This window comes from Gimesia sp. (genome assembly GCF_048260065.1).
Lineage (GTDB): Bacteria > Planctomycetota > Planctomycetia > Planctomycetales > Planctomycetaceae > Gimesia.
The window spans coordinates 288,357-346,027 of record NZ_JBLXHC010000001.1; the positions used below are offsets into that span (position 1 = coordinate 288,357).

38 protein-coding genes (1 of these 38 only partly in view) are annotated in these 57,671 nt (G+C 50.2%); 26 read left to right on the plus strand and 12 right to left on the minus strand.

Annotated features, from left to right (window positions below; genetic code table 11):
- From ACN0YN_RS01080 to ACN0YN_RS01110, 7 genes are all read left to right on the plus strand, one after another.
- Nucleotides 1-1,758, plus strand: partial view of an efflux RND transporter permease subunit gene (locus ACN0YN_RS01080; RefSeq protein ID WP_417383123.1) — the 3' portion only. 1,344 nt of this gene lie to the left of the window's left edge; 1,758 of the gene's 3,102 nt are visible here — the last part of the coding sequence; its start codon lies beyond the left edge, outside the window; it ends in the stop codon at nt 1,756-1,758.
- Between the two features lie 183 nt (nt 1,759-1,941).
- Nucleotides 1,942-2,706 carry an IclR family transcriptional regulator gene (locus ACN0YN_RS01085; protein ID WP_417383124.1) on the plus strand — a complete coding sequence of 255 codons (765 nt, stop codon included), beginning with the start codon at nt 1,942-1,944 and terminating at the stop codon, nt 2,704-2,706.
- Nucleotides 2,703-5,666, plus strand: a complete 2,964-nt coding sequence (locus ACN0YN_RS01090) for a PSD1 and planctomycete cytochrome C domain-containing protein (RefSeq protein WP_417383125.1) — start codon at nt 2,703-2,705, stop codon at nt 5,664-5,666. Before ACN0YN_RS01085 ends, ACN0YN_RS01090 begins: the two co-directional genes overlap by 4 nt.
- Nucleotides 5,667-5,681: 15 nt before the next feature.
- Complete coding sequence (locus ACN0YN_RS01095; protein ID WP_417383126.1) at nt 5,682-7,097, plus strand: DUF1501 domain-containing protein; 1,416 nt, start codon at nt 5,682-5,684, stop codon at nt 7,095-7,097.
- A 44-nt stretch (nt 7,098-7,141) separates the two neighbouring features.
- Nucleotides 7,142-7,858: a pentapeptide repeat-containing protein gene (locus ACN0YN_RS01100; protein ID WP_417383127.1), complete on the plus strand. Its 717-nt coding sequence runs from the start codon at nt 7,142-7,144 to the stop codon at nt 7,856-7,858.
- Nucleotides 7,859-8,061: 203 nt separating this feature from the next.
- Nucleotides 8,062-10,335, plus strand: coding sequence for an ethanolamine ammonia-lyase subunit EutB (eutB, locus tag ACN0YN_RS01105; protein ID WP_417383529.1), 2,274 nt, complete (start codon nt 8,062-8,064; stop codon nt 10,333-10,335).
- A 465-nt stretch (nt 10,336-10,800) separates the two neighbouring features.
- Nucleotides 10,801-11,463 (plus strand): hypothetical protein, encoded by a 663-nt coding sequence (locus ACN0YN_RS01110; protein ID WP_417383128.1) that lies wholly within the window; start codon nt 10,801-10,803, stop codon nt 11,461-11,463.
- Nucleotides 11,464-11,467: 4 nt separating this feature from the next.
- Here the strand turns inward: ACN0YN_RS01110 and ACN0YN_RS01115 are convergent, their stop codons facing one another.
- On the minus strand, nt 11,468-12,463 hold the full coding sequence (locus ACN0YN_RS01115; RefSeq protein WP_417383129.1) for a S1/P1 nuclease: 996 nt from the start codon (nt 12,461-12,463) through the stop codon (nt 11,468-11,470).
- Between the two features lie 1,102 nt (nt 12,464-13,565).
- Between ACN0YN_RS01115 and ACN0YN_RS01120 the strand changes: the two genes are divergently transcribed.
- Entirely contained in the window at nt 13,566-14,705 is a 1,140-nt protein-coding gene (locus ACN0YN_RS01120) for a DUF4419 domain-containing protein (RefSeq protein WP_417383130.1), read from the plus strand.
- A gap of 212 nt (nt 14,706-14,917) precedes the next feature.
- The gene (locus ACN0YN_RS01125; RefSeq protein WP_417383131.1) at nt 14,918-15,460 is read left to right on the plus strand and encodes a hypothetical protein; all 543 of its coding nucleotides are present in this window, start codon (nt 14,918-14,920) and stop codon (nt 15,458-15,460) included.
- 88 nt (nt 15,461-15,548) lie between these two features.
- On the opposite strand, the gene ACN0YN_RS01130 is transcribed toward ACN0YN_RS01125, so the two are convergent.
- The 4 genes from ACN0YN_RS01130 to ACN0YN_RS01145 all read right to left on the minus strand — a co-directional run bounded on the left by ACN0YN_RS01130 (nt 15,549) and on the right by ACN0YN_RS01145 (nt 21,539).
- Complete coding sequence (locus ACN0YN_RS01130; RefSeq protein ID WP_417383132.1) at nt 15,549-16,223, minus strand: hypothetical protein; 675 nt, start codon at nt 16,221-16,223, stop codon at nt 15,549-15,551.
- Between the two features lie 738 nt (nt 16,224-16,961).
- The gene (locus ACN0YN_RS01135) at nt 16,962-17,552 is read right to left on the minus strand and encodes a hypothetical protein (RefSeq protein ID WP_417383133.1); all 591 of its coding nucleotides are present in this window, start codon (nt 17,550-17,552) and stop codon (nt 16,962-16,964) included.
- Between the two features lie 566 nt (nt 17,553-18,118).
- Entirely contained in the window at nt 18,119-19,495 is a 1,377-nt protein-coding gene (locus tag ACN0YN_RS01140; RefSeq protein ID WP_417383134.1) for a sialidase family protein, read from the minus strand.
- A 571-nt stretch (nt 19,496-20,066) separates the two neighbouring features.
- Entirely contained in the window at nt 20,067-21,539 is a 1,473-nt protein-coding gene (locus tag ACN0YN_RS01145; RefSeq protein ID WP_417383135.1) for an aldehyde dehydrogenase family protein, read from the minus strand.
- A gap of 548 nt (nt 21,540-22,087) precedes the next feature.
- Here ACN0YN_RS01145 and ACN0YN_RS01150 point away from each other — a divergent pair.
- The 5 genes from ACN0YN_RS01150 (at nt 22,088) to ACN0YN_RS01170 (ending at nt 32,164) form a co-directional block, all read left to right on the plus strand.
- Nucleotides 22,088-24,508 carry a fatty acid cis/trans isomerase gene (locus ACN0YN_RS01150; protein WP_417383136.1) on the plus strand — a complete coding sequence of 807 codons (2,421 nt, stop codon included), beginning with the start codon at nt 22,088-22,090 and terminating at the stop codon, nt 24,506-24,508.
- A gap of 188 nt (nt 24,509-24,696) precedes the next feature.
- A complete protein-coding gene (locus ACN0YN_RS01155; protein WP_417383137.1) occupies nt 24,697-28,938 on the plus strand; it encodes a protein kinase domain-containing protein in 4,242 nt (1,413 codons plus the stop codon).
- A gap of 434 nt (nt 28,939-29,372) precedes the next feature.
- Entirely contained in the window at nt 29,373-30,416 is a 1,044-nt protein-coding gene (locus tag ACN0YN_RS01160; RefSeq protein WP_417383138.1) for a DUF1559 domain-containing protein, read from the plus strand.
- Nucleotides 30,417-30,955: 539 nt separating this feature from the next.
- On the plus strand, nt 30,956-31,507 hold the full coding sequence (locus ACN0YN_RS01165) for a hypothetical protein (protein WP_417383139.1): 552 nt from the start codon (nt 30,956-30,958) through the stop codon (nt 31,505-31,507).
- A 138-nt stretch (nt 31,508-31,645) separates the two neighbouring features.
- Nucleotides 31,646-32,164 carry a hypothetical protein gene (locus ACN0YN_RS01170; RefSeq protein WP_417383140.1) on the plus strand — a complete coding sequence of 173 codons (519 nt, stop codon included), beginning with the start codon at nt 31,646-31,648 and terminating at the stop codon, nt 32,162-32,164.
- Nucleotides 32,165-32,244: 80 nt separating this feature from the next.
- Here the strand turns inward: ACN0YN_RS01170 and ACN0YN_RS01175 are convergent, their stop codons facing one another.
- Nucleotides 32,245-33,267 carry a hypothetical protein gene (locus ACN0YN_RS01175; RefSeq protein ID WP_417383141.1) on the minus strand — a complete coding sequence of 341 codons (1,023 nt, stop codon included), beginning with the start codon at nt 33,265-33,267 and terminating at the stop codon, nt 32,245-32,247.
- A 442-nt stretch (nt 33,268-33,709) separates the two neighbouring features.
- Nucleotides 33,710-35,146 carry a hypothetical protein gene (locus tag ACN0YN_RS01180; RefSeq protein WP_417383142.1) on the minus strand — a complete coding sequence of 479 codons (1,437 nt, stop codon included), beginning with the start codon at nt 35,144-35,146 and terminating at the stop codon, nt 33,710-33,712.
- Nucleotides 35,147-35,477: 331 nt separating this feature from the next.
- Here ACN0YN_RS01180 and ACN0YN_RS01185 point away from each other — a divergent pair, with 331 nt between their 5' ends.
- Both ACN0YN_RS01185 and ACN0YN_RS01190 read left to right on the plus strand, forming a co-directional pair.
- A complete protein-coding gene (locus ACN0YN_RS01185) occupies nt 35,478-36,809 on the plus strand; it encodes a Gfo/Idh/MocA family protein (RefSeq protein ID WP_417383143.1) in 1,332 nt (443 codons plus the stop codon).
- A 34-nt stretch (nt 36,810-36,843) separates the two neighbouring features.
- Entirely contained in the window at nt 36,844-37,482 is a 639-nt protein-coding gene (locus ACN0YN_RS01190) for a hypothetical protein (RefSeq protein ID WP_417383144.1), read from the plus strand.
- A gap of 413 nt (nt 37,483-37,895) precedes the next feature.
- On the opposite strand, the gene ACN0YN_RS01195 is transcribed toward ACN0YN_RS01190, so the two are convergent.
- Nucleotides 37,896-39,332 (minus strand): sulfatase-like hydrolase/transferase, encoded by a 1,437-nt coding sequence (locus ACN0YN_RS01195; RefSeq protein ID WP_417383530.1) that lies wholly within the window; start codon nt 39,330-39,332, stop codon nt 37,896-37,898.
- Nucleotides 39,333-39,592: 260 nt separating this feature from the next.
- Nucleotides 39,593-39,889 (minus strand): hypothetical protein, encoded by a 297-nt coding sequence (locus tag ACN0YN_RS01200; RefSeq protein ID WP_417383145.1) that lies wholly within the window; start codon nt 39,887-39,889, stop codon nt 39,593-39,595.
- Between the two features lie 258 nt (nt 39,890-40,147).
- On the opposite strand from ACN0YN_RS01200, the gene ACN0YN_RS01205 reads away from it, so the two are divergent.
- A complete protein-coding gene (locus tag ACN0YN_RS01205) occupies nt 40,148-42,271 on the plus strand; it encodes a hypothetical protein (protein WP_417383146.1) in 2,124 nt (707 codons plus the stop codon).
- Between the two features lie 18 nt (nt 42,272-42,289).
- Here ACN0YN_RS01205 and ACN0YN_RS01210 read toward each other — a convergent pair whose 3' ends face one another.
- A complete protein-coding gene (locus ACN0YN_RS01210; protein ID WP_417383147.1) occupies nt 42,290-43,918 on the minus strand; it encodes a sialidase family protein in 1,629 nt (542 codons plus the stop codon).
- Between the two features lie 608 nt (nt 43,919-44,526).
- On the opposite strand from ACN0YN_RS01210, the gene ACN0YN_RS01215 reads away from it, so the two are divergent.
- The 3 genes from ACN0YN_RS01215 to ACN0YN_RS01225 are packed head-to-tail and all read left to right on the plus strand — an operon-like array spanning nt 44,527 to nt 47,106.
- Complete coding sequence (locus tag ACN0YN_RS01215) at nt 44,527-45,285, plus strand: ABC-three component system protein (RefSeq protein ID WP_417383148.1); 759 nt, start codon at nt 44,527-44,529, stop codon at nt 45,283-45,285.
- Nucleotides 45,282-45,506 (plus strand): ABC-three component system middle component 7, encoded by a 225-nt coding sequence (locus ACN0YN_RS01220; protein ID WP_417383149.1) that lies wholly within the window; start codon nt 45,282-45,284, stop codon nt 45,504-45,506. The genes ACN0YN_RS01215 and ACN0YN_RS01220 overlap by 4 nt, the downstream gene beginning before the upstream one ends.
- Nucleotides 45,496-47,106: a DUF2326 domain-containing protein gene (locus ACN0YN_RS01225; protein ID WP_417383151.1), complete on the plus strand. Its 1,611-nt coding sequence runs from the start codon at nt 45,496-45,498 to the stop codon at nt 47,104-47,106. Before ACN0YN_RS01220 ends, ACN0YN_RS01225 begins: the two co-directional genes overlap by 11 nt.
- 395 nt (nt 47,107-47,501) lie before the next feature.
- On the opposite strand, the gene ACN0YN_RS01230 is transcribed toward ACN0YN_RS01225, so the two are convergent.
- A complete protein-coding gene (locus ACN0YN_RS01230) occupies nt 47,502-47,918 on the minus strand; it encodes a protein kinase domain-containing protein (RefSeq protein WP_417383153.1) in 417 nt (138 codons plus the stop codon).
- 142 nt (nt 47,919-48,060) lie between these two features.
- Between ACN0YN_RS01230 and ACN0YN_RS01235 the strand changes: the two genes are divergently transcribed.
- Nucleotides 48,061-48,651, plus strand: a complete 591-nt coding sequence (locus ACN0YN_RS01235) for an RNA polymerase sigma factor (protein WP_417383154.1) — start codon at nt 48,061-48,063, stop codon at nt 48,649-48,651.
- 60 nt (nt 48,652-48,711) lie between these two features.
- Here ACN0YN_RS01235 and ACN0YN_RS01240 read toward each other — a convergent pair whose 3' ends face one another.
- Nucleotides 48,712-51,798, minus strand: a complete 3,087-nt coding sequence (locus ACN0YN_RS01240) for a protein kinase domain-containing protein (protein ID WP_417383155.1) — start codon at nt 51,796-51,798, stop codon at nt 48,712-48,714.
- Nucleotides 51,799-52,252: 454 nt separating this feature from the next.
- Between ACN0YN_RS01240 and ACN0YN_RS01245 the strand changes: the two genes are divergently transcribed.
- From ACN0YN_RS01245 to ACN0YN_RS01265, 5 genes are all read left to right on the plus strand, one after another.
- On the plus strand, nt 52,253-52,531 hold the full coding sequence (locus ACN0YN_RS01245) for a hypothetical protein (RefSeq protein ID WP_417383156.1): 279 nt from the start codon (nt 52,253-52,255) through the stop codon (nt 52,529-52,531).
- A gap of 230 nt (nt 52,532-52,761) precedes the next feature.
- Nucleotides 52,762-53,019 (plus strand): hypothetical protein, encoded by a 258-nt coding sequence (locus ACN0YN_RS01250; RefSeq protein WP_417383157.1) that lies wholly within the window; start codon nt 52,762-52,764, stop codon nt 53,017-53,019.
- A gap of 88 nt (nt 53,020-53,107) precedes the next feature.
- On the plus strand, nt 53,108-54,673 hold the full coding sequence (locus ACN0YN_RS01255) for an HlyD family efflux transporter periplasmic adaptor subunit (protein WP_417383158.1): 1,566 nt from the start codon (nt 53,108-53,110) through the stop codon (nt 54,671-54,673).
- A 3-nt stretch (nt 54,674-54,676) separates the two neighbouring features.
- Complete coding sequence (locus ACN0YN_RS01260; RefSeq protein WP_417383159.1) at nt 54,677-56,944, plus strand: peptidase domain-containing ABC transporter; 2,268 nt, start codon at nt 54,677-54,679, stop codon at nt 56,942-56,944.
- Between the two features lie 150 nt (nt 56,945-57,094).
- The gene (locus ACN0YN_RS01265; RefSeq protein WP_417383160.1) at nt 57,095-57,625 is read left to right on the plus strand and encodes a hypothetical protein; all 531 of its coding nucleotides are present in this window, start codon (nt 57,095-57,097) and stop codon (nt 57,623-57,625) included.
- Nucleotides 57,626-57,671 lie beyond the last annotated feature (46 nt).

Consider the following 57,671-nt stretch of genomic DNA (forward strand, 5'->3'; position numbering starts at 1 on the left):
GTCTATCTACCCATTCTGGCGTTGCAGGGAACGGAAGGAAAACTGTTCCGGCCGATGGCTTTGACGGTTCTGTTTGCCCTTGCAGGATCGCTGGTGCTCTCATTAACCCTGATGCCGGCACTCGCTTCACTGGCACTCCCTAAAAAGATGTCTGAGAAAGAAATCTTTTTAATTCGCTGGGTAAAATGGCTTTATCGTCCCCTGGTGAGCTGGACCATTCGGCGTCCCTGGCTGACAGTCGCAGTGGCTCTGCTGGTCTTTATTATCAGCCTGCCCGTTGGCTGGAATCTGGGGGCAGAATTCATGCCGCGCCTGGAAGAAGGAGATTTACTGGTAGAAGCCGTCCGCCTGCCCAGTGCAACCATTGAAGGTTCGGTGGAGATGTCGACTCAGATTGAAAAAGTACTGATCGGCTATCCGGAGGTCAAAACTGTCTTCTGTAAGACCGGTCGTCCGGAAATTGCGAACGATGTGATGGGAGTGCACCAGTCTGATGTCTGGGTGATTCTGAAACCACAGGCAGAATGGCCGCATCCCAAGTCACGAGATGAGCTCATCGAAGAGATGTCAGATGAACTGAATCAGAAAGTTCCGGGAGTCGCTTTTGGATTTACACAACCGATTGAAATGCGTGTGGATGAACTGGTCGCGGGCGTAAAAGCCGATGTTGCTGTGTTACTGTATGGCGACGACCTGGATGTATTAAGTTCCAAAGGAAAAGAGATTGAGCGGGTACTGAAAAAAGTTCCCGGCGCTGTTGATGTCAAAGCGGATATTCAATCCAGTCTGCCGACAATCCGAATCGAACCGAAGTGGGATGTGCTGGCGCGGAATGGAATGGATGCCAAAAATGTGATGGATGTCGTGTCCTCTCTCGGAGGGCATCAGGTGGGGCTGATTTTTGAAGGACGCGCACGCTACCCGATTATTGTCAGAATTCCACAAACCTGGCGTGAAAAAATCAGTCTGCTGGAGCAATTGCCGGTTTCCAATTCTAAGGGAGCGCCGGTCCCCTTAAAGGAGTTGGCGGAAATTACCTTTGAGGAAACGCCTCCCGCGGTACAGCATGAATCGAATCGACGGCGGACATTCATCCAGGCCAATGTCAGAGGGCGCGACGTGGCCAGTTTTGTTGCCGATGCCAGACAGGCGGTGCAGGATCATATTCAATTACCTGACGGTTACGAAATTCGCTGGGGGGGAGATTTTGAGAATCTGCAGTCTGCCAGCAAGCGACTGGTGATCATTACCCCGATCGTGCTGTTGCTGATCTTTCTGTTGTTGCACACCACGTTTCGATCGGTGCGTCTGGCGTTGTTGATTTTCCTGGCTGTTCCCATGGCGGCATCAGGGGGTGTGTTTGCACTGGCGTTGCGCGACATGCCTTTCAGTATCTCTGCTGGTGTCGGCTTCATCGCGTTATTTGGCGTCGCAGTTCTGAATGGTCTGGTCTGGGTCAGTGCCGCCGAGAACCTGCGCACTAAAGATCGGGTTCCGGTGCAGGATGCAACCTTCCAGGCAGCCATGGCGCGATTACGGCCTGTATTGATGACAGCGATGGTAGCCAGTTTGGGATTCCTGCCAATGGCGCTCTCGCACAGCGATGGGGCCGAAATGCAGCGCCCGCTGGCCAGTGTGGTGATCGGAGGCTTGATTACGTCCACTCTGCTGACCTCACTGGTAGTACCGGCGATATATCCCTGGTTTGCTCCTCGCTTGAAAGAAAATGAGCTGGATGACTTCAATTCAGAGGGATAGGTAGACTTCAAAATCAAGGTGGACTTCAATGGGTTTATCACCGGTAGTTCCAGATGAAAAAGGATTTGAAAAAATGAATTGCTGAAATCCGGGTCGGAAAAATATTTGACTGCGAATTGTGCTGTTGTTATTCTGGTGTGACGCGTTACGTATGTGTGACGTAATTCAGGTGCCGGAGGAATAATGAAAACAGCGACGACGAGTGTGCCTGCGCTGGAGCGGGGGCTGGACGTGTTGGAAGTGCTGAACCAGGTTCCCGAAGGTCTGGGGATCAGCGAACTGGCCGCCCGGCTTTCTCTCAATAAGAATGCCGTCTTTCGCATTACGCATACGCTGATGGATCGCCAGTATCTGGAACGCGATCCACTGAGTAAACGCTTTCGATTGTCGACGAAGTTCCTGACCCTTGGTCTGCCGCAGGTCGGGGATGTCAGTCTGGTTGAAGAAGCCTTGCCTGTCATGCGTGATTTGCGCGACGAAACCCGGGAAACGGTACAACTCGGGCTGCGTGTCAGAGATGAAGGAGTCATTATCGAGCAGGTCAGTGGCCTGCATCCATTACGTATTGCCGTCGACATTGGGTTGCGCTTTCCTCTGCATAATAATGCTCCTGGTAAAATATTATTGGCCTGGCTGAATGCATCTGAGTTGAAAGAGACTCTGGAACGAATTTCCTTAACGCAGGATACTCCGCGAACGATCACCGATCCAAAAGCGTTGCAGCAGGAATGTGATCAGGTCCGCCAGCGAGGTTATGCCACTGATTATGCAGAAGCGGACGAGGGGATCCACTGCATTTCTGCACCCATTCTGGGGCAAGAGCAACAGCTGATTGCCGTGCTCTGGGTATCGGCTCCTTCGAAACGACTGCCTAAAGGAATGTTCGCGAGTGTCGGGAAGCAGGTCAGGCAGAGTGCGGAGGAAATCTCCAGGAGGCTCATCCAGTGAAAGACCTCCTCGTCTCATGCATGTTGCTGATTCTGCTGACGCCGGTTTCCAGAAGCTTCGCGGACGAGAGCCCATTCTTTCGTGAATCGGTGGAACCCATTCTCCGCAAGCACTGTTATGACTGTCACTCTCATTCCGCGGGACTCATGGAGGGAGGACTCACTCTGGACTGGCAGAGTGGCTGGAAAACGGGGGGCAGCCGTGGCCCGGCGGTCATCCCCGGTCAGCCTGAGCAGAGCCTGTTGATCAAAGCCGTTCAACATACCAACCCCGAATTGCAGATGCCGGAAACGAAATTATCTGAGCAGGAGATTGCAATCCTGGTGCGTTGGGTGAAAGAGGGAGCCGTTGATCCGCGGAATACAAAGCCAGCCAGTGAAACTGCCAATGCGACTGACTGGTGGTCTTTGAAACCGTTGCAGCGTCCGGAAGTTCCTGGTCTTCAAACGGGAAATCCGATCGATGCATTTATTCAGGCACGACTGAAATCAGAAGGGATTTCTGTCTCGCCAGCAGCAGACCGCCGTACGTTAATCAGGCGTCTGACCTTTGATTTACATGGTCTGCAACCCACCATGGCCGAGGTGGAAGCGTTTGAGAATGACACGGCTCCTGATGCCTATGCCCGCCTGGTAGACCGTCTGCTGGAGTCTCCGCACTACGGTGAACGCTGGGCCCGTCACTGGCTCGATACGGTTCACTTTGCAGACTCGCATGGGTTCGAACACGATGTCTTCCGTCCGCATGCCTGGAGATATCGTGACTATGTCATTCATCAAATGAATGCAGATATTCCCTGGGCACAGTTTATCCGAGAGCAGCTTGCCGTTGATCATTTCTTTCCTGAAAAAACCGATTTGATGCCGGCTCTCGGGTTCCTGGGGGCAGGACCTTATGATCAGAGTGCCGCTGCGACTGCTCCAAAATCGTTCGAGTATCTGGAGCGGGACGATCTGGTGACGCAGACGATGGGTGCATTTGCCAGCACCACAGCCAATTGTGCCCGTTGTCACACTCATAAATTTGATCCGATTACACAGGCAGATTATTTCGCGCTGCAGGCCGTGTTTGCGGGGGTCGGGAAGGGGGATGTGTCGTTTGACGCCGACCGGGAAGTCGCAGTACAGCGCACGCGCTGGGAGACTTTGAAGACGGCAGCACAAACTCAAAAGAAGGAAGTGCTGTTAAAACCGGAAAATCAAAAGCTCGTCGCGGAGTGGGAGCAGACGCGGCGTCCTCAGCCACGCTGGGAAATATTGCAGCCGGATGTGTTCGTCTCAACATTTGGTGCGAAGTTAAAACGTCTGTCTGATGGATCCATTCTGTCGGAAGCGAAACCACCCGAGCAGGAAACCGTTGTGGTGACCGGCAGTACAGAAAAACTCTCAGTAATCACCGCCGTCCGCCTGGATCTGATGACCGATGATTCGCTTCCCCACAAAGGACCAGGCAGAGCTCACAACGGTAATCTGCATCTGAGTGAATTCGAACTGCAACTGTTTCCGGAAAATGCAACATCCGGTACTGTTATTCCCATCCAGCGGGCGACGGCAGATTTTAACCAGGAAGGCTGGACGATCGAGCATGCCCTCGATGGCAATCTGAAAACCGCCTGGGGCATCTATCCCAAAGTCAGCGTGGGGCATTTCGCCGTCTTCGAGCCGGAAACGCCTTTGAAACTAGAACCAGATACCCGGATTGTTGTGACGTTAAAACAGCTGCATGGCGGCGCACATACAATTGGTCGATTTAAACTTTCTGTGACCGACTCTCCCAACCTGGATGTGATTGCACTCCCCGCCGAAATAGAAAGTGTACTCACCATTCCTCAACAGCAGCGAACACCGGCTCAACAGTTGGCTCTGTCATCCATCATATTGAAACATCGCGCCGAACAGGAATTGAAGAAGTTACCGGCTCAGGACAAAGTCTATGCAGCCGCAGCGGAGGCCGTGAACGAACGGGGTATGGTGAAATATTCAAAGCCTCGTGAAATCCATCTGCTCGCCCGAGGCGATCTCGAAAAACCGCGAGAAGTCATTCCTCCCGGGGCCTTGTCCGCGTTGTCTCCGTTACCGGGGCGGTTTGAGTTACCCGTTTCTCACCATGAGTCGGCACGGCGGGCTGCTCTGGCAGACTGGCTGGCTGATTCAAAGAATCCGCTGACCTGGCGGAGCATCGCCAATCGTGTCTGGCATTATCATTTTGGAAAAGGACTTTGTGATACGCCGAATGATTTTGGTCGCATGGGAGGTGCGCCTTCACATCCGGCACTCCTGGACTGGCTGGCTTGTGAATTGCGTGACCGGAATGGTTCGTTGAAGCATCTGCATCGTCTCATCTGTAACAGTCAGACCTATCAGCAGTCATCCGCTTCCCGACCGGAACTGGTTAAATTGGATCCGGAGAACCGACTGTTAGCCCGCATGTCACGACGCCGACTCGATGCAGACAGCTATCGAGATTCCGTACTGCTTGTCAGCGGGGAACTGGATCTGAAACGGGGAGGCCCGGGAGATTCTCATTTCACCACGACACCCGGTCCTCAGGTGACTCCCGTTCTGCATTATGATCAGTTCGATTTGAATCGACCCGATGCACACAGACGAAGTATTTACCGGGTCGTCTGGCGGGGCATTCCTGATCCATTGATGGATGCGCTGGATTTTCCGGATCTCGGTCTGCTGGCTCCGACACGCGGCTTTTCTGCGTCCCCGTTACAGTCTCTGGTCTTGCTGAACAATCGATTCGTTTTACATTTTTCACAGAGGATGGCCGAACGGGCTGCGAAGACGGAATCAAAATTAGCGGATCAGATCAGACAAATCATTCTCTGGGCCTGGTTGCGTGAACCGGACGCTGGAGAATTGAAGCAGTTGTCCGAACTGGCACAACGGCATGGACTGGAGTCGGTCTGTCGTCTTGTTCTCAACAGTAATGAATTTCTGTTTGTCGAGTAGGAAAGGTCACCGTTGATGTACAATCGACTCACCAGACGCGAATTGTTCTCCCGTTCAGGGAACAGTTTCGGCGCTGCTGTTCTGGCCTGCTGGCTCGGAAGTGAATCAGCAACTGCAGCTGCACCGGATTTGAACGGGGGATTGCATCATCGGGCAAAAGTGCGGCGGGTCATCCAACTGTTTATGAACGGTGGTGCCAGTCCGATGGATACGTTCGACTATAAACCAGAGTTGAAGCGCCTGCACGGACAGAATCTGGGGCCGAAAGAAAAGCCGGAAGGCTTTACCGGTGCCGTTGGTTCCGTGATGAAAAGCCCCTTTGAATTTAAACAGCAGGGAGAGACCGGTCGCTGGGTCAGCTCCGTATTTCCGCATCAGGCTCAGATTGTCGATGAGCTGGCATTTCTGATGGCGATGACAACTAAAACGAACGTGCATGGGCCGGCCAGTTATATGATGAATACCGGCTTCATGCTTCCCGGTTTCCCCTGTCTGGGGGCCTGGGTCTCGTATGCTCTGGGAAATCTTGCCGACAACCTGCCTACATTTGTGGTGCTCCCCGACAGCCGCGGACTCCCTTACAATCAGAAAGCCAATTTCAGCTGTGGATTTCTTCCCGCGAAACATCAGGGAACTCTGGTGAATGCCGCCAGCCAGACACCGATTCCGGATCTGTTTGCCGACGCGCATTTTCAATTCGCCCGCGGTACGGCAGACCAGGCTACGGTCGCATTGCTGCAGCAGTTGAATCGACAGCACGCCGCTTCCCATCCGGATGACTCTCGGCTGGAAGCACGGATCGCAGCCGGAGAACTCGCAGCGAAAATGCAGTTGAGTGCGCCGGAAGCCTTCGATCTGTCTCGCGAAACCAAAGAGACTCACGTCGCCTACGGACTCGATCAAAAAGAGACCGAAGACTTTGGCAGACGCTGTCTGCTGGGAAGGCGTCTGCTCGAGCGGGGGACCCGTTTTGTGCAGGTCTGGAGCGGTCCGCAAGGGGCGGTTAACAACTGGGACAACCACGGCAACATTCAAACGGAACTCCCCCCTATTGCGAAAAGTGTCGATCAGCCGATCGCTGCCCTGTTTCGGGATTTGAAATCACGGGGAATGCTGGAAGATACGCTGGTCATCTGGACGACCGAATTCGGTCGCACCCCCTTTGCACAGGGAAGTCTGGGTCGCGATCATAATCGCGGAACCTTCGTGACCTGGCTGGCGGGAGCAGGTGTGAAAGCGGGAGCCAGTCATGGAAAAAGTGATGATCTGGGTTACCAGACTGCGGAAGGGAAAACGTACTGTTATGACCTGCATGCTACAATCCTGCATCTGCTGGGCATCGACCACACGCGGTTAACATTCCGAACTGCCGGCATCGACCGCCGCCTGACCGATGTGCACGGTCACGTGGTGCAGGAGATTCTGTCCTGAATAGAATATTAGAGTATTACTGTAAAAAACAGGAACCCATCAGGATGGCCAACCCGAAGCACGTCGAACTAATAAAGCAATGTTCTAATGAAAGACTCCGAAAGCAAATTGCTTGTGACGAAGATCCTTCCAAAGAATTCGATGTCGTAGATCCTGAATTAAAAAACATGGATCTTAGCCATGCAGATCTAAGTAATATGAATCTAAACGGTATCGATCTGCGTAACAGCAATTTTAAAAATACAGATTTCAGGAAAACTGATTTGCGATTTGCCCTGATGTGCAATTCTGATTTAACAGGGGCGAATCTCAGTGAGGTACAAATGCCTGGTGTATGCTTCACCGAGTCAAATATGGAAAATACGAAATTAATAAATACTTGGTTGCAATCGTCTAATCTGGATCGAGTTAGGTTTCATAATGCTAATCTGAGTGGTGCTGACTTGAAAAATTCGAAATTGAATGGGTCTGTTTTGCACGGCACAATCTTAATCGGTACCAATTTGAGAAATGCAGAATTAAATCAGTCAGATCTATCGGGCGCAGATTTGAGAAACGCCGACCTTAGGGATGCGGATTTTAGTGGTGCTGATTTCTCGAACGTAAATTTGGATGGGGCTCGTGTTCTATCGCGTCAATGGTTTGATGGTCTTGAAGAGTATAATTCTCCTGTTAAGGGAATTCGGCCAGAAGAATGGTCAGTTCGCGTGGAATATGATGAGTATAAACGTGAGGTATGTTCAATCATAAGAAAGCTGTAAACCTTAAGGCATGGCAGTAAAGGGCTTGTTCAAGAAAGTATTCATCGTCAGGATGAATACAGAGGGTATTGAATTTCTTGTTTACTGCCTTGTATGATTAACTGTGGTGTCTCAGAACGAGCTGTCTCTGATTAGTATGTTTTCAAGTTCACTTGAAAGGAAACTGACCCGTGCCGTTGAACAGACGTGATTTCGTACAGTCCATGCTGGGGAGTTCAATCGCTCTGACACTTTCCTTCACCCGGTCCCGGAAAGCGACTGCAGAGAATCGAAACACCGGCGCTGTTTCGATTCCGGAAATTCGCGATGGCGAAGATTTGTTTTCCTACCTCAACCGTACGAACGGTGCTTTCGATCCTGATCTGTATCGCAAGCTTCTCGGCGCTGCGAATGAATTCAAAGAAGGGGACCAGCTGATCGGAGTGGCTGCCGCTGATCAAACTTCTCGGCTCAATGCCAGATCGCTGCTGGCAAACACCCGCATCGAAGACATCAATGCCCATCCGGTCTATCAGGATCAACTGACTGACTACATCACCCCGGAGCTAACAGAAACAACTTCCAGTACCGTTGAAACCGTGGGGGATCTGAAACAGTTGCTGTTGACCGAACAGGAAGCAACCATCAAACAGATTTCGCAGCAGCTAACCAGCGATGTCATCGGCTGCGTTGTCAAACTGATGAGTCAGCAGGAACTGATAACAGTCGGTTCCAAAATCTTCAACCCGCTTCCAGACAGCCAGATTGGCGCGAAGGGGTATCTGGGGGCCCGCATTCAGCCGAATTCTCCGACTGACAATCCCGATGATATCTTCTGGCAGGTGCTGGATGGCTGGTCGTATGCCGTGGGAGATGTGGTCCTGGGAACGAATCCGGTTTCCAGTGAACCCGAGCAGGTCGCCGCGATCGAACTGGTACTCCGCGATCTGCTGCTCACCTTTGAGATTGAAAAAGTCTTACCGCACTGTGTGCTCTCACACATCGATGTGCAGGCCGAAGTCGAACGCCGCAGTCCCGGCAGTACGGCTCTCTGGTTTCAGAGTATCGCCGGCAGCGATGCTGCGAATCAGACTTTCGATATCGATCTGAAGAAAATGCGCGACTATGCCCGCTCGCGAACCGGGCAATACGGTTTGTACTTTGAAACCGGGCAGGGGGCCGACTTCACCAATGGTCACAGCCATGGCTTCGATATGGTGCTGCACGAATCCCGAAAATATGGCTTCGCCCGGGCATTAACTCGGGAAGTTGCGAACGCGCAGCAGGCGAGCGGCGGGCAAGCTGCTCCCTGGGTACACCTGAATGATGTGGCCGGCTTCATCGGACCCGAAGTCTTCCGCACGCGCGAACAACTGGTGCGCTGTTGCCTGGAAGATATTGTCATGGGCAAACTGCATGGCTTGACCATTGGCCTGGATGTCTGTTCGACCCTGCATATGGATGTCTCTCTCGATGACCTCGACTGGTGTCTGGATCAGATCATGCCCGCCAACCCGGCTTACCTGATGGCGCTGCCCACAAAGATTGACCCCATGCTCGGTTACCTCACCACGGGATTTCAGGATCATGTCAGAATTCGAGAGAAGTATGGCTACCGTGTCAACGATGCCATGTGGTCGTTCTTTCAGAAACTGCAGGTCATCGACGAACAGGGCAAACCAACGGAGAACTTTGGCAATCCGCTGCATGTCTATCTGCAGTATCGACGGAAAAAAGGGGACACCCGTAACTCCGAAGTAATACTAAGTGAAGGCCGCCGACAGATGGATGAAGTTCGCAGTCGTGGTCTGTTTCTCGCGGAAGGTTTCGGGGAAACTCAAGGCGAACTGGCACCGGCGCTGCAGGTACAGATTGATCAGATATATGATGATGCGAAAAAAAGCATCTGGGCTGAATTGACTCCGGCGTTTGTCGCCAGCGTGCCCGAAGTCCTTCCCGTCGAAACGAATTCCGGCGATCGGCTGGAGTACATCCTCCACCCCACAACCGGTGAACAGCTTTCCAAGACATCCATTAAATCAATTCAGCAGCTGCGCGAATCGTATCTCGATCAATACAACGTGCAGATTGTCATTTCTGATGGCCTCAATGCGCTGTCGATTATGCAGGAAGGACATCTGGGCCCTTTCCTGAATCAACTCAGAACGGAGTTAAAGTCTGCAGGCTTCTCACCCGCCGAGCGAAATATCATCGTGAGGTCAGGTCGGGTTCGTGCCGGGTATCAGGTGGGAGAACTTCTGTTCGGCGGCGCATCCGGAAACCGGTCCATTCTGCATATCATCGGCGAACGACCGGGCACCGGACACCGGACCTTTTCCGTCTATATGACATCGCCAGATGGATCGCTCTGGGGCAAGCCGGGCCAGGTAGATCATAATATTACCCGCGTGGTTTCCGGAATCGCCTCCACGGCACTCAAACCGGAAACTGCTGCCCGCGACAGTGTCAGGATCTTGTATCAGATGTATTCCGGCTGAGAAAAAAGCTTGTGAGTCACATTGTCAAAGTCCTCTCTACGGATTAGTTCCAGGCTGTTTTCCGGAAGCAGAATCAGGTACTGACTCTCCGGCGTGTCCGTTTTTTCGTCTGGTCCGGCAACAGGGTCACGATGAGCAGGCCCAACAGGAAGAACAACCTGACCAGATCATTTCAGTTGCCTACCGTAAGTAACCAATGGGTTGATTTCTCTAAACAATGAAGGTCAAATGGTTCAATCTTCTTTGCCGACTTAAAACGGTAACTGAAAGTGGTGATTTAGATTTAGCTAATTCATGCTGAGAAGCGTCCTGTTGACTTGAGTGTTTTTGATAATATTATACTCGGACCAGATACCCCCGCAGTAGATAATCTGAAACTGGATACGGTCTAAACTAGAAGAGGTATTCGGAGAAGTACTGGTCACTCAAGATATTAATATCACAACGATGTGGAGAAGAAGTACCGTGAAAAAACTGATACAAATGCAACTGTCTTTTTTCGTACTGATGTTATTCATGATTACGTTTGAGGGATGCAGTAAATCCAATCAGGCGGTAAAAGAAAATTCCACAACAGGTGAAACTCCAGCAGAAGTCAGTAGTCCTGAAGTTTCAAATCCGGTGAATGAGGAAGCTTTGAAGGGACCTGCTGAAATGGCATCCAATTCAAAACCAGAAATTCAATCTCCTGTAGTAAATGAGCAGCTGAATATCTCAGGGACGGTTTATAAGACGAATAAATCGCTTGTTATCATCACCGATGCAAAATCAAAAACAATTCCAGATATTGAAGGGATTCCGCTTAATATTACTGTGAGAGTTTCCAATCAAGATCAAGCGAATTTGAACTATACTTCATGGACACCAGTTGGCCCCGGTTTGAATCCTGATTCGAAGAAGGCCCATGTTGAAGATGACAAAGGTAATATCTATCCCATTATTCCGGTTAGTAATAAACAGACTTTAGAAGGGCAGGTCCTGCAGGCTGATTTAAAACCAGGTGGGGCGGTCAAAGACTTACTTCTTTTTTCTGAATTGAAGCCGGAGACCAAAAGAATAAAGCTGTATCTTCCCGGGAGTGCATTTACTGACAATAAGGACCTGATCTTTCATTTTCAACTCCCTTGATCCCTTACTGCTGGAAGCTCTCAATCACCGCTGCCAGTCGCCAGCCTGACTGAGCTGCCCGTTTGACAGCGATTGCGCCTGCTGTTCGATAATACGCGGCGGGTAGATCATTCAGTTTGAGAAACTCATTCCGGGGAGAATCGTTCTGCTTTGCAGCGTCCAGGATCAGTTGCGTATAGCCTTCCTGCTTCGCCAGAACGTGGCTTTCGTCGATCCAGGCGGCGTAATTCAGATTTTTCTGTGCCTGTTCGCCCAGTTGTTTCAAAGCCGGATCGCGGGCCAGTCCGACCGCCTGTCCTACAATTTCAGAGTACTTGAAACTGTTCCCCAGCAGGCCATCCCATTGCGCGTGCAGATTCGATTTCCCGATGCGAATACTGTTGCCTCCCCGGTCTCCTTCGGGAAAAGAACCTTTGCTGAACAGGGCAGACGAATGCAGGGGCTGATGGCTGTCTCCCGTCAGATGCATGATCCAGCAGACCGCGATTGCTTTGTCTGCCTGGCTGACTGCGGGGTCTTTCATTCTGGCAACATTGTACTCCAGCGCCTGCAGGATATTGAACTGCAGCGGATCGTCGCCCGGTCTGATTGACTTCGCGGTGTTCACAGGCAGATTCGAACTCAAAGCCTGTTCCGATGCGGCGTCCAGGTAGATCGGCTGATTGATGTAATGCCAGGTGCCATGATGGTATTTCTCGCGATCCGCTTCTTTGAAACTGCGGACAAGGTCCGGCCAGGTCGCCGCCCGCATGAACAACCAGCGATCCTGAACTGCCTGGTTCCCCTGTTTGATCACGTCCGGCATCCGCGACTGAAAATCCTGCTCGTACCGGGGATGCTGTTTCAGCAGCTTGATCATCGCCGTCTGCGTTTCCGGCGTCAGCTGATCCCAGGCAATCGAAGCAATAATCCGATGACCGGCGTAATTCCAGGCCTGTGTCGGCGCGGGAGACAGCAGTATCAGCGCGAACAAAGCAATCAGAGTAGCGAGTCGTTTCACAGTCAGACCTCAATTCAGCAGGATTGATGCAACAGACAAAGATCAAAACCAATTGTGTTCAAGTGCGCGGCTGACACAAGTAGACAGAGACACTGTTTATCGAAAATTCATATTCAGGCCATGAACGTTGTGAACCAATACTGTAGAAAAACGACTTGACGCCGCCGTGCCACTGGCGATAAACGCTGTTCTGAGTCGCGCGCGTGCCCAGTTTACAGTGCACCGAAACACGCGACACTTGTTCGTTGTGTGCATCGCATTTAAGCCTCTTTTTTCCAGATATGCAGTTTGCTTAACCACACCAGTTCCAAAAGTATGCCTGCGGGTCGCCGCACATCGCAACATGTCGCCCCGAAACCGCCCCGGCATCGCATTACATCGGTCCTTTATCAACCAGTATCGCCACCTTGAATTGTTCATCTCACCTTGACGCCCCCATGCTCCTGTATAAGATTTCCTGCGATCAAAGCAGGGAGACCAGGTGTGAAAAAACAGTGAATCACCATCTTCAATAGAACAGTCAGTCAAAGAATTCATAAATCCCCCAATTTTATTTTAGTGTGGTTTCGTGTTTTTCGTGGTAGAAAAAATAAGCATCAGGTGGCATTGCAGCCCCTCCAGCCGTGATTGGTTGGGTGGCACTGTTGGCTCGCCAACAGTGATCGAGAATCCAGCCTCGAACCAGGTCATCAAGGGTAGGCCCGGATGCACATCCGGGCCGAGCGTAGCGAGCATGAAACCGTCAGAGGAAACGTATAATAATGTTTCCCCTGACCGACCTGGTATCCCGCAACTCACCTCTGTAGACAGATCTTACCAGATCTCCCCTTAAACCATGCAGATGAACTGCATGCAGGTAATTTGAATGTTTGATTAGGTTCTTCGTTTATAGAGAAAAATGTGTTTCATGGAGATCTAAACAGTTAAAATATACTCACCAGATTTACTTTAAATAACTATTCCGGGACCTACTTTAAGAAGACAAAGAATACATACAGATCCTTACCATCGTTAATATAGGGTAAGGATTCAAAACTACGGCAAATTGCCGTGTGGTGCATAATCCAGGTTTGCGAAGAACCATAATCAGGAACAGTTTATTGTGACATATACGAAATTCCCTGTCTCACCGGAAGTAATCCATAAAGCACCTCGAGAAAAAGTGGACTACGTCGGCAAGTTGCGCGTTGCCTTTCGGCGTCCAATCGAAGCGACGTGGTTTCCTCGTAAGCCTCTTGTTGCCTGTGATGATGACCATGCCTTGTTAACGGCGATGAAGATGTCATTTTACGATCATTTTCCACTTCGACTCTCACCAGATGTGATCTGGATTACGCTGGTCCGTGGCTTTGCACTTCATGTAAATGAGAACGCGGAATCTCTGCGGAATCGTTTTGTGTCACATTCAGGCAAGCAGGAACTGGTTGTTAGCCGGACGGATTTTTTACCAGGTGAAGAAAATCCATGGCCAGAAGTGTTTTCTGAATTCAATCAGCAGATTGCGGCTCACACTGGAGGATTGTCAGAACTGGTCCAGGCTGATTTCAGCACAACTGGACCGGTAGAACGTGCCGTATCCAGTCTGATGGCAATGGAGACATTCAAGTCATACTTCGAGTACATTTTATATGCAGGCTGCGGGATACCTTCGGTGACGCTTACCGGAACAATCGAAGACTGGGAGAAACTGCAGCACCGTGTTCAGCGATTTGCGGATTACGGACTGGATGAGTGGATCAATGCGCTCAACCCGATCCTTGGGGAGTTTGTTGAAGCGAAGAAAGGGCATGTAAATACAGATTTCTGGAAGTCCATGTTTCGTTATAACAGCGGATCAGGGCCTGCGGTGATGACAGGGTGGGCCAATGTACTGTTTCCTTATTTCAAGGAATACAATACTGAAAAACTCTACCCGAATCCTTATCTGAGTGATTGGAAAGAACGATTGAGCATTGATGACCAGCAACGTTGGGATGAACGGTGGGAGAATCCACAAGGCGTCGGATTGTCAGCAATTCCATCCTGCTTCACATCAGTTCCACTTACAGTATTTTGGGGCGAACAGGAAACGAAGATGCGATTGGTTGGTGGACTGCTTGGTGTATCTCAGGACGATGAGACACTGGATGTAGAACCCGAGTGTGGATGGGCTGTTGTTTATGAAGAACCCGTTGATCCACTTTCTGCTGACTACGAAAGAATAGAAAACCTGCAACGCAACCGGGAATCAGACAAAAGCTAATCAGTCACTCTGTGAGAGAGGGATTTCAGGCATTTTGCAGCGTTCATTGTGAAGTCTGATATGGGATATGTTCATCGTCAATGCGCGGACGATACATTTTATGCCAATAGAGAAGTGGATGCCCTATGTGTCATCGTGCAGTAGTTTCAAAATAGTTGAGACCACGTACATTTTTTCGGGAACTCTCGGGAACCCCGAAAACTCTAACGGGTATGAAACACTTCATCCTCCCCAGCCTGATGCTGCTTGTCGCTTGTACCGAGACTCATGATACCGATCAGTCAGATCATGCGGTCCCACCCCATCTGCAAACCGCTTCTGAAAAAAACGCACCCGCTTATGAAGGATTGACTTTTGGAGGGATAAACGAAGGTGCAGAGGTCGAGTATCAGGTGCTGGGGGATTCCAGAGAGGATGAAGTTGGTATCCCAGAACTTCCTGCGATAGAAGATTTGGTTTCCAGCTATTCAACGAGTCATATGCGAAATGTCCATCCACTCAACTGGCCTGAAGACTATGAAGTCGTAAAATTATGGCGTAGCTCCCATGATTTTCCCCGGGACGACGGATCAGATGAGTTTCAGGTCTTTCAGTCTCTCAAGACACAACTGGGTACGGATCAACTCTGGATCAAAAGTCTGGAACCTGCAGGAGCCAGACTCAGATACGAAGCAGTATGCCAGGGCAAAAAATATGAAGTCGAATACGATCTCAAAACCGTACAGATCATCAAAGTAATTGCAAACACTGATTAGACTGGGTCCAGTTTTACTGTAGCGTTTTCAGGGCTGTCTGGCCCGAGAATATTAGATTGAGAGGCGCTATACTTAAATGTGATGCGCTCTAGAAAGCCTCTGCCTCAGTTTTTAATTTTCTCAGTCTATTGTGAGTTGACTCATTATTTCCAAACAGCAGTTGTGAGTGTTTGGTGACAAATTCTCTCAGGACTTCACGGGAACAATTAATGTGAATCCGTCCGCTTTTCTCTGAGAAAGAAACCTTTTCCTGAATCAACAGAGTTTTCATTTGGTTCCAGGCAAGAGTGAGGGGCGTGATCTCGATTCCTCCTTTTGTGACACTGATCCTGGCGATAGAGCGTACTGGAATTGTACCTTCTACGATTCCATCTTCTTTCATTAAGACCAGATTGCCTTCGTATTCGGCGTATAAGATGCCATCTTTCAGTCGAGTAAATTCTGCGGTGACAGAGAGAATGTTTTTTGAACTGGAATCAGAAGGAATGCAAACAGCATGTACTGCAGTCTGACCAGAAGTTGTTTTCGTGAATGTCCAGATGATCTCATGTTGTATTTCATTATTGAGTTCGTTTTGTTGCGTACTTTTCCAGGTTCCATAAATGGAAGGAAGTTCTATCGCCTCCCCCTCTCCAATCAGAGACGTCTCAATAATGGGGGCGCAGGAACTGCAACTGAGCACGAGTATTGTTACAAGTGTAAGAGAAAGGAGAGATGGCAGGCAGTGCGACTCTGCATCATGTCGAATATGAAACAGTCTCATGACATAATTCCTTTTGTCTGATCCCTATGCGAAACAGCCCCGCGAGATCCTTCCGACGGGGCTGCTTCAGATACCATGCTGGTTCTTTCAAGGAGACCGAATCATAAACGACTCAAACGGACTGTCAATCTGATTATGCCATCTTAAACATAAACCGTTTCCTGAGAACCTGTTGGCTCGCTCATGATAATTGAGAATCCACGGCAAACGAGAAAAAATGGGTAGGCCCGGATGCACATCCGAGCCGAGCGCAGCGAGCAGGAAACTGTCAGTTAGAGGTTAAATGGTTTTACCAGCCTCCAATCAAAAATGTAGGGGATGACCCATGTGTCATCCCGCTGTGTGATGATCCAACCAGAAGAACCGTTGACTTTCCAGCAGAAAAAAACAGCCCCACAGTTCAGATCTGTTTTATTCACTACCACGAAAAACACGAAATTACACAAAATGAACTGTGATCGATCAGGTCAGAACCGCTCGCTATCAGACCTTGGTTGAACCAAAAAAACAATGGTTTCAGTCCATGAAACCAGCTCAAACAACATCGGCATATAAAGCAGATCATCAGCAGCTCAACAGAATCCGTTTCGAAAGTTCATGACGGACCCCCATCCAGAATTTCGTGCCCTTTCGTGTCTTTCGTGGTAGCAAAAAAAAATCAGTGCAGAAAACCGAAAGCCAGGCAGCAATTCCAGTTTTTCAGGCCGATTCCTCTTTACCTGCGGGCGTTGCACAAATTCAGTCCAAATGCTGGTCAGCTTTAGCGACTGGCGATGTCATTAATACCGGGTGTAACTGATGTTTCTTTGTCAGTTCGAAAACATCACCCCGGAGGATGTGGTTCCAGTTGATTTTCTTTAAGTCGTTCCTGTCGAGTGTCACAGTCGCTATGGTGAAATCCGTATTGTTCTTGATCGGATCGGCAAACGGGTATGTGGCGCTGAGCATAATCGAATTCAGGTCATGATACCCGGATTCATGAAGGGCTGAGAGTGCTTTGGCAAAGGTGCGAACGACATTTCGATAAGTAATTTCATTCGGATGCATGTCGCTCATGTCGACGTGGACCGTCAGGTTGTTTCCCTTCGTGGTGCATTGAAACGTGTGGGGGAAAACGGCTGCCAGTTCATAGTTTAGTCGTTCTGGTGTTGCTAGTGGTAATTCCTGTGCAATCAGTGCGTACCGTTCTGCGTCTGTCAACAGTCTGATCCGGTGAGTCGAGAACGCGAATATGATTACTACAGTAAAAACAATGCAGAGGCCCGCTAGAACCATTGTTGTCGTGCGCCAGGCATTGGGGGCAGGCTTTATCTCTTGAGTGTGATCCATGATCAATCCCTTTCAGTGTGGGCTGCTTTTTAACTCAATATCACAAATGATACCCACCAGAACAGTGTAGATCAAACTGTTTTACGATGAGGGTAGATGACAGTAATCGCAAAATCAGATTGATGCGATTGTGGTTCTGTTGGCTCGCCCACATTGACCGAGAATCCAGGCTCCAACCAGAAATGTAGGGGATGACCCATGTGTCATCCCGCTGTGTAACCACGCGATCAAAATAACCGTTGACTTTCCAGCAGACAAATACCCCCACAGTTCAGATCTGTTTTATTCACGACCACGAAAAACAAGAAATTACACGAAAATTAACTGTGATCGATCAGGTCAGAACCGGTCACTTCCAGACCTGGATCGAACCATAAAAATAATGATTTCAGTCCAAGGAACCAGCACAATCAGCATCGGCAAATAATTCAAGATCATCAGCAGTTCAACAGAATCCGTTCCGAACGTTCATCACGAACCTCCATCCAGGCTTTCGTGCCCTTTCGTACTTTTCGTGGTAGCAAAAAAAGGATACCGAGAGCGGGCCTGATCAGGTTCCCCCCCCGTCATTCCACCATGATCTTCCGGCACAAAATCGTTTTGCGTTTCACGCCGTCCTCATCCGGGTAATAAAAATCGCTGTAAAAGAGCAGGGCACTGTTCTCGTCGAGAGGCACGATTTCCGGGTTGTTACAGGAACCGTCCCAGTCGTGGAAGGTCGGATCTGCTACAGGCTTGTTCGCCAGTCCGCTGCGGTCGCCTGGTGTCATCACCACCAGCGGTTCGGTCCACTTCGTTCCACTGTCGTTGAGCGCAGCTCGAACGAACGTCCCCGGACGGGCATAACAGAGCAGCGTCACCCCATTCTCGAGTCGGCACAAACGCGGCAGGATACCGACGTCGTCGAACTTCACCGGCTTCGACCAGGTTCGCCCCATGTCTGTCGAACGCGTCATATACATCGGGTCCCACTCTTTGCCGGTCGAAGAATACCAGGTCGATCGCAGGAACCAGACAATCGAACCGTCCGGCATGAATTCAATGTCACTGTCGCTGAAGCCGCCACTCTTGTAGGGGAACTCGTGACCGTTGGCTTCGTATTCCAGATGCGACCGCCGCTGAAACGTTTTACCATTGTCCTCGGAACGGAAGATTTCCGCCGAGTAGTACGGACTGTACTGCCCGTTCTCCGGATTGAGATGCCCCTCACCCGAAAAGACACTCACCCAGATCGCACCGTCGGGTCCCAGTTTCGGATTGCCTCGCGGAAAGATCGACTTCAGCACTTTCTTTCCATTGCGACTGACGTGCACTACGCGTGTCAGGTAAGGCCAGTCTACCCCTGCCTGTTCCAGTACTGGTTTTGTCTTTCCCTTTGGAATGCGAAACAGCGTCCATTCCTTTTTTGACAGGCTGGGTGGCAGGCGATCCGCATTGTAGGCATTGATCGTCGTGCCCCCCATCCAGAACGTCATGCCGTCGGGAATCGGCAGGATGCCTTCCTCAGCCTGCTTTGAGAAATTATAAGCGGGCGTGTATCTGTTCCAGGGAATCTGCTTGTACTCGCTCACATCGACGCCCGATTCCGGCGGCAGATAAACCCGGTCACCGTTGGCCAGCAGCAGACCGCACTCCTGCGCGACCGAAGCATCGACCTCTTGCCAGGTTTTCCCTTTGTCGCGACTTTCAAACCAGAGGGCCGTTGAGCCGTAGTTGCTGATATCGTCATTTTTCACATGCACGGAAACCACAAACCGATCCTTCAGCCGATAAGGCCGCGGAAACTGGTAGGGACCCCAGAGCTGCTCCTCCGGCCGAATCCCCCGCACAATCACCTGCGGTTCCCCCATCGTTAACTTGATCGGAGACTCTGATTTCTCCTGGGCGGCTGTGTAGCTCGTGCAGACAATCACGAATAAGAAAGAACGGAAGATGAAGCGCATAGTGGTTCTCATTAATATTTAATTTGAAATGGAAATCGTTCAGTATTTGTGTACGGTCCCATCGTACACGCATCCTGTGGTGCATACAACGAATGCAGAAACAGGAATGTCTGGTTTATCATCCAGCCAGCAGGAGGACAAAATAAAGCTGAGATCGATTTTATTTCTACCACGAAAAACACCAAATCACACGAAAATGAACTGTGATCGATCAGGTCAGAACTGGTCGTTACCAGACCTTGATCGAAACACAAAAATAATGGTTTTAGTCCATGGAACCAGCTCAACCAACATCGGCAAAAAATCTAGAGCGCATCACATTTAACCATAGCGTCTATCAATCTACTATACTCGGTCCAAATGGACCTGGAGACGCAATAGTAAAACTGGACACAGTCTAGATCATCAGCCGTTCAACAGAATCAGTTCCGAACGTTCAGGGCGAATCCCCATCCAGAATTTCGTGCCCTTTCGTATTTTTCGTGGTAGAAAAAATGAATACGGATACAAAAAAAGGGCAGGACACAATCAATCTGCATCCTGCCCCTGTTGTTTCTTTTATAGATCGGAATTACTCAGGCCACGGAGACTTCTCGGTCGCCAGGGAGTAAATCACGGACTTGGAATTGCAGTATTCGTGGGCTGCTTCGATGTAACCCAGCTCGGCACCAAATCCACTTTTCTTGTAACCATAAATCGGTACATTCGGTCGCAGGTAGCCGCCCCCATTGATGGAGATCCGACCTGCCTTCAGCTCGCGCGCAACGCGCAGTGCCCGTGTGCCGTCGGTCGACCAGATATTGGCCATCAGACCGAAGTCAGAATCGTTGGCGATGCGAATTGCTTCCTCTTCCGTCTTGAAAGTCATCACACTCAAGACCGGGCCGAAAACTTCTTCCTTCGCCACTGCCATGTCCGGAGAGACCTGGTCAAAAATCGTAGGTGGATAGAAGCAGTCCAGCGGATCGTCTGAAATATCGCCCGACAGGACCAGGCGTGCCCCTTCCTGTTTCGCCTGTTCAACGCGGTTGCGTACGAAGTCGCAGTGTGTTGGCGTCGCCAGGCAACCCAGGTGCATTGAAGGATCGGTCGGATCCCCCTGTCTCAGGCCTTTGGCCTTGGCAATAATCTGCTCCAGCAGTTCATCGTGCTGGCTCTCATGCACCAGTAGTCGAGAGCCGGCCACGCAGATCTGACCCAGGTGACAGAAAATTCCGGTGATCACGCCGTTCACGACATGATCCATCGGCGCATCCGGGAAGACGACGCTGGGCGTTTTGCCCCCCAGTTCCAGCAGCACCCCTTTCATGCCGTCTTTGGCGGCTTCCATCAGCTGGGCACCGGTTTCATAGCGTCCTGTGAAAGCGATTTTATTGATGCCGGGATGTTTCACGAGAGCCGTTCCCGCTTCCGCACCGGTCCCATGAATCACATTGATCACGCCGGGAGGAAAGCCGACTTCTTCGGCCATTTTCGCCAGCATCAATGCAGAGAGCGGAGAAACTTCAGAAGGTTTCAACACGACCGTGTTGCCGCAGGCGAGGATCGGGGCCAGCTTGATCGCTGCATTGGTCATCGGATAATTCCAGGGAACAATCGCCGCGATCACACCCATTGGTTCGCGAAACTGCATCGTCACGTTGTCAGGCAGACCGCCATACGAGTGACCGGCAATTTTGTCCGGCAGACCGGCGTAGCTTTCAATCACGTCGGCGCCACAGGGAATGTCGAAGCCCAGAGTGTCGCGAATCGGCTTACCGATGTTGAGTGTATCCGTCATCGCCAGATCTTCCGCGGATTCGCGAATCCGTTCGGCGAGTTTGAAGAGCAGTCGTCCCCGCTCCAGGCCATCCATTCGCGGCCAGATTCCTTCATCAAACGCGCGGCGGGCCGCGGTCACAGCGAGGTTGACATCATTCGCATCGGCCAGCGCGATCTCTGCCAGCGGCTCCCGTGTCGCCGGGTTCGTGATCGTCCAGCTGGTGCTCGAGTGACCGTCGACCCATTTTCCATCAATATACATCTTATCTGGCCAGGAGGGCATCTTTTCAGTTCCTTACGTTTGTGATTAATACTGGTGCAGGTCTGAACTGAATCAGACGGGGAGTGAACCAATATCTTAACAAAGCTAATCAATCCAGGGCAACCGTTGAGAAAGCACTCCAGTCAGGCTGGAGCAGAATCCGTGTAGAGCGAAATAAGCAGTAAAACGCTTCAGACTTACGATCTCAGTATTTTGCTACCACAAAAATCACGAAAGCACACGAAATTTATAGTATGGGTAGGCCCGGATGCACATCCGGGCCGAGCGCAGCGAGCAGGAAACTGACAGGGAAAGCAAACCAGTCAAAAGGAACACCCTCATCTCAGCTTATATGAGTGTTACCCATGTGTCCGAACGTGTGTTATCTTTGTGTCCGGTCTAAATACTTGTCTGACAGTCCGCAGCATCGTCAAGCATTCCCTCAACAGAATTCCCCTGCCCGCAGTCGTGGGTTGACACTCTGTTTCCCCACGCCTATCTTGAAATTTGATTCAGTGGAGCGTGAAAACGAACGGAAATATTTCTCAGGATGATGTTGGGATAAGGCATTGAAAAATAAGGTTCGCCACACAGCGGTTGTGCTGATGCTGCTCCTGCTTGCCGGCGTGATTGCGGGCAGCGTGTTCTGGAACCGGGTGGACGAGCAGTCCGACTGGCAACCGTTTGTTTTAACGCCGACTGTTTATCCCGCATCCACAGACTCAGACCTCGACGGCAACTTCTATCTCGACAAGATACAGCCGATCTTCAATCGGCGGTGCATTGTCTGTCATGGCTGTCTCGACTCCCCCTGTCTGCTCAAGCTCACCTGCTATGAAGGTCTGACCCGGGGGGCCCGCAGAGTCAATCCCGATGCGACGCACGTGTTTGCCGAAAAACCGGTCCGTCTGGGGGACGAACCTTCTCTGGCTGCCTGGCGCGAGCAGGGCTTCTGCAGCGTCGTCGAACAGCAGGGGCCGCCTGAGGAACGTCCCGCGAAGAGCATTCTGTTCCGCATGCTGGTTGCGGGCACCGAACATAACCAGCCCCCCTTTGAACTTAAGCCGCTCGAACCGATTTATCATTCCGTCAATGAACACCTTTGCCCGTGCGAACAGGAGATCGACGCTTATCTGAAACAGCGACCGACCGCAGGCATGCCATTCGGAATGCCTGCCCTCCCGGCGGATGAGAATCAGCTCTTTTCCGAATGGATCACCGCCGGCTCACCCGGTCCCACGTCTGACGCGATGGCCCCACTTCAGAAACTGGCGCAGCCGGAAGTTATCGCCGGCTGGGAAGCCTTTTTGAACCAGGAGGCCGCACTCTCGCCTCTGGTCAGCCGTTTTATTTTCGAACACGCCTTTCTGGCGACACTGCATTTCGAGGAATCGCCGGGTGAATATTTTCGACTGGTCCGTTCCACGACACCGCCGATCCAGGTCCAAACCAATGCGGACGGCGAACGTGTTGTCGTTCCGAGTCCGGTTCACGAAATCAAAACCGCGCGCCCCTACGATACACCCTACATCCCCGGCGTCGAGAAATTCTATTACCGGCTGAAAAAGGTCACTGAAGCGCGGGTCCAGAAGTCCCTCTTCATCTGGCAGTTGAGCGATGACAAACTCAAACGCCTCGATGCACTCTTTTTCCAGGTCGAACCGGTAGCCGACAAGAGCCTGTCACCCGACTATCCCAGCCACAACCCCTTCGAGGTTTTCCAGGCGATTCCTGCCCGGTCGCGTGCGCAGTTCCTTGTGGAAAACTCGCATCTAATCGTCAGCGGCATGATTCGCGGGCCGGTCTGCGTCGGGAACCTGGCGACCTACGCCATTAAAGACAATTTCTGGGTCTTCTTCGTCGATCCCGCGCACGATCCCTCGGTCCTCAAGCCCGAACTTGGTCTCAAGTCATGGGATGATTTCATGGACTACGGTCTTGAGGGAAACGCCGTCTATAACGAAGCGTATTTCAAGGTGCTCGATCAATACAAGCCGACCGGTTATCAGCTTGACGATGTCTGGGACGGGAAACAGAAAAACCAGAATGCCTGGCTCACCATCCTCCGCAATGAAACCAACGCGACCGTTCTTCGCGGTCGACAGGGGGGCATCCCGCCCACTTTCTGGCTGATCGACTACAGCGGCTTTGAACGTCTCTATTACTCACTGGTTGTCAATTACCAATATTATGGCAGCGTCGAACAGAAGCTGGCGACCTGGGAATTCATGAGCCGCCTGCGGCAGGAATTCGAAGACAACTTCCTCCGTCTGCTGCCGGTCGACGCGCGTCAGAAATACCGCGACCTCTGGACGCGCGGCATCGGACAGGAACTCATCTTCCGCATGCCTTTTCCCGGTGAAGACGTTGGCGAGGGACTCGACGCGGAAGGAACCGATCCCATTTCCGGCGTACTAAGTAATATTCAGCGCCGCTTCACCGAAGCGGTCAGCGGCCCGCGCGATCTGCTCAACACCGGGGACAAGCCAGACGTCAAACTGACCGATCCCGTGAACGACTTCGCGAACTGGGAAGCCGCCCTCTCGACGCTCACGATGCGCACCAACCTGAAGTTCACACAGTTTCTGCCCAGCAACACCTTCCTCCGAGTGACCAAAGGGGAAGAGAGCCGCGTCTACTCGCTGGTCGCCAATCGCTCGTATGCCTTCAACAATGTCGTCTTCGACGAAAACGGTGCCCGGCAACCCGAGTTGGATACCATGAGCGTCTACAACGGCCTTGTCGGCGACTTCCCCAATCTCATCATCGATCTGAAACTGGAAGAAGCCTCGGCGTTTCTCACCGGACTCAATGCCATCTCTACATCTGAGGAATGGACCGCCTGGAAAAACAAATACGGTACCCTCCGCAACACGGCTGCTTTCTGGCCTATGCTCGACTGGCTGACCGACTGGAATTTCCAGAATCGCCAGCCCGACGCAGGGTATTTCGACCTGAAATACTACATGCTGCTCGATTCCACTTATTAAAAGCACGGGCACCACACTCATCAGGGTTTTATGCGGGGATCTGTCTCCGTGAGTTAAATAATTAGTCTGTAACCAGTTTCTTCAGACAATATGAGCTTGTTATCTCTCAAAAATTGATTAAATTTAGACTGTTCACCCAGCAGGATGTTTCCAACTGTTCAGCTCGAAAATAGATCAATCCACCCGCCATGACGATGACCCTGGAACAGTTTGTAACTCAACTCGATGAGAGCGGTGTGCTTTCGCCTGAAGAGTTCGCTTTATTTCAAGAGTTACATGGTGCGGACATCACGACTGCTGAAGACCTGGGAAAGCAACTGGTCAAACATAAGAAAATCACAAAACTGCAGGCCCAGATGGTCTACCAGGGGCAGGGCAATAAACTGCGGTTTGGGAATTATGTGATCCAGGAAAAGATTGGCTCAGGCGGGATGGGCGATGTTTATCTGGCGAAACATCGTCGCATGTTTCGCACGGTCGCCCTCAAACTGCTGCCGACGGAGATGGCGAAAGATCAGAATACCATCCGCCGTTTCCAGCGCGAAGTTCAGGCAGCCGCAAAGTTATCTCATGCTAACATCGTTACAGCGCACGATGCGGATGAAGTCGAAGGCATGCATTACCTGGTGATGGAGTATGTCGAGGGAACCGACCTGTCTGAACTGGTGAAACAGCAGGGGGTACTCTCGGTCGGGCAGGCGCTGGATTACATTCTCCAGGCAGCAAAAGGGCTCGAATACGCGCATCAGGAAGGGATCATTCATCGCGACATCAAACCCTCCAACATGCTGCTGGATAAAAACGGGACCATCAAAATCCTGGATATGGGACTTGCGCGGATTGATGAAATCGATGAGGAGAACCCGGCCACCGCGCTGACACAGTCAGGCAGTGTCATGGGGACGGTCGATTACATGTCGCCGGAACAGGCACAGAGCACTCATACCGCTGATAACCGTTCTGATATCTACAGTCTGGGATGTACTCTCTATTTTTTACTGACGGGGAATTCCGTCTATGGCGGCAAGACGGTGGTCAATCGAATTCTGGCACATCGCGACCAGCCCATTCCCTCGCTCGTTTCCACGAATGTGCATGTTCCTGCCAACGTGGATGGCATCTATCAGAAAATGATTGCCAAGCAGCCTGAAGATCGCTTTCAGTCGATGCAGGAGGTAATCGATGCGATTGAAAAGTGTGACGTGTTAAATCCGTCTTCCACAATGTCCGCAGACCCGCCAGACCCGGAACTGCAGAAGTTCCTGCAGTCGCAGAAGATCGCATCCAGTCCGACCATCGTCATGCCGGCAGGGGAAATATCGACGGACACACAGGAAAGCAATCTTACTTCCGATTTTATGAATCAGAGTCTGAACGGTACTACCTTTGAACCGTTACAGAGAAGAAAGAAGTCGACAGGAAAACGGGGCTGGCTGATCTCAGGTCTCGTGCTGGGATCACTGGTATTGATGGCGGGGTTTGTTTTCAAGGGAGCACCGTCCGCCGGGTCTGTCATTCTGGATGTGGATCAGACTGATATCACCGGTGCCGTCGTCTCGGTCGATGGCGAGCAGAAGCTGACGATTCAAACAGGCAAAGATCAACCGCCAATCCTGGTCGCCGCCGATGAGCAGCAACACACCCTCACAGTCACTAAACAGGGCTTCGAACCCTTCACCCGGCAATTCACCGTCAAGTCAGGACAGTCAGAGACAGTCAAGGTCCACCTGGTGCCAGTGGCAGTTGCCACTGTTGAAGAACCGGCTCCCATGCCTTTGACCATGACAGAGCGTGAAATTCTCGAGTGGGTTTTCAGCCAGGGAGGCAAGGTAAGTGTCAACTCACCTCTGAATCATGTCTCCCGTATGGAAGAGCTGCCGGATGAGCCTGTCAGCTTTTATAACATCGATTTGAGTAATACGGCCATCGTACCTCAGGAACTGTCACTGCTGAGAGGACTGAGCAATCTCACCACCCTGAAATTGGATTATACTCAGATTCAAGATCAGGACCTGCAATATCTCAAGAACCTGAAAGACTTAGGGTTTCTCCATTTAAATCACACCAGTATTACTGGTGAGGGGCTCAAGTATCTTAAGGAACTCCCTGTTTTAAATGCGATTTCGCTGGAAGACACAAAACTCACTGATGCCGGGCTGCGTGAGCTTATTCGTCATAAGCCGCTGCGTCTGCTGTATGTCACCAATACCGACATTACTAACGACGGTATGAAAACAATCGGGGAGATGGAAAATCTGACGAAATTAAAGTTTAGCAATAACCGGCAACTCAATGATACTGGTATGGCGTACCTCGCCAGTCTGACCAAACTGGAATCTTTATATGCCCACCTGAATCGCAACATCACAGACGAGGGGATAAAGCACCTGCAGGGGTTGAACTCACTGTATGAGATCACATTGGCAACCACAGGCATCACGGATGAGGGATTGCAATATCTCGTCGGGCTGGAAAACCTGGGGAAACTGGATCTCGTGAACTGCAAGATCACTGATGTCGGTCTCAAGTATCTTTATAATATGAAGACCCTGCGGAATCTCAAGCTCAGCCAGACCAAAGTCACTCCCGAGGGAATCGCCGCGCTAAAACAGGCTCTGCCAAAATGCGAAATTGAAAGCGATTTCAAGGCTGAAATGCAGAACAGTATGCCCAGGTCAGAGCGCGAAATCGCCGAGTGGGTCATCGGTCTGGGAGGTAGCGTGGCCGTCAATGGCATGTCCTGTAAACAGATCACAGATTTACCAGATGAAACGTTTGAAATTACCGCTGTCGCACTGCGGGGTCTGAGTTTCGAAGACCACCAGCTGGCATCGCTGGCGAATCTGAAAAAACTGACGGGATTGTACCTGGATACAGCCTCTATCAGCGACAGCACCCTGGCGCATCTGGGCAAACTCCAGCAGTTGCAAAAACTCTGTCTGAAAGAAACTAAGATCACCGGGGCCGTGCTGAGTAACTTGGGAGAAATACCTGGATTAACATATCTTGATGTGGCAGGCTCAGCACTCACGAACGTTGGTCTGAAGAACATCGCCAACCTGAAACAGCTTGTCACTTTAAATATTTCACACATTGCAGGAATCGATGATACTGGCCTGGCTCATATCGCCGGTATGACAAAACTGCAGGAGTTATACCTGCACAATAATCCACAGTTGACGGATGAAGGAATCAAGCACATCCGGGAGATGCAACTGTTGACAGAGCTCACCTTGGACAACACGACTATTTCAGACACAGGGATGCAATACCTGGCTGGAATGAAAGACCTGGAAAAACTGGGACTCGCCAATTGCCAGCGTCTTTCTGATGCCAGTTTCGTACATCTGGTCAATTTGAAGAATTTGAAATCGCTACAGCTATTCCTGACGCCCATTACCGACGCGGGGTTGAAACATCTTCATGGTCTGAAGAAGCTCGAACTGCTTGATCTGCGTGATACAAAAGTCACTCGCGGGGGGATCACCGCGCTGCAGCAGGCTCTACCGAACTGCAAGATTGAAAGCAATTTTAAGGCTGCCATGCTGAACGGTTCGCCGAAAACAGGACGCGAGATCGCCGAGTGGATTATTAGAATAGGCGGTCGTGTTGCAGTGAACCGCATATCCTGCAAACAGCTGGCAGAGATACCGGAGGGGACCGTTGTGATTGATGCCATCAATCTCAGGGAAAAGAACCTCAAAGACCCGGCACTGGCTCCGCTGGCTAATCTGAAAAAACTCGAAGTACTCTATCTGGATTCCAACCCCATCACCGATACCACGCTGCAGTATTTCAGTGAACTGCCCCTGCTGACTACGCTCAGTCTGCCCAAAACGAAAATGACGGGGGACGGACTAAAATATCTGGCGGGCTTATCGAAATTAGTCACACTCGATTTGGAAGGCTCAGCAATCACAAATAACGGCCTGAAAGACAGTGGTCAATTGCAGTCACTGCTCTCACTGAATATCGCTGTTAACCCTGAAATTGATGATGCTGGTCTGGCTCATCTCGCAGCACTGACGGGGCTGAAAAAACTTTTTGCTCACAGGAACCCCGACATCACGGACGAGGGGCTCAAGCATCTACAGGGAATGAAAGAACTCGAACTGCTCTCACTGGGAAGCACCGGGATCACTGACGTTGGGCTCAAGCAGATTGCCGAGTTTGAGAAGCTCAAACGACTGGAAATCTACAATACCCGGATCACCGATACCGGCCTTGAGAAACTCGCAAAGTTGAAGGATCTGAATTTACTGGCTCTACAACTTACTTCCATTACCGATGATGGTCTCAAGCATCTGCACGGCCTTGAGAAACTGGAATCCCTCGACCTCAGCCAAACCAAAGTCACCCCAGATGGCATCGCCTCTCTGCGACAGGCCTTACCGAACTGTCAGATCAAAAGCGATTTCGCAAAAAAATAAAATCCGCTTCAGACCGTTGAGAACAGAAGCAAGAGGCGGTACCGACACACTCGATCCACCTGGCAATCAGATTTTGAACGCATCGGGAAACTCCCTTCTCGCACTCCACAGCTCCTGCGTCTTCATGAAATATTAATATACGGCGTATTCTTAACTGAAGATTCATAATTCGATCATTAAGCCTTCATTTCTGATTGTACAATGTGGATCAATTCGGAGGCATTTGGCAACGAGTCAACAGGCTCTCCGTTTTCTTCCGTACGCCTTCGGTTATTTCTTCCCGCCGCCCGTAGGCTAACGACTCACGTTACCCGCCTCTGTACGCTTTCTGCTATTGCTACCCGCCACCTGTACGCCAATGGTCATTGACACCCGCAGGCTTTTGGTTTTCACACATTCAGGGTAGGGGTTCACACCCAAAAGAAAGGAAGATTATGCGTTCTCATTCCAGGCTGCGCGGCAGCCACAGAGGATTTACGTTGATTGAATTGCTGGTGGTGATTGCCATCATTGCCATCCTGATCGCACTGTTGCTCCCCGCTGTGCAGCAGGCACGGGAAGCCGCCCGCCGTTCTCAGTGTAAAAATAATTTGAAGCAGATCGGCCTGGCGATCGCAAACTACGAATCGAGCTATACCCGTTTCCCGACGTCAGGTGAATACACTGATGAGCGCGCTGTCACCCGCCGTATGATGCCGGTTTCCATGCACACCGCGATTCTGCCTTATACCGATCAGGCGCCGCTGTATAATAAGTTGAACTTGAACTACCACTACTCCAACGCCGTTAATGCCCCGTACTGCAAGACGAAACTGGCAGCCTTTGTTTGTCCCTCCAGTTCGCTGACTCAGGTCGATTCCCTCGGCTATGGCATCACCGACTATATGCCGATTGCTTATACCGACCTCGATCCGACCACCGGTCTGCGTAACGCGAGTGGAAGTGGTACCCTGAATGCGGACCGCTGTGGTGCTCTGGGACCTTATAATCCCATCACTGTCAGCATCGACGGTTTGAGCAATACCATTACGGTGATCGAAGACGGTAACCGTCCGACCCAGACTGCCGGTCACTACGATCAGAGCGCCAAAATCGTCGGGGGAGCCACCGGTCTCGATCAAACCCAGATGTTCGGCACTGCTGACGTGGTTCCCGGATCTTTTGGTGGAGTCTTCGGTGCTCCCAACCGCTGGGCTGACCCCGATAACGGTAGCGGCGTTTCCGGTCCTCCGAACATGACCGCTTCCAGTCGTCAGAACATCATCAACAACAACAGTTCTCCCATTGGCGGCCCCTCCGGTTGCCCCTGGGGAACAAATAACTGCGGACCCAACGATGAACCGTTCAGTGCCCACGTAGGTGGTTGCCACGCTCTGCTTGGCGATGGCAGTGTGCATTTCCTGTCGGAAAACATCGACGTCCACATTATCCGCCGCCTCTGCAATCCCAAAGACGGCGAAGTCGTCGGCGAGTATTAAACCTCGACGAAGACTCATTGTTCAAAACGACGAAACCCAGACTTCAGCGGTACTCCTGCTGAAGGCTGTTTTTGTTATGGCAGGGTTTAGAAAAAACGTCTGGTACGGAATCGTGGATCGGGACCCACATGTCAACCAGTGTGTTGCATCCAGCTGCGATTGAATGCATAAGGTCAGTACTTGCTGACAAACATGGGGTAGGCCCGAATCAAATTCGGGCCGAGCGCAGCGAGCAGGAAACAGACAGGGCAATAGACCAGATCAGCAACAGGAAACCAGCCAGATGGTCTCAGGGCAGTGCTTGTGTGCCCGACTGGCAGAGTCGTTTTCAATTCCGACTCTGCTGTGCCCCGCGTCTCTCGGATACAACTCTCCAATCCAACCCGCCATTTTCTAAAAAAACTTACGTCCGAAGAAGAAAAACATTAAGCTGAACAACAAAAAAACAATCCAGAATCGGCAACGGACAACGTTTTTCTCCAAACCATGTTTGATGCTTTCACCACGACTCAATACATGGAAATTACCTCGAGATCACAATGAGACGAGACCCTGTTAATCCAGTTTTTTCAGAATGCAAGGTGGTTTTTAGTAACGAATCAGGTGATTCACTTACTTTTCAACCACTCCATTATCTGCACTTCAATGATGATGAAGATTCTCCCTCGTCCAGACTGTTGCGGGTAGACTGTGAATTGAGAAGATATGAGCGACTCATTGACGTTGCCGCAGATTACTTTTACCTGCAGTCATTCATTGCCTTGCGTGACTACCTGGCCAGAATACATTGGTTGAGGAATGGGGAAACGCTGGACTTGAGAACGGAAGAGGATGTCCTTGCCATGGCGTTTACACGTCAGAAATCAATTGTATCTGTATCAGGACGTATGCCCGATGATGGCTATTCTAAGATGATGAACCAGGATTATGAAAAATACCTTGAATCACATATCGATACTCAATTGATTTTCCGATTTTATTATCCACTCCCCAAAGTATCTGAGATTGTTAAGCAAATGAATTCGATTTTAGATGTCGTTGACCGTCTGAAAGAGTTGAAATCGGGCAACTCTGAATCAAATTCTGACTAAGCGCAGCGAACAGGAAACTGACAGAGCAGTAGACAAAACCAGAAACAGGAAACCAACCAGATGGTCTCAGGGCTGTACTTGTGTGCCCGACTGGCAGCATAGTTTTCAATTTATAATGAGAAATAATAGAGGAATGATTTGCCTGACAAAAACCGACCCCATTCGATCAATCAACTATTCTCGAGAATGATGAGGCCAGCCTACTCTGAGATTCATGCATTTGTCGTCTTCTGCATCGACCGTATAGAGCACCTCCTGGAAACAGAGAGTTCCCAAAATGCTTTCCTCCAACTCAAGGCCACAGGGACGGTCGAGGCTGATCTGGCGGAACAGGCCATCATTGATTCCAATTCATTCTCACTTCAGAATTCCAGTGCAGCAAAGGCCGTGGGAGAGGCCGTGAGACATTGCACCCGGACTACTGGTTTCCATTATTCCGATGATTATGTCGAACGTGCCCGGCTGGTAGCGTTGTACTGTCAGTGGGCGCTTTCCAGGGAGCAATGTCCGCCTGACCCCGATGACGACCGAGAGGAAACTGACGACGAGGAAAACGAATCCGGGTTAAGCTGGCTGCGCCAGCAGATCGAAGAAAGAGAGCAAAATGAACAACTCACTTTTGTATTTGATAATTTCCCACATTGGATAAAGGGCTGATCAGTTCACTCAACAGCGATCAGATGGGCAATCTCAATTAAAATCAGACCGAATGCATCGAGCGGAATTGACTCCTTAATTCACTGAGAACTCCATTGTCTCTTCTTCAGGAGAATCTGTTTCCAGTAATTTCGAATACGGTCTCTTTCCAGTGCGATATTCGGGTACGTAGTGCCAAACTCTCGCTTTCCGTCTACCGTTTTCCATTGATATAGAACGGTAAGGCCGGCATACGAATATGTAATCTGGGTGACATCGGCGTCAATCACTCGAAAATCGCATCGCGGCTTTAAAATAGTGCTCAAGGCAACATGCGATGCAACAAATGTCTTTTCGTCTTCAAGTGACGTAAGAAGCTGTAAGAGCCCTTTTTTTCCTGTTGTTTTCAGCTCATCTAAAATAAGTGAGTGGCCAGTCACAAAGGGGAATCCTAATCCTGCCAGTCGCCATTCGATCTCAGTCTCTTGTATCAGTTTATGAAATACTGGATTGTCAACTTGCGACTCTTCCAGGCTGACGGGAAATTCCTTTCTTAATGCCTCTTTCCAGTTCTCTTCTTCAGTTGGCTTCAATTCTTGTGCTGCAAGACGTTGCTTCAGGTAGAGTGACCACTTGCTGTTAATTTGAATCTTTTGGTCTGAGATGTGGGGGTACGACACAACTTTCTGGACCGAATTATTTAAATTCTGAAAGTGAACCCACACATTGAGTGAATGATAGGAGACAAAGCATTTGTCTCCATCAATATAGGTTCCTGCCTGTTCTTCTAACTGGAACAGCTCTACAAAGATCACATGTGCAACAATAAATCGTTCTGGGTCTTTCAGGAGTCTCTCGACGAGCGGCAGATGTTTTTTTACAGAAAGTTTTTGTATTTCGTTGGATAAATTCTTGCTGACAACAGGTTTCAAGAGACCGGAAGGAGTTAATTCCCAGTCAATATCCTGATTCTTGAATTCTAATATCGAATGGTTTCTGAAACTGTCTTTGTCTGTCTCTTTTAAAAGACTTTCAGAACCAGCAACATAAGCGATTGATCCGCTTAATAGAATCCAAAGAGAAAAACGAAAAGCGAATTTGAGTCCAGTCTGTCCAGGGCACATGAATACGACTATCTAAAATATTGAATTTAAAGAATTACTAAATGGAATGAGTCCTGTCTTATATGGTTTATTAGATGATAAGCAGTAAAACCCACCCAATGATTCAAGCGCCGATCATTGGGTGGGGGCGTCACTTCGGGACTATGCGAACAGAACGAAGCGACTAACCAACAGGCTGATGATGATTATGGGCACACTTATTGAAAGTTTCCACCAGCGAAACAGGAAATGGCAAACGCGATGAGAATCAGGTTGAGCGTGTGGTCGAAGCACGAACTCCCAGCTTCTTCTCTGGTCTGTCATTCACTTTGTTTTCCCTCAGGTTAAAAGATTTTTAATTTGCTCAATCAGCACAAATCTGACAGAGCAATACACAAAACCAGAAACAGAAAACCAACCAGATCAACGTAGGGTCAAACCTGATGATAAAAAACTCGGAACGTTATTTACGCTTATGCAGCTCTGCCAGCATCTCCAGCAGATTGTCAGTCAGGATCACTGAGGCATCTTTCTGGACGACATTCGTGCCCAGCCAGGTTTCGTAACCGCCGAGCCGATGTTGTTCGGGAGTGGGTAAGTAACCGTGGCGTCCGTTTGCCAGTCCGATGACCATCGTGCGCGCGAACGGGCTGCGATCTTTTATCTCAAGGCCGATCTCAACCAGAGTTTCAAAGGGAATACCCACAATCGCATAGTCACCAATGCGAATGGCCTGGATGGTGACGGTAAGAGAATCTTCTTCCCGTTCGTGCGCCTGGACCACCTTGCGTGCGTAGCTTTGGGCTTTGTTGGGCAGTCTGGCGATTTCGTTTTTGTCTTTCAATGCGAGCACTTTCTCTGCTGCAGTCACATCTTCCGCAGAGGGACGTCGGTATTTCAGGTCAACCTTTCGCTCCAGCATATCGATGGTAAGATCGCGTTCGTAGTTATCAATTTTCTTGTAAGCAAAATAAGCCGTATCAGCGGCTTTGCCCGCCACGATACGGACCTGCTCGAAAGGCTCTCGCGGAGGACGGTTCACAAGAAAGGGGATATTGTTGATATCTCCCGAGGCCCCATTCGACATCATGGCGACGAAGTCCTCTCCCGCACGCAGACGACTGGGCATCAGGCGGGCAAACTCGCCAAAGTAGTCTGCTGAAGAGTGCCTCTGGGGAATGCCTCCCACATAATGCAAGGCATAGTTGGCCAGTAAGGCCAGCGGTTTTCGCTTCTGATTCTGAATGGAAAGGACCATCAATTCAGGATCCGTCGGGCCAGCGGGCCGCTCCAGCACGGCCGGGCTGGTTCCCGGATTCATTTTCACGATGTCCATTTTTCCAAAGGGATTCGCGGGCATCTTTCCAGGCTGCAGAAACCAGCGTCGATTGAAGACTTCTTCAGGAAGATCATGAGACGCCATGCCCAGGGATGCGGTCTGCTGTTGACCAAAAGCCTGAATGATGGACCGGGCAAGCCCATTGATCAGAACTTCCCGATACGCGACATCCCCCGGGGAACCTTCCGTCCGGTTGGAAGGGGGCGTCGAGTGTGAATGCGTCGATGAAATCAGGATGCGTTCGACGGGGATGCCCGTTTTCTCAGAAGCAATCAGTTTCGCTTCGTTCAGCATTTCAGGGGGAGCGCCGAGTGTATCAAGGACGACAATCGCCACAATGGTCTTACCATCATTCAGGACAATCGCCCGGGCATGCAGCGGGTCATGAACAGCGTTTTGATCCATTGCTTTTCCGCTGCGCAGGCTGACGGGAAACTGCTTTGGTGAAACATCGACTGCCGCAGCCCCCGCACGCAGTTGACCCGACTCGGCCTGTACCTCGCTGGCAGGTCCTGTGGCACACCAGACGAGCAGCGTGAAGATGATTGTCCGATTCAACATGGTATTCTCTTTCAGTCAAATGGTTATGAGCATCCTGTTCACCGATTGATTCAAACAGCATTTTCCAGAAGCAAATCCACTTTAGAAATCCTGGATCATCTGCTGATGGATATGTTAACAAACAGACTCAGCAGAATCACGAATCAAATTTCAACGACAATCATGAAATTGGGGCACCAGACGAATTACGAATTTACTCCCACTTCGTCACGCTCACTCAATTGACGTATCACGAACAGTTTATGTTATAATCATAATTCTAACTAAACCCGTAATCCGGCTCTGACCCCAAATACTTCCCACTCAAAGATTCAACAGGAAGCCCTCAATCATGACATCCACCTCCAAGACCACCCGTCGCGACTTTTTGAAAACATCCGTCGCAGCCGCATCCGTTTTTGCTGCTCCCGCATTTGTCCGCGGTCAGAATCTGAACTCGCAGTTGCAGTTTGCAGGTATCGGCACCGATGGCAAAGGGTATTCCGACATCAAGCTCATCGCCAGTCACGATAAAGTGAAATGCGTTGCTTTTTGCGATGTCGATTTATCGCGCACCGAAAAAGTCAAGCCGTTAGCACCCGAGGCTCCCATCTACCAGGACTACAAAGCAATGCTGGATGAACTGGGTGATAAAATCGACGCTGTTTCGGTTTCCACTCCCGACCATACTCACGCCATCATCAGTATGGATGCCATGCAACGCGGGAAGCACGTTTACTGTCAGAAACCGCTGACACGCACGGTTTGGGAAGCCCGCCAGATGCGTCAGCAGGCAAAAAAATCAGGCGTCATCACGAGAATGGGAAACCAGATCCATTCGCATACTGCTTATCGCACTGGAGTGAAAGCCATTCAGGATGGCATTATCGGGAAAGTGAAGGCCGTGCATTCCTATGTCGGCACCACCGGTCATGGACGCAGCGGTCTGCTCGAACCACCTGAAAAAAATGAAGCGGTTCCCAAAACACTCGACTGGAATCTCTGGGTCAGCGTGGCTCCCATGCGTCCGTACGGCGGAAACCGGGTTTACCATCCCTTTACGTGGAGAGACTGGCAGGACTTCGGTTCCGGAGCCATCGGCGATTTTGGCTGCCATTTACTCGATCCAGTATATACGGCTCTCAAAATTACCGGCGACCCGATCAGCGTGCAATCAGAGCATACCGGCATGAATGATGAAGTCTGGCCTGCCCAGGAAACCATCAAATACATTATCCCCGGCACACAGTACACCGCTGGTCGCAGTCTGCCGATTACCTGGTACGATGGCGGTCGTCGGCCCAGTGACAGTATCGCCAAACTGTTACCCGGTCAGTCTCTGCCGGGCGGTGGTTCCATTTTCGTTGGTGAAAAAGGCAACTTGATTCTGCCTCACGTCGGCATGCCGTTCGTCAACATCGAAGGTGTGACAATTGAGCCTGTAGAAGGTCTCGACCATTATCATGGTTGGGTTGATGGTTGTCTGTCCGGAAAACAGCCCAGCGACGGGTTTGAATACGGTGGCCATCTGACCGAAGCCGTGCAGTTAGGTAATGTCGCCGCATACTTCCCGGGCGAAACCCTCGAATTCGACGGGAAAGCGCTCAAGATCACGAATAACTCGGAAGCGAACAAATACCTGACGCGAGAGTACCGCACCGGTTTCGAAATCGCTTCGATATAGACTTCCCGATTCATTCAGATAGAAGACGCCTCGTATGCAGTTTTTTGATCTCCGCCGTTTTGCTGTTTTACTGGTAATTCTGTCTGGAACGAATTTATTGCTGGCTGCCGATGCGGAGTTGGCAAAGCACATCACCGTACCCACGGGCTGGAAGGGGGAGCAGATTATGCTTCCCCCTTCCTTTGCCAGGGGAATGCAGTTTAAAGGAATCGAAGAAGCCCGATTTTCGCCCGGCATGTTCCAGGAAAAATCGAACACGTTTTTCTCCTACTTCTTCGTGTTTAAAATCGATCCCGGCAGTGAACTGACACAAAAAAACATCGAACGCGAATTACTCACCTATTATCAGGGGCTGTCGCGCACCATCTTCAACAGCCGCAAAGCGAAAGTTGATACCAGCAGGTTTTCCTGCAAACTGAAAAAAGTGGTCCCCGTCGATCCACAGAAAATTTACCCCGAGGGACTCACCGAATATTCGGCAACCGTCAAATGGATCGAACCGTTTGTCACCCGAAAACCGCAAACGCTGAATCTGATCATCCAGGTCTGGACAGACAAAACAACCAGAGACGGCTATCTGTTCGCCTGTGTTTCGCCGCAGGAGAGGGAAGCTGAGATCTGGCAATCAATGCAAAACATCCGCGACTCGTTCTACCGCAGTCTGCAGAAGTAATTCTTCTTGTTGAACACTGCTTTGTTTCTCCGCGGTTTCGAAAAGCAGATCAAATCCAGCTGATTCTTAAGAGTCACAGTAATCGACCACAGTCTGTCACAGCGTTCCAGAGCTGTTTGTTCGCGAAACTGAAGAATACGTGTCTCAAGGGGACAGAAAACCAGAGCAACCAGATTGGGGTGGACCCGAATGCAATTCGGGTCGAGCGCAGCGAGCAGGAAACTGACGGTATAAACGTGCTGGCGAGTAAGTACGTTCCTGCATTGAATTCATGTTTCGGGGTCTGTCCCTTTTACAGCGGTCCCCACTGCAGCGGGTCTATATTATTGTCCGACTTGCCCGTCAGTGCAGAGGTGGCGGGTGGCACCGTTGGCTTGCCCAACGGTGAAAATCAGGGCCAGGTTTTAACCCCTTTACTTCGATTCCTGATAATCCTTCCCATTGATGCTGCGGATCACAGACCGCATCCAGGCATCCAGTTCCTGCTTCATCTGTTTCACTCGCTGGGCCTGTTCCGGATCTTGAGAAAGATCGTTTTTCTCCATTGGGTCATCGCTCAAATTGTAGAGTTCGTATCTGGTACCTTTGATTCGATGCAGTTTCCAGGGCCAGTCGTTCCACGCGGCATGCCCCGTCGTGGTCTCTTCAGGAAACTGCGGGAATTCGTCGACGTCTTTGCGCATGCGGGCGGGATCATGTGGTAGGGGGGCGCCCGCCTGCTGCTTTTCCATAATCGCTTTCTGAATCTGATCACTGCGGGTGCTCTGTCCCCCCTGTAGTTGATGCCAGAAACCCATCGGCTTGTTGCGTTCGGTTACCGTTCCTGAAATGATGCCGCTCACATCCATGCCATCCAGTGGATGCGGCGCATAGAGTTCCACGTCGGCCATCGCCAGGAGAGTCGGGTAGATATCAAAGGTCGCGACGGGAACCGAGGTGCGACCTTTGAGTTTTTTTGCGGGCCACTCGATGATTCCCGGCACACGCAGGCCTCCTTCGTAGATGCTCCCTTTTTTCTCACGGCCGCCGGACGTTTCCTTGACCAGCCCGCCATTATCGCTGCAGTACCAGACGATGGTATTCTCCGCAATGCCCATCTCCCTGAGTGCACGTCGCAGACGCCCGACCTGCTGATCCAGCAGCGTAATTTCGCGGTAGTAGCCCGCATGCGGTTTACCTTCATAGAGACGGGAGCCATCTGGTACTTCCGCGTGCGGTGAGTGTGGAGAGGGGAACCAGACGACCGTGAAGATCGGCTGGTCGCCATCCTTGTGTTTCTTGAGGAAGTCGAGCGTATCATCCATCAGGATGACCGAGCCTTTTCCCTTGCGATGCTCGATCTTTCCCATTCGGCTCAGGTAGGGATCGTTGTCGAAAAAGTTGAGGCCGATGACCCATTCATCGAATCCCATACCAGTGGGATTGCAGGGAGAGTCAGGCTGTCCCGAACCCAGGTGCACTTTACCGAAGATGCCGGTGACATATCCGACCGCTTTCAGCGTTTCAGCGATGGTCTGCTCATGCGGGCGCATGTAGCGGCCATGGTTTGTGACTTTGGCCCGGTTCGGATTCCGCCCGGTCATCACGCTGGCCCGGGTTGGCGAACAGACCGGCGCACCGGCATAGAAGCGGTCGAAGACGAATGCGTCCTCTGCCATGGCATCAAGTTCCGGCGTCTTGACAAACGGGTGACCATTATATCCGGTGTCTCCCCAGCCCTGGTCGTCCGCCATCACCAGAATGATGTTGGGTTTTTCAGAGGTAGCCGCATTGGTCGCAAAAGAGACACCTGTCGCAGCCAGATATAAAACGGCTCCCACCGCTGCTGAAAAAACACGTCGATTCCGCATCATTGACTCTTTTCTGTGTTGTGGCTGAAGTAGTGAATAAAAGCCCCATTGAAATCAGGATCATCAGTTATGATCATACCAGTGCCAGTCACTGATTTACATTATCAGATTGTCAGAGGATGAGATTTTCTTGTATCCAGATCAGGGTAGCTTCATAGATCAAAGGGGAGACTGAACCATCCTGCAAGCAGGCAGCAGAAATAAAGAAGCTGAAAAGAGTGGTGCTGCTGCTGGTCCATCCGAGTTCTCTGGGAGGCAGACTAAAAAGAGATATGGTGATTAAATAAAGAGTAGGTATAAATCGCTGCGGCGGCGATGACAAAGAGGCTCGCATAGTTCAGCTTGAGCAAGGTGGATTGTGATAGGGTAAGGGAAAGAGCAAAGCCAAGTGCTCCCATCATTAGCATTCCTGCTGGGACGGTATAAAGAAATAAAGGCCACATACCTGCAAGTTGTGTGTAAAACATAAAAAAGAGGAGGCCATAAAATCCAATAAATCCACCAAGTACAAATCCAAAGAGTGTGGAAACGATAGATAAAATGACTTTTTCAATCACGATCAGACCTCAAGAAACAGCCGAAATAGAAAATGTAAGCTTCGATGCCTCAGCTATGATACTGGGCGTAGAGGGTGATCAAATCTCACGCGTATATCGAAAATATTATCAATAAATACGAATGAAGGTTTGTTTACAAAATCGAATTGGCTGATCTTGCTCGGGAATGGGGGGCTGATCCCTTGATTCGCATTCGTGATTACAGATAGTAGAGAGATCTCTCTGAACAGCTCAGCATTCCCAAGGATACTTCACCACATGAAATTCGCGCTCATTCTCTCCATAGTCATATTCTCTTCTGCCACACTCAGAGCAGAAGAGTTCAATACGGTGACGATCCCGTTCGAGAACGAACAGCATCCGATGGCTGAAGCAGGAGTCGGACCGGGGATGGATGTCGTTCGCGACGGGGACAATCTGTTCATGCTCCAGGAACGTAACCTGGTGATTCTCTCCATCAAAAATCCGGGCAGACCCGTACTCGTCGGAAAACTGCAGGACGTGGGGAACCTCCGGCAGATTGTCGTCCGCGACGATGTCGCTTACATCACAGCGCGGGAAAACGGTCTGTTCGTCGTCGATGTTGCCGATCGGTCGGCTCCCAAACTGTTATCACATTATGACTCGATCGAATTTGCGACCGGCATCGATGTGCAGGGGCAGTATGCCTTTGTCGCCCAGCGCTGGTTCGGTGTGGAGATTATTGACGTTTCCAATCCGCAGCAACTGCGGCATGTCTCGGTGGTGCGCGTCGGTGAGGCACAGTCGTGCGTCGTTTCCGATGGTTACCTCTACGCCGGGGCCTGGGAGGAATGCCGGGTCGCCATCTGTGACGTCCGCAATCCTGCCAAACCGAAACAGGTCGCCGAAGTCAAACTCAACGGACGCGGCGACGGCCTGTGCGTGGAGAACGGAATCCTCTATGCCGCCTGCGGACATCATCAACCGGGGGCCGCGCATTCTCTGGACGATCCCCGCTACGGCAACGGCAACGGGATGGAAATCTTTGACGTTTCCAACCCGGCTCAGCCAAAACATCTCTCGCGCGTGCAGTTCGCCTGGCGGTATTACTATAGCTGGCCGGATACGTGGCGGGTGAAACTGGCTTTCCCGTACGCCTATCTGTATCACACGCATAACGGAGTGTTCCTCTTCGACGTTTCCGATCCACGGCAGCCGAAAGAGCTGGCACAGATTCGGGTGCCCCGCAAACCGGGTGAGCAAGGGTATCGCAAACTTTCGACGGTGGACAAATCGGGCACCCGACCCAAAGTCATTCCGTTCGACCCGGCTGAGGTTTGTTATAGTCCGGTGTGTGGTTTGGAAACGGTCGATGGCTACCTGTATTTCACGGGATTGTTCACGGACCTGCACATTTTCAAAGATGACAAGCTCGTCAGAGAGATAAAGCAATCAGCAGCCGAAGCCGACGAACTAAACGCCAGCGGTGATTTCCATGACCGGCATCAACTCGATTCATTGGGGCTGAAGGATCTGGCCACCTATCGGCCGGGGGGACAGGTCTACGCAGCTGTGGAACAGGACGGATACGTTTACGCTGCCTGCGGCTCGGACGGGATTCATGTTCTGGATGACGAACTGCGTCTGCTGCAGCAATATCCCACCACAGGTGTTGCCATGGACGTTCAAGTGCAGGGAAAGCAACTGTATGCCGCCCAGGGCGCGGAAGGCCTGGTCTGTTATCAAGTGGACGGTTCGTCGCTCAAGCGAAAGAATACCTATCAGACCAAACGGCCGATTCGGCAGGTGCAGATCGCTCCCAATGGCAAGTACGCAGTCGTGCATGCGGGGGGCAGCGGCTATGAAATACTGGATCTTTCTCAAGAGAACAAAATCACGTTGGCGGAAAACGTTCGAGGCTGGGGTGGTCTCGTCTATTACCGGCAACTCTGCAATGGTTTTATCGATGACAGTACCATCTGCGGAACCTGGTGTGCCGGACGCACCTTCATGACCGAGTTAAACGGGGACAAACCTGCAAGCCTGCCCGATCCCCTCGGCCTGTTGCCGGATATGAGACGCGGAGGCTATGCTGCCTGCGGCGAATATGCCCTCGTCACCCGCGATGGGGGGTACTCCTTCTATAAACCGCTTAGCAAAGGCGAGTACGAAACCGAACGGCCTGTCCACCGCATTGCCAACGGCCCCGCATTTTACGGGAAGCCCACCGTGCGGGGAAATATCCTGGTCACCTGCGACCGTATCAACGGGGAGATTACGGTAGTCGACATCACCGATCTGAAACAGCCGCGGCTGATACGACAGTTCCAGGTTACCGGAAACCCCGATCTGGCTTATATCGGAGACGGGTACGTCCTGATCCCCGCCGGCCGCCAGGGACTGAGCAGGTTCGCGTTGTGAAGCCGATGAGTTGCGCGCTCATTCCGGTTTCGTGATGACGACGCCCCATTTGCCGAACTTGATCCGGTCGCCTGCCGCGACGTGGCGCTGGTAGACCGAACAGACGTTGCCCGGAATCTCGCGTCCGCCCGGCATCAGGAACAGCACGAATTCGGGAACGGCAACCAGCTCGTATCCCTGCTTTTGTAATTCCTCCGTCACGCTGTCCCTGTTGCGGTCCGGCAGTGGTGTCACGACGTAGACCACGCCCGGTGAAGTACAGTCGACTTCGGTCTGCTCCATGGGGCTGAAGATAAATTGCCCGCCCTTCAGGAACGAAGGCAACTTGTCATGGAAGGCATAGCTGCGGTTGCTGAAGATTGCCTCACCAAGCTTCACATCGCGCTGTTCGCCGACAACTGGTTTCAACTGTGCCCCCGGTTCCTTGAGTAGGGGGGCTCCCTTTTCATGCTTGTTTAGAGAGGTCACGCGCTGCTTCTTCTTCCAGGGCTTCGGATTGATGCCTGTCGCGTGGTTGATGAGCACACGCTGACGCGCCTTAGCACTCTGATACTTCCCGGCCAGCACATCGGCTTCCGTGAATGTCGTCAGCAGAATGTGTTTCTCATCCGCACGGTTCCAGTCATAAATCACGTAGATGGTCCCGTCCGGGGCCTGGGTGGCGTCCGGGTATGAAACCGTATCGCGTGCGTCCAGCAGTAACCCTCCCTTCCACGATTTGCCGTCGTCATCAGAGAGATAGGCGGTCAGGTGGTTACGCCCGCGTCCGCGTTCATTGATTCCGTTGTGTTTGATCAATAACAGATTGCCGGATGCCAGTCGCTGAATATGGAAGCGGGATGTCGTTTGCTGCAGATGATCTTTCACTTCGGTCCAGGTGCGACCGCCATCGGTGGAGACCGACTCGCCAATCCCGTGATCGGAAGTGCGGACCAGCAGCCAGAGAGAGCCGTCCTGGCGTTCAACGAGCATCGGTTCATCGCAGTTCCGGCGGTCCTTCGGAACGTTGGCGGCGCCGCGCAGTGACCAGGTGCGTCCCTGATCGCGGGAGACCATGACGCGACAGCTGTCGTCCTGTTTCCAGATCGCAGCCGGCATAAGCCACTCCTCGTTTTTAGTGACGATCGGCTTGTTGATCATCACGCCGGGGAACAACGCCCGCGGTTCAGTCCAGGTGGGGTTTTCCGCATCGGGGTTCTCGGTTGTGATCGACATCGTCACGTTCAGGTCTCCGCCATTCATCCACCAGAAGAGCCACAGCTTGCCCGAAGGATCCAGCCAGAAACAGGGATCCGAAGCCCGACGGGGACCGTCGCCGTCAGGATTGATCACGAATTTCAAATCGCTCCATGTCTTGCCATCGTCGCCGCTGGTCGCCGCCATCACGTAGTTAAAACGGTCTTCATGAATCGGCCCGGCATACCAGCCTGCCCACAGGCGACCGCTTGGCGTACGTTCAATCGTCGGGATTCCCTGGTACTTTCGAGCCTCGGAGTTCGATTCTGCGCCTGGACTGAAATTAACCGGCGGATGAACGAAGTCCTTCAACAACTCCCCGGTGACAACAGGAGTGTCTTTTGAGCCAGCGTGCAGAGACGCGCAGACTGTGAAGAGCAGGAGGGAGGCGAGCGTCAGAGAAAATCGCATGGTGGCAACCTTTCGAATGTATGGAATCATGTCGCGTGTGCCCGGATCAGGAAGTCACTCAGAATTTCCAGAAGGAACAGATCCCGTCACACCAGGGACGACAGAAGTCCATAGTACAACCACACCGCCGAAGATTCCATCATGTCTACGCGGGGACGTTCAATACAACATGATTTTAAGGGGGGGCACGGTATCAGAATCATCGATCTGAAAACGTTGCGGTTGATGAACCACTTCACGGTCTCAAGAAATCCCGATCTAGCTTTTCTCGAAGACTGATACGTGCGGATATCCAATAGCCACTAAAGGATGATCTGATATTAGTTCTGATGTCAGCTCTGAATCATGTAAAGGTGATCTCAAATAAATGATGAGACATGAATCCTTTTCGTTATCCAGAAAGTAAAAATGAATTGATGTTTACAAAAGAAATGGGAGTAAAAGTTCATTGAATACGGGGGTGCACTATGTAGACTATAGAATGACATTTTTAGGGGGGAAATAAATTGAGATTACATGATGTAGGCGTCAGCATCACTTTGTAAGCATTTTGTGAAAAGACCTGTACTTATAAATAAAACCGTGATTCCCAGCTTCAGAGAATTTAGATGACAAAATCGCGAAAAAAATATAATGAACCTGAAAAAGTCACATTACTGTCACAGGTAAATAGCAATTGTCCGTTATGCAATAAAAGACTCTATTACGAAAAACGAAATAAAACATACAACAAGTATCAATTAGCACATATCTATCCTCTTAACCCTACAACTGAAGAAATTGAATTGTTGGAAGGTGTTGAAAAATTAAGTGACGATGACAATCACATCGATAACATTATTCCGCTGTGTAATGAGTGTCATCTGATGTTTGATAAGCCTAGGACACTTAAAGAGTATGAGCAACTTTTAGAAATAAAAAAAAATCTAATATCAAAAACAGGTCAACAGAATCTATGGCATCAATATCAGTTAAAGAAAGATCTCCGCAATATAATTGAGTCGTTGTATACCAGTGATTTAACTCTAGAAGAAGGCCTTGAGTATGAGACAAAAGAAGTCGAGCGAAAAGTAAACGCCTCAATGAGTATTCTAACTAAGAGGAAAATTAAAGCGAACGTTGCTGAATATTATCTCTTCATCAAAAAACAGTTTGCACTCATGGATAAAGGAAGCCCAGATACATCTACTTTAATAGCTTCCCAGGTGAAAACTTACTATCTAGTCCTAAAGCATACTTTCGAAACTCAGCAGGAAATATTCGAAAATATCGTCGAATGGATATATGTCAAAACAAAGCCTGAAAGCATAGAGGCCGCAGAAATCTTGAGTTCATTTTATGTTCAAAGCTGTGAGGTGTTTGAATGATAACTCCCAATAAGAATATTACTTTTGATGAATCAGTCTTGAGCAAGTTGTCAATATTATTAGATCAAGCAAGTGAGAATATAGAGCTAACAAAACTATTTCAAAGGACCTCTTCAAAATTTGATGATATAAATCAATTTTTACTTACTGTAGATGTCCTATACGTTCTTGGACGTATAGAAATCGATTTTAATAGAGGGACATTGCATTATGTTGACTGAAATTCGTTGTAAGAAATTTCGAAAAGAGGTGATCGAATTTCATCCAAGTTTAAACGTTGTGCTCGGAGACGATAATGCAACAAATTCGATCGGTAAAACTACTTTGTTAATGGTGATTGATTATGTTTTTGGGGGAGAGACTTTCTTATCTCATAATCTCGATGTGCGAAATGAATTAGGAGAGCATGAATATCTTTTTTCATTTTTTTTTGATGGAGAGCCTTATTTTTTTAAAAGGATCACAGATGATCCAGATATAGTTTTTGTTTGTACGTCTCAATATTCTGAGATAGAGGAGATTTCTGTTGATGAATATAAACAGTTTTTAAAAGAAAGTTATGGGATTCTAAATGAAGATATTTCGTTTAGGGAGATGGTATCTTTATTTTCCAGAATATGGGGCAAAGGTAATTTAGAGGTGAAAAAGCCACTTCATGTGGCCCAGGCTATGGCTTCAGCAAAATCAGTGGAAAATCTGATAAAGATATATAATAAATACGGGAAAATTAAAGAAATCACGACTGCTCTAAAAAATGCAAATGAAAAAAAAACGGCGTTATCTAAAGCATCTAAGACAAAATTAATTCCCAAAATTACAAAAACTAAATATAAACAAAATATAAAAAAAGTTGAGCATATAGAGCAGGAAATCAAGGAGATCGGTGAAGACCTAAAAAAATATGCGACAAACATCAATGAGATTGTTAATAGGGAAATCCTTGAATTTAAAGTAGAGAAAGATCGACTTCTTGAAGTAAAGCTTGAGACTCAAGCAAAACTTGAGAATGTGAGAAACAACTTAGCAGATAACAGACATATTAAGAGCCGCCATTTACGTTCATTGACGGAATATTTTCCTGATGTGGATATGACTAAGCTTGAGAATGTGGAGTTATTTCATGATGAAATATCGAAGATATTAAAAAAAGAGTTGGTTAGAAATGAAGAAGATTTCAGCGCTCAATTAAAACTTGTTAATGATGAAATTAACACAATTGATTCACATATAAATAAAACACTTTCTTCAGTCGACAATCCTACTCTGATAATTGATAGGGTATATTCCCTTGCTCGCGAACTTATGGATGTTCAAATAGAAAATGGATTTTATGAAACCGGTGAGGAGTTTAAAGTTGAGACGAAGGATTATCAAATCTCACTGGATCTAACATTAACAGAGATACTTGATGATATGGAAGGGTTGATTAACTCTCAAATAGAGAAGTTGATTAGCAGTGTTTATGGTGGGGGGCGAAAAAGCCCTGTGTTGAATTTATATCCCAAAAAATATTCGTACGAAGTTTTTGAAGATACTGGTACGGGCAAGGCTTATTCAGATCTCTTAATATTTGATTTGGCTGTATTCTCAACTGCTGAGGTTCCTTTCTTAATCCACGATTCCATACTATTTAAGAATATTGAAACAAATGCAGTCGCAGGTTTGATATCTAGTTATTTAAACTTTCAAAAGCAGTCGTTTATTGCAATTGATGAAATTAAAAAATATGGGCCTGATACAGAGGAATTATTATTAGATCATAAGGTTATTCAATTAAGTGGAGAGCAAGTATTATATATTAAAGATTGGCGATCTGCTTAAACTGAAACAAAATAATAGCTCAAAAAAGTTACCTTCCTGATAGGGTTTTTCTCTTTCCTGTTCGAGTTACTCGTGGATTAATAGACTAACTTTCCACAAGCGGGTGTCAGACTGAATATGGTTATACAGCAACAATCGCAATTTGGAGGCGCTACGGAAATTCGCAAGAAATCAGAGACACCAGAAAAAACGTAAGTCATCGTTGCGAAAAAGAAGAACGAAAATGACGGCGCAGGGGATTGAATCCTGAACCTGCGGTTTAAATTTGTTGTCTTCCAGTTGGGCTAAGCCCTCATTTGTTCTTACTGTATTCTGATCAGCCGAAGCACTCTTTGCGGCGTGGTTGGTGTCCGCTGCTCAACAGGCCGTTTGAGCAAATTCCATAAAGACGGCGCTCAGCTCAGTTCCATCATCCTCCTGCTCATTTCTTTCGCGGTGGGGCGTTTGTCGGGGGCCATCGCCAACAGGTCGATCAGGTCGCTGCGGAACTCGTGGGGAATCTTTTCTGTTAGAGATTCGACGAAATCAGCTCTCCATAAAGCTGAGATGATTTCCAGTGCTGTCATGTCGCGCATTAAGGATTCACCAGACAGCATCTCTACGAAAATTAATCCCAGGGAGAAAATGTCGCTGGCTTCACTCAATCGAGCTCCGCGTGTCTGTTCGGGAGACATATAAGCCGGGGTGCCGGAGATCCCGTTCGATATTGTACGCGAGGATTCGATCAGCGGGACAGAACGAACTTTATTTCTTATGCGAAAGAAATAGGAGTGACTCTTACGCTTCGTTTTGACTCTCGGCAGAAGTGGCATGCACAACGCAGGGTAACCGTCAGGTAAAAAACTGAAGAACCTGGCTTCATAAGGGAAAGAGAGATCACAAGTTGACCGTTCCTGATGGAGAAAATATACTGGCAGCAACGACTCAACCGCGGCTTAACCAGCGAGGCGAATTGTGGAAGAAGAACAGACTCAGCATGTATTTCAACGTGTTCGCGCAGGTGATCAGGCTGCAGCGCAGGAAATCTTTGACCGTTATTTTCAACGACTGATAGGCCTGGCGCATTCCCGTCTGTCGGAAAAGCTGGGGCGAAAAGTGGATGCCGACGATATCGTGCAGTCGGCACTGCGGTCGTTTTTTATCCGGTCCCAGGATGGTCAGTATGCGATCGAACGTTCAGGAGATTTATGGAAGCTGCTGGCGGCGATCACCCGCAATAAGCTGTTGAAGCAGGCCGAGCATTTTCAGCAGCAGAAGCGGAGTCTGGATCGGGATGATGTGTTGCAGTCGTCTGCAGAGAATCAGGCGGCGTTGTTCTCCAGTGAACCGACTGAAGAAGAAGCGGTGGCTTTGTCGGATGAAGTCGATTTTCTCATTCAGGACTTCGATCCACTGCAGCAGCAGATGCTGGAACTCCGCTTGCATGGGCAGACAATCCCTGAGATCGCAGAGACGGTTGAACGTTCTGAACGAACCGTACGACGGTTTCTGGGTGAATTTCGAGATCAACTGGAAGAACGCCTGCGTAGCCTGCAAAAAGATTGAGTGAAAAAAACGGCTCCGTCAGAACCCTGATTCCAACGGAGCCTGTCCCGGGCACACACCCTATTGGCCCGGGAGATTGTTCTCAATATAAGATTTCACTGGATGTTTGTTGATCAATTTCAAAGTGGACACGGACTCCAGTAGGTCACGGTTTTCTTTGGTTAATTTCAGGTCTTCAGGCAGTTCCAGTGATTCCAGGGGTATGCCTTTTAATGGGGTCAGGTCCTGCACACTGGTGTTTGCCAGTCCCAGCCTCCGTAATGGCATTCCTGACAGGGGAGTTATGTCTTTGAGCTGTCGTGAATAAGCAAGCGTCAGGGTTTCCAGTGGCATCCCTTTCAGCGGGGAGATATCGGTCAATTCGTCTGATTGCAGTTGCAGGGATTTCAGGCGCAAGTTCTTTAAGGGGCTGATATCGCTGACGGGCGAATCGATATGTAATTCTTCCAGCGGCATCGCGGCAAGTGGTGACAGGTCGCGGACATCAGTTTGAACAAGATTCAGATGTTTGAGTTTCATTCCCTGCAGAGGAGACAGGTCTTGCAGATCTGAACAATGACCGAGGATCAGTTTTTCCAGAGGCATTCCCTGCAAGGGAGTGAGGTCGGTCACTTTGGATCCATTCAGTATGAGTTCTTTCAACGAAAAGTCTTGTAGTGGAGTCAGGTCGCTGATCTGGCTGTTAAGACGTAGTACTTCCAGTGGCATGGATTTGAGGGGCGTCAGGTCTGTCACGTTCGTGGAAGAAAAATCCAGATTGACCAGAGGCATTCCCTCAAGGGGACTCAGGTCAGAGACCGAAGTATGTGACAGAAATAAATCGGTCAGAGGCAGACCTTTGAGGGAACTCAGGTCTGAGACTGCTGTAGTACGAAGTTCTAAGGCAATCAAAGACTTCATTTCAGCAAGGGGGGACAGGTCTGTGACCATGGTGCCATTCAAATCCAGACGCTCAAGCGGCAGCTTTCTGAGGGAAGAGAGATCGCTGACATTGGTGTTGGACAATTCGAGGTTCTTCAACTTCAGGTTTTGCAGCGATTCGATCTCTGTCAGTTGCGGATGACTTCTAACCGTTAAATAGTTCAAATTATTCATTGCTGCCAGCGGGGAAAGGTCTTTGAATTGACTGAGTCTGGTTTGGGTACCTGAAATACTCAATGTCTGCAGAGTTTGAAGTGCCTGTAATGGTGAGATATCCTGCAGATGGTTCGAGTCAATATTGACTAGATGGACGTATTGATTCGGATGGCCTCCCAGGTAGCTTACATAGACATTTTTGCCTATGTGGGCTTCGAAGCCGGGATTGAGTTCCTGGAGTTTTTCAATGACGGCCTGAAACTGTTCCACACCCGGGAGTTTCTGAGTCTGTGTGAGCCATTCCTGTGAAACGCCGGCAGAGGGAATCTGTCCCGGTGTTACTGTCCCGTCGGTGATACGTTCTATCGTGACTACGGTTGTTTGATTGCGAGAGAGCTTTACCACCTGGGGGGTCACCTCAAGTCCGTCCAGATTTTTTCCCTGCAGGACGATTTCATATTGTCCACTGTAAATGGTTGTGGAATCGGTCCCCTGGCTGACCTTGAGTGTTTCCACAGTTTTGTCGCCTTGTTTGATCAGGACCGAGATATCGGGGACTTCACTGCGGACAATCAGTGTCCCTTTATCAGTTGCCAGCGTGAGGATGATTCCCATACAGAACAAAGCGGCGACGCCGGCTGCACCGATCAGCGTGCGTTTGTGGTTGCGGCGTCGATGGTTGTTTCCGCTGACACTCGGTTTTGTACGGATGATCGTCTCAGAACGGGTGAGGCGCTGCTGGATCGCAGCAAGTCGTTCCGCTACTTCCTGCATGGAGGCGGGGCGGGCTTCTGGTGATTTCTGCAGCATCTGCAGGCAGAGGGCTTCAAGTTCTGCGTCGATGTCCGTCTGCAGAGTCGAGGGCCGCGGCGGTGCGTCTCGCATGACAGCTGCAGTAATCTGCCCCAATGTCCCTTTGAAGGGGAGTGTGCCTGTCAAAGCTTCAAACAGGATCACACCCAGGCTGTAGATGTCACTGGCCGGGCCGGGAGCAGTATTGCTTTCCATCTGTTCTGGAGACATATACGCAGGAGAGCCGACTATGTCACCTGCCTGGGTGAGTCTGGGTGACGGCCCCTCGACAACCCGGTGTGCCAGGCCGAAGTCCATGACGACCGGTTCTGCATGGGAGTCCACCATGATGTTGGCCGGTTTGAGGTCACGATGAATGATCTGCTGGTTGTGAGCAATCTGAATGGCGCGGGCCACTTTCATCAGTAGAGTCAGGTTATCCAGCAGTGAGTGGTGAGAATCCGCAGCCCAGAGCTCCTGCAGATTCTGACCTTCGATATAGGCCATCGTCAGGTAAAGCTGACTATCGATCTGCCCTGAATCATAGATCGGGCAGATATGGGGATGTCGCAGCGTGGCAGCGGTGCGGGCTTCATTCAGGAAACGTTCTTTGAGCAGTGGGACGCTCTGATCCAGTCGAGGCAGTTTCAAAGCCACTTCCCGATCGAGTTGAGTATCCCGGGCACGATAAACTTCGCCCATGCCCCCTTTGCCGATCAAAGAGAGTAATTCGTAGCGTCCAAAATGGGCGGGGAGTTCGGGGAACAGCTGCGGAGGCTTTCCTGCCTGTTGTCCGGGTTCGAAGAGCGACGTTTTCTCGGTCGCTTCCCGGCTGTCGAGCGCCAGTTCACGCTGGACGGCTTCCAGTTCGCGACGGAGTACAGCACTGTCTCCATAACGCTGAATGTATTCTTCCATTTGAGGCTGGTCACCCCAGCGATGACGGATGCGATATTCTTCCGCGATGAGACTGGCGCAGTGATCGGTATTGGAAAAGAGTTCGGGCCAGCGGTCGGCGTAGAAATCGAGTGTATAGATGCCTGATGTATTGTCAGTGACTGTGACGAAATCGGAAGCCGAGGGATCGGTACCTGGCTTTTGCTTTGTTGCGGAGAGTCGCGACTGGTATTCCAGATCCACGGCAATCAGTTCCGAGAGGACTGCCCGCTGGTCTGACTGCGAGAGTGCCAGACTTTCTACAAATTGATCAAGTTGTGGCTGGACGCCACTTTGCCAGAGCTGTTCATACTGATCGAGAATCTGATTCAGGGAGTTCATTGGTTCTACCTCGGAATAATACGCGGACCTCAGTCGTGGCGTGCGGGTTTCGGGCACTGGTACCACTGTCGGTTTCTCACGAGGTGATTCGAATTTTGGCGGTTGATGGACAGAGAAATTTGAAAAAGTTCATTTTCATTGAAAAGATACATGACTGTCGGAACGCAAGACAGGAGCTTTCAAGTTGTACCTTACCCGTGTTAATGAATGTGATTCAAGAAATTTCAGATGAGTTCAGGAATTTATTCTAAAGAAAATCGAGGGTGTAAGTGACTGTTATGTATTGATTTAAGAGATCGGGTAAAGGCGTGCGATTCACCTGGATCGGAGAGAAAACGCGAAAAATCATTCCCGTCATGTCCATGGTGACTCTGGAATTCTGATTTCCTGTCGAGCCCGGCAACAAGCCATTCAACAGCAAACAAAACAATAAACAATTTCAAGGAGCCAAGCCATGATCCAGAACGTCAATCAGTCAGCCGTCATTGAAGAAGTCTCACCTGAAGAAGCCGCTAATGTTTTCGGGGGCAACAAGGTACGGTACGAGGTCGTTATTTCAAAAATGGTTGGAAGTAGAATTCGGAGAGTTAAACGGATCGTGACTAAAAAGGCGCTGACGCGGTTGATTCGTCTGAAAAAAGGCCATTATACAGTGAAATACAAAGCAGTAATCACACGTAAGAAAAAGACTGTTTCTAAAACGAACTTCCGCCCCGCCAACAACTTTTTCTAAGTCAAAATAATGAGAACTCTCTCCCGGCCTGCTGTTTTCGGACAGTGGGCCTTTTTTTGTTGGCTCCGTCAATCAGGCCTTTCACCAGGATCAGGATGCCCGAAATCAATTTTCAAAAATCAAATATTTATGAGTTTCGTGTGTCCATGTTGACTTTGGAATTCTGATTTCCTCTCGAGCCCGGCAGCAAGCCAGCAAAACAACAACAAATCAAAACAGGGAGCTAAGCTATGAACCAGAACATCAATCAGTCAGCCGTCATTGAAGAAATCTCACCAGAAGAAGCCGCCGGCGTCATGGGGGGAAACTGGCAACGTCGAGCTCGAATTCAGAGAGTTAAAAGGATCGTGGCTAAGAAGTCGATTCAACGGTTGAATCGACTCAAAAATGGAAAATACACAGTGAAATACAAAGAAGAGATTAAACGAAATAAAACAACCGTTTCCCAGACCAACTGGCAGCCTGCTCGAAGCTGGAGTTTCACATAGGACTGCAACAGCCCCGTTGATTCACCCGCGACGGGGCTGTGCTTTTTCTTGTTCACACCCACTCAATTCTTTTATGGAGCCACCCTGAATGGCTGCTCTCATCCACTCATCAACTGATGATTTTCCTGACTCCCTGGACGAAACAGAACGGATCGAAGAGGAACAGTCTCCTCTCTCAGAGACGCTGGAGACCATGCCGATCTGGATTTCGCGCGGTGTCCTCTATTTGTGCATCCTGTTTGTGATCGTCAGTCTGCTGTTTGCCTGTCTGGGACGCGTCGATGAAGTTGCCAAAGCGCCCGCGGTCATTATTCCCCAGGGAAGACTGAAGCCCGTGCAGACCGATCTGGAAGGGATCGTTACCGAGCTGCTGGTCAAGGAGGGGGAACAGGTGACAGCGAATCAGCCTCTGGCGCGAATCGACTCGGCTGACGTCGTCAAAATTCTCTCAGAAGTTCAGTCAGCGGAACGTTCCCTGGCAGCCGTCAAACGGGAACTGGAAGAATCGATTCCTCTGAAACAACAGCAGACTGAGAGTCAGACTGCGATTCAGAAACAGAAGATCGCCAGCCAGGAGCAGCGACAGCAGGCACTGCAGTTACAGATTACCAGCGAGAAACGCGCCCTGGAACTGTTACAGGAACAGCATCTGATCACCCAAAAGCAGCAGCGGGAAAAACAGAATCGACTCCAGCTGGATCGTAAGTTTGCGAAAGCCCAGGCGGATCGTGAAGAAGAGCAACTGGCCAGCGTCATACAACTGGTGAAAAAGAGTGCCGCCAGCCGTACGGAATTGCGTGCCGCCCAGGAAAAATATGACACAGCCAGTGCGGCACTGGTAAAAGTCGAATCGCAGATCAATGAAGCCGAAAATGAAAGTCTGCTGCAGGATGTCACGTTGCAGACGCGCATCAACGATCGGGAAAAAGCGATCGCAGCAATCAAGGTGCAAATTGCCGAGAATGCGGTCGCGACCCGCCAGGCAGAACTGGAGATCCGCCGCCTGAACGGTGAACTGGAGTCACAGCGGCTCAGCACGCAACTCAAATTCGATGCCCTTCAGGTGCAGTTGACGCAGGCACAGAAACAGGCACGGTTGAATCTCAGTGGAATGAGTCCCGAGTTGCTTCAGCGATTCTCCAGTGGTGAATTCGAGGAGACCGACGAGCATCTCGTTCTGGCACCCATTGATGGGGTTGTCGGTCAGATTCATGTGACAGATGGGGAAACGGCCCGCCGAGGTGCGACTCTGATTACGCTGATTCCCGAAGGGGCGACATTGATCGCTGAAGTCAAAATCCCCAATCGCGAAGTCGGTAAGGTTCGTGAAACGATGCAGGCCCGCTTGAAATTCGATGCTTTTCCCTACGCCCGACATGGTGCGATCGACGGTAAGTTGAGTCAGCTGGTGAAAGTCGCAGAAGAGCCCCGCAGTCAAAGCGGGAGCACGGGAACAGGGAGTGCATCCAGCGGTTCCTATTACCGGGGATATTGCACCCTGGAGCAGACCTATTTTCGAGTGGAAGGAAATCGCAAACCATTGCTGCCGGGCATGACGGCGACTGCCGAGATCGTCACGGGGCGAAAACGCATTATTGAAGTGCTGCTACAGCCACTGCTCGCATTTCAGCAGGGACGTAAAGCAGAGGAATAACAGATGCCGACAGCAGTAAACGATCAAATCACAGATACAGAACAGAGCCTTACAGAGAAGAAAGTAAAACCGATGATCATGAATACCGAAGCAGAAACAGAGCAGGTCTCCCGTCGAAAAAAACGCTGGTTACGACGGTTTCCCCATGTCAGGCAACTGGATGAAACAGACTGTGGTGCGGCCTGTCTGTCGATGATCTCACGTTTTTATGGCGTACGGCTCAGTATCGGCGAACTGCGTGATCTGGCATGCGTTGGTCAGGATGGTGCGAGTCTGAACTCACTGTCCCGGGCTGCTGAGCAAATGGGTTTTTCCACGCGACTGCTTCGAACAGGTCTTGAGGGATTACGCAGCCTGGAACTGCCTGTGATTGCGCACTGGCAGGGGATTCACTTTGTCGTCGTGTATCAGTTGACCCGAAATTATGTGCTGGTCGCTGATCCGGCACGTGGTCTGATCAAGATGTCTCATGAGGAATTTACTGACGGCTGGACCGGATATCTGCTCAGCCTGCAGCCGACGATGGATCTGCAGAAGAATAAACCTGCTCAGACCACCATTCATCGTTTTCTGCCTTACCTGCAACCTTACCGTGGTCTGTTGCTGGAGATCTTTCTGGCTTCGATCATGCTGGAGCTGTTTGCGTTGATCTCGCCTGTCTTCACACAGGTTGTCGTGGACCGGGTGCTCGTGCATCAGAATGTGAATATGCTGAATCTGATGCTGGTGGGTATGCTGATTGTAGGCGTCTTTCAGATGGTCATCACTCTGTTGAGGGATTACTTCTCGGCTCATCTGGCACAAAAACTTTCTCTGAAATTCTCTTCTGATTTAATGCGCCAGATGATGCGACTGCCACTTCGTTTTTTTCATACCCGGCGGATTGGTGACATCATGCAGCGATTTGAAGACAACGAGGAAATTCAGGATGTTTTGACGGGCAAATTTATCTCTACCGTACTGGATCTGGTGACCGTGGTGCTGACGGTTGGCCTGATGCTGTATTACAGCCCTCCCTTGACGATGGTGGCGCTGGCTGCGGTACCCCTGTATGCGATTCTGACATTGGCGTTTACGCCTGCGATCAAGCGAATCAATCTACAGGCAGTCGAACAGTCAGCAGCGACGAATTCACAACTGATTGAGACGATGAAAAGTATCGGAACGGTGAAGGGGTGTGTCGCGGAAGATGCTGCCCGCTGGAAACAGGAAGAACATCTGGTACGTGAAGCGAATATCGAATTTCGCGAGACGAAACTGGGCATGCTGCTGACAGGCTTTTCCTCATCGATCAACATGCTGGCACAACTGCTGCTGTTCTGGTACGGCGCTCACCTGGTCATCGATGGGAAATTAACGTTGGGTCAACTGGTGGCGTTTCAGGCTCTGGTGACGATGGCATTGACGCCCATTATGGGACTGATCGGATTATGGGATGAACTGCAGGAAGCCTGGCTCTCTCTGCAGAGGCTGGCGGATGTGCATGATTTTGCTCCCGAGCAGGCAACAGGCAAGTCGGCGATCCGTCTGCCTCGACTGCAGGGACGGATTGAATTTCAGGATGTCCGCTTCCGGTATCATGCCGACTCGGAGGATATTCTTGACGGCGTTAACCTGGAGATTGAACCGGGATCAACGGTAGCGATCGTAGGACGTTCGGGTTCAGGGAAAACGACACTGCTGAATCTGCTGCAGCAGTTTTATCGGCCGGGCAGTGGAAAGATTATGATTGATGGCTTTGATCTGTCGGCGGTGGATTTACGGAGCCTGCGTTCACAACTGGGGGTGGTGCCTCAGTCCCCCGATATGTTCTCTGGAACGATTCGGCAGAACATTGCGATTGCGCATCCGGAAGCCAGTTTGAATGAGGTCATCAAGGCTGCGGAAACCGCGGGCGCCCATGAATTTATCTCGCGGTTTCCGCTGGGGTATGACACGGTTATCGGAGAGACGGGGGTTCGAATTTCGGGCGGGCAGAAACAGCGGATTGCAATTGCCCGCGCTCTACTCAGCCAGCCTTCTATTCTGATATTTGATGAAGCCACTTCGTCACTGGATGCTGAGTCTGAACGGACGGTGCAACAGAACATGCAGGAAATTCTAAATGATAGGACGGCCATTCTGGTTGCACATCGTTTGTCGACTGTACGAAACGCAGACCGGATTCTGGTACTGGATGAAGGAAAAGTTGTCGAGCAGGGGACCCATCAGGAACTGCTTCAGGAGGAAGGTCTGTACCACCATCTGGTGAGTGAGCAGGCGTGTCTGTAACGTAGCTCGATATTGAGACAAAACTCCTCCCCTGGAACGGGACTGCCGACAAGCGAATAGAGTCAGATCGTAATTCCCTGGGTTGAAGGTGAGATTATGACAGCAGTATTTCAACAGAGAAACAGGAAAAGTGGATTCACACTTTTGAAAATGATGCTCACAATTTGCCTGATTGCTGTTCTGATTACTTCGCTGTTACCCGACATTCAGCAGGCAAAGGATTATTCTCTGCAGGGGCCACACAAAGAGGGACCATATTGGATTTACCGTGAATATGAATACGCGGGGGGGCCGGTAGTGCATGAAATCTCCGGATCTTATCAACATTCACTGCAGGAAATTCTGGATATGTATGCGGACAGCCTGAGAAAACAACAGGAGCAGTATCTCCAGGAACTGTCAGCCGAGAAGAAAAAATCAGTCGCAAAGCCTGCTACACGGGATACGATTCCCGGGAATGAGTCAGAGATCACTGAATCTGTTTTTAATAAAAATGAGGTGGATGATTTTGTATATGAGAACTCTTCCCGAGAAGAAATTATCGAGATCAAAAAGAGAGCCATTAAGAATTTCAAGCTCGAATTATCTCGAAACGCAGCATCTCTGGTGGCACGTCGAAATCTGGTTGCAGCAATCCAGCGCCTGGAACAGGATCTGAAACGACTGGAGTCAATGCCCTGAAATGGGACTGTATGAAGCAGTTGAATTCTCGAATATCACGGATGGG

Excerpts from the sequence above, each read along its gene's own strand:
- ACN0YN_RS01185 (WP_417383143.1), top strand. The coding sequence starts at position 35,478 with ATGACATCCACCTCCAAGACCACCCGTCGCGACTTTTTGAAAACATCC.
- ACN0YN_RS01215 (WP_417383148.1), top strand. The coding sequence starts at position 44,527 with ATGACAAAATCGCGAAAAAAATATAATGAACCTGAAAAAGTCACATTA.
- ACN0YN_RS01085 (WP_417383124.1), top strand. The coding sequence starts at position 1,942 with ATGAAAACAGCGACGACGAGTGTGCCTGCGCTGGAGCGGGGGCTGGAC.
- ACN0YN_RS01125 (WP_417383131.1), top strand. The coding sequence starts at position 14,918 with ATGAAACACTTCATCCTCCCCAGCCTGATGCTGCTTGTCGCTTGTACC.
- ACN0YN_RS01135 (WP_417383133.1), bottom strand. The coding sequence starts at position 17,552 with ATGGATCACACTCAAGAGATAAAGCCTGCCCCCAATGCCTGGCGCACG.
- ACN0YN_RS01245 (WP_417383156.1), top strand. The coding sequence starts at position 52,253 with ATGATCCAGAACGTCAATCAGTCAGCCGTCATTGAAGAAGTCTCACCT.
- ACN0YN_RS01195 (WP_417383530.1), bottom strand. The coding sequence starts at position 39,332 with ATGCGGAATCGACGTGTTTTTTCAGCAGCGGTGGGAGCCGTTTTATAT.
- ACN0YN_RS01265 (WP_417383160.1), top strand. The coding sequence starts at position 57,095 with ATGATGCTCACAATTTGCCTGATTGCTGTTCTGATTACTTCGCTGTTA.
- ACN0YN_RS01180 (WP_417383142.1), bottom strand. The coding sequence starts at position 35,146 with ATGTTGAATCGGACAATCATCTTCACGCTGCTCGTCTGGTGTGCCACA.
- ACN0YN_RS01260 (WP_417383159.1), top strand. The coding sequence starts at position 54,677 with ATGCCGACAGCAGTAAACGATCAAATCACAGATACAGAACAGAGCCTT.
- ACN0YN_RS01095 (WP_417383126.1), top strand. The coding sequence starts at position 5,682 with ATGTACAATCGACTCACCAGACGCGAATTGTTCTCCCGTTCAGGGAAC.
- ACN0YN_RS01130 (WP_417383132.1), bottom strand. The coding sequence starts at position 16,223 with ATGAGACTGTTTCATATTCGACATGATGCAGAGTCGCACTGCCTGCCA.
- ACN0YN_RS01220 (WP_417383149.1), top strand. The coding sequence starts at position 45,282 with ATGATAACTCCCAATAAGAATATTACTTTTGATGAATCAGTCTTGAGC.
- ACN0YN_RS01225 (WP_417383151.1), top strand. The coding sequence starts at position 45,496 with ATGTTGACTGAAATTCGTTGTAAGAAATTTCGAAAAGAGGTGATCGAA.
- ACN0YN_RS01190 (WP_417383144.1), top strand. The coding sequence starts at position 36,844 with ATGCAGTTTTTTGATCTCCGCCGTTTTGCTGTTTTACTGGTAATTCTG.
- ACN0YN_RS01205 (WP_417383146.1), top strand. The coding sequence starts at position 40,148 with ATGAAATTCGCGCTCATTCTCTCCATAGTCATATTCTCTTCTGCCACA.
- ACN0YN_RS01210 (WP_417383147.1), bottom strand. The coding sequence starts at position 43,918 with ATGCGATTTTCTCTGACGCTCGCCTCCCTCCTGCTCTTCACAGTCTGC.
- ACN0YN_RS01100 (WP_417383127.1), top strand. The coding sequence starts at position 7,142 with ATGGCCAACCCGAAGCACGTCGAACTAATAAAGCAATGTTCTAATGAA.
- ACN0YN_RS01165 (WP_417383139.1), top strand. The coding sequence starts at position 30,956 with ATGAGACGAGACCCTGTTAATCCAGTTTTTTCAGAATGCAAGGTGGTT.
- eutB (WP_417383529.1), top strand. The coding sequence starts at position 8,062 with ATGCTGGGGAGTTCAATCGCTCTGACACTTTCCTTCACCCGGTCCCGG.
- ACN0YN_RS01230 (WP_417383153.1), bottom strand. The coding sequence starts at position 47,918 with ATGCCACTTCTGCCGAGAGTCAAAACGAAGCGTAAGAGTCACTCCTAT.
- ACN0YN_RS01140 (WP_417383134.1), bottom strand. The coding sequence starts at position 19,495 with ATGCGCTTCATCTTCCGTTCTTTCTTATTCGTGATTGTCTGCACGAGC.
- ACN0YN_RS01175 (WP_417383141.1), bottom strand. The coding sequence starts at position 33,267 with ATGTGCCCTGGACAGACTGGACTCAAATTCGCTTTTCGTTTTTCTCTT.
- ACN0YN_RS01255 (WP_417383158.1), top strand. The coding sequence starts at position 53,108 with ATGGCTGCTCTCATCCACTCATCAACTGATGATTTTCCTGACTCCCTG.
- ACN0YN_RS01160 (WP_417383138.1), top strand. The coding sequence starts at position 29,373 with ATGCGTTCTCATTCCAGGCTGCGCGGCAGCCACAGAGGATTTACGTTG.
- ACN0YN_RS01145 (WP_417383135.1), bottom strand. The coding sequence starts at position 21,539 with ATGCCCTCCTGGCCAGATAAGATGTATATTGATGGAAAATGGGTCGAC.
- ACN0YN_RS01155 (WP_417383137.1), top strand. The coding sequence starts at position 24,697 with ATGACGATGACCCTGGAACAGTTTGTAACTCAACTCGATGAGAGCGGT.
- ACN0YN_RS01250 (WP_417383157.1), top strand. The coding sequence starts at position 52,762 with ATGAACCAGAACATCAATCAGTCAGCCGTCATTGAAGAAATCTCACCA.
- ACN0YN_RS01240 (WP_417383155.1), bottom strand. The coding sequence starts at position 51,798 with ATGAACTCCCTGAATCAGATTCTCGATCAGTATGAACAGCTCTGGCAA.